Below are 57,671 nucleotides of genomic sequence, written 5' to 3' on the forward strand. Positions count from 1 at the left end.
CTTATAGCGTTCCTCGAGCAGTGACGCCTGATCGAGAACCTGGCGTGCGTATGTGAGGAATTCCGCTCCATCGACGGTGAGCGCGATGCCTTGGGACGAACGGGTGAAGATGTCGATGCCCAGCTCATTCTCGAGCTCCTTCACGGAGGAACTCAACGCGGGCTGCGACACATACAATTCATGGGAGGCCTCGTTCATCGAACCGCATTCGACGATCTTGACGATATATTTCAACTGCAGCAGGGTCATATGCATAATTTATAGCAAAAGACTATTTTGCTCAAGTTGCTTATAACAAGCATGGGTCAAATCCCGTTTGCCATAGTGCCGATACACTGAGCGAAAAGGAATGCCGTGCGCCATGTGCCTTCCCAGGAATCGAACTTCAGTTCCTCGCAACCGTTCAGCGCGGCGCGCGGCCGAGCGCCGACACCTCAGCCATGCCACGTTCCGCGGCCTGCTGATCGAGATATCGCCCGCGTCCATCAACTGCAAGGCTTCCATCGGCGCGAGTCAAGAAGGAGTAGGCCATCGGCACTCCTGTGGGAACGTTGATCGAACGAATGGCCTCGTCACTGACCTGCTCCAGCATCTTGACGATCGCACGCACCACGGAGCCATGCGTGACGACCAGCACCGTCTTGCCTGCGACGAGCAACGGTGCGATGCGTGAATCCCAGTATGGCTGAAGTCTCTCGGCAAGATCCTTCAGACATTCGCTTCTGATGAGGGAGGGGTCCCTGTCATCGAGACCATCGCTGAACGAGTCTGAATATCGAGGATCTGAGCCTTGGAAATAGGGTGAATTCACATCTATCTCAGGTGGTCGAACATCGTAGGAGCGACGGTAGGTTGCGAACATCTCATCGCCATATCGGTCAAGCATCGCCGGACGCGTCTCGCCTTGGAACGCCCCATAGTGACGTTCGTTCAGCCTCCAGGATCGCTGCACCGGCAGCCATGAGCGGTCAATGGCATCGAGAACGATGTCGGCGCTCACGATGGACCTGCGAAGAAGCGAGGTGAAGACATAGTCAGGTCGAATGTCGGACTGCCGCAGCAGCTCACCAGCATGCTGCGCCTGTTGGATCCCGATGTGAGTCAGTGGAATATCGACCCAGCCGGCGAAGCGATTCACCGACTTGTCCGTCCATGTGCTCTGACCATGTCGCATGATGATAAGCATCGAACACTCACCTCCGAAGTATCGAATCTGAAACCTGTTACAACGCCTGTGTCGGCTCCTGGGACCTGTGTCAGCTTCCCTGAACCTGTGCGGTGACTTGCCGAGCCTTATGGCCAGTGTTCCCGACCTTATGAGAGGAGAGGATCGCTGCCGCCCTTGCCTCATGCGTCTCGGGAGCCATCATGATTCGTTCCTGCGATGTCGGCGTCGGTACCATCTGTGTCACCGCTGTCATCGCTGTCATCGTCATTGTCATCGATGTCGTCACTTGCCATGTCGTCACCATCGATGTCGTCCATCTCGACGATCTCGCCGTCATCTGAATCTGCATCCCCGTCATGTGCGATGTCGTCGTTGCCGTCGTCTTCCACGGTATCCTCCGCGTCGTCTTCCACGGCGTCCTCTGCAAGTTCCGCGATGTAGCTGACCTGATTCTCAATGAGCAGCGTAAGCGCCGGGGGAATCTGGGCGACAATGTCCGAGGCGACGATCGCATGCCCAAGGACCGGCTTCGTCGCATACGATCCGCCTTCGAGCACGGTGCCCAGACGTTGGACGTAGTCGCGTGCATGATGCGGATCGCAAAGTAGAGGAAGCGTCCATCCGCGCTGATAAGAGCCGGAAGCGACTCTTGCGGCGATGCCATGAAGGTATGCGCCCGCTGCCACGCATTCGCCTATGCCGTATGGATTCTCGCGTAAGGCATCCGCATTCTGGGCAACGATTGCGCCGATCACACCGGCCAGCACGTCGCCCGAACCTGCCGTGCCTGTCCAAGCCGGAGCGAATCCCGATGTGAGCACGGAGGGATTGCCCAGACCGTCATCAAAGACGACCAGGGTTATGGCGCCCTTGAGCAGCACGGTCGCACCCGTGAGTTCCCAGGCGCGGGTCGCCCATTTCAGAGGTTCCGCCTGAACGTCCTGTGACGAGACCTCCTCACCCCGGGCGGAGAGCAGCGAAGCGAGCTCGCCTGCATGGGGTGTGAGAATGACGTTTGCCGAAACGTGGTCGGGAAGAAGGGACAGGGCTCCCGCATCGGCGATGACGAAGGGCTGGGTGAATTCCTCCGATGCGGCATTCGTCCCTTCGGATGCGTTCACGGAAAGCGTGAGCCTTGCGGAATCGTTCATGCTATGACGTGTCTCCCGTGCCTCATCCGTCCCAGACTCCGGGATTTCAGATTCGTTCTCATCGGCTGGGTCCGTGCCTCGTCCCTCGCCGTTGGCCGTGTCATAGCCGGACAGTATGCGTCGTATCCTAATTCGCTGCGCGTCGTCCTCATCCACTGTGACGCCTGAGCCCAATATCCAGGATTGCACATGACCTGCACCCATGACCGCCTCGGGCATCGCGGTAAGTACCATGTCCTCGGCGCGGCGCGGTCCGCAATAGCGAACCATGCCGACATTGCACAGGCCCGCCGCCTTGCTCGACATGACTGCGGCGCCCGGATAGCGGTCCGAACCGGTCACCAGACCGACGACCCCGCGCGTGTACTTGGAATCACTCAGATAAGGCAATCGCATGCACTGAGAGGATGCGTCGATGGTCGTGGCCCGTACCGAAGGCTCGATATGCTCGGTGTCGAATCCGAAGTCGACGACCGTTGCCTGACCGCATGCATACGCCGCAGGCGGCAGCATGTTGCAGGGCTTCGGAGCGCCGAAGGTGACGGTGACGTCTGCGGGAATGTAGGCTCCTGGAAGGCTTCCGTCGTCGATGCCGATTCCAGACGGTTCGTCCACCGCCAGCACCAGGGGCAGCTCATGAGCCTCGATGCCGCTGGGCAGGGCAGGGCGTTCGGGAAGCGTTCCATCCTCGCCCAAGGCGATGGCGATGGCCGCAGGGATGCCACGCAGACTGCCATGCAGGCCGATTCCCGTCATCGCGTCAATGACCAGATGCGATGAGGATACGTATGCGAGCGTGTCCTCGAGACGTTGCGAGCTCTCTTCGGCATCGGATGGCGTTACGCAACCTGGGATGATGGCATTGGGGTCAAGAGCGACGATTTCCGCTCCGTCGCGCAGGCATGCCTCCAGTCCCTGGGGATGAAGGCTGCGTCCAACGGCGACGACGCTGACGGTCGCCCCCGCCTTGCTGAGTTCGGCCGCGGCATACAGACCGTCGCCGCCGTTGTCTCCACCTCCTGCGAGGACGACGACATCAGCCTGGTCAAGATCGACGTCGATATGAGCAAGCATCACCCGTGCGGTCGTGGCAACTGCCGCAGCAGCCGTTCGCATGAGCGGAACCCCCATGTCCAGGAGCGGCTTTTCCATCGTTCGAATGGTCTGCGAGTCAAAGGCCTCGCACAGGAAATCCCCTCCCACAGCCGTGGTGGCACGCGGATTCGAAGTCTGTGAAGCATTGAGAAATGTTGATGACATTGCAATCTACCCCCGAATCGAAGTCAACGCACTGAACTGCCGTTCTCACATCAACTCTACCCGTGGGCACTACTCTTCGGCTACAAGATCAAGATATTCGTCGTTCCACAGATCCTCGTCGCCATCAGGCATCAGCAGCACTCGCTCTGGATTCAGGGCCTGGACGGCTCCCTCATCGTGGGTCACGAGCACGATTGACCCTTCATACTTCGATATGGCCTTCAAAATCTCGTCACGGCTCGCTGGATCCAGATTGTTGGTCGGTTCGTCGAGCAGCAGCACATTTGCACGGCTCGTTACCAGAGTCGCCAGCGCCAGACGTGTCTTCTCTCCTCCCGAGAGGACGGATGTCGGCTTCATGGCATCCTCACCTGAAAACAGGAAGGAACCCAGGATGGTCCTTGCCTGTGTGTTGTCGAGCTGCGGAGCGACGTGCTGAAGATTCTCCAGAACGCTCACCTCGTTATCCAAGGTGTCATGCTCCTGCGCGAAATAACCGATCTTGGCACCATGCCCGAATTCCACGGCACCGGTATCAGGCTTCTCGATGCCTGCAAGCAGACGCAGGGTGGTTGTCTTTCCGGCGCCGTTGTATCCGAGGATGACGACGCGGGAGCCTTTGTCGATGGCAAGGTTGATTCCTGCAAACACGATGTTGGACCCGTACGCCTTGGAGATGTCCTTGGCCATAATCGGTGTCCTGCCGCATGGGGCTGGCTCAGGGAAGCGAAGGTCCGCGACCTTTTCATCGCGCTGGGCCTCCTGAGTGCCTTCGAGCAGCCGCTCGGCCCTGCGCATCATATTCTGCGCGGCGACGGCCTTCGTCGCCTTCGCATGCAGGCGCAGGCCCTGCTTCATCAGGCGGTCCGCCTTCTTCTCGGCAACCTCGCGTTCACGGCGGCGACGCTCTTCATCCACCACGCGCTGCTTCAGATAAGCCTTCCAGCCAAGCGCGTAGGCGTCGATTTGGCCAAGCTGGGCGTCGAGATGCCAGACCTTGTTCACGGTCTCGTCCAGGAGCTCTGTCGAATGGGAGATGACCAGGAATCCTCCTTCGAAGTGACGTAGATAGTTCTTCAGCCATTCGATCGAGTCGGCATCAAGATGGTTGGTCGGCTCATCAAGAATCAGCGTGTCTGCGTCGGAGAAAAGAATCCGCGCTAGTTCGATGCGTCGTCGCTGCCCTCCGGAAAGCGTTCCGAGCGTGCGCTTGAGGATTTCCTGGTCGAGTCCAAGGCTTTCACCCATGGCGATCGCCTCGGATTGGGCCGCGTATCCGCCGGCCTGCTCGAAGTCCTGCAAGGCCCTGTCGTATCTGTTCATGGCCTTTTCCATGATTGAGGGATCCGGATTGGTCATATCGATTTCTGACTTGCGCAGCCGCGTGATGATCGAGGCGATGTCGCGTGCGCTCATGACACGGTCAAGCGCTGTCTGGTTTGGATCGGCCGCATGCGTCGATTGTGGAAGATAGCCGAGCTTGCCGCTCACATGCACCTTGCCGGCAGATGGGAGCATATCTCCCGTGATGACTCGGGTGAGCGTGGTCTTTCCTGCGCCGTTACGTCCCACAAGGCCGATGCGGTCGCCCTTCGATACGTGAAAATTCGTGCTTGAAAGCAATAGTCGGGCGCCAATCCGAATCTCCAGGCCCTGTGCCTCTATTGCCATGCCTCATCCTGCCTTTTTCATCGTGAGATATTGTCCAAGCGCGTCATGCGCACGATTTTGCAGACCTTGCCTGCAAACCCAATCGACCATCATAACATTGGCCCTGATTGAGCGATTAGGCGAGCCATACCAGCATGACGATGACGCTGACAATGACGATGACGGTGACCGAATGCGCGAAACGCCTGACGGCGCTCAGTCCTTCGTCTGCGCGCCGGCCTGTGCGTTCGGAACGATCGAATAATGTCCCCACGGGAAATAAATCAGCAGCGCGCCGATGGCCGTCATCGCGATGATGATGACTCCGATGGGGGCGGAAGAATCGAAGAGGCGCACCCCGATGCCAATGGCTGCCCATATGACCACCAAAGGGCTGACCCAATCCTGCAATCTGGTACGAATGGCGAATGCACCGCCAAGCAGGAGGATGAGCAGGAAGAATGTGGTGGTTGCCTGCACCGTCGTATCCACGTTCGGATACTGATGAACCGCGAGGTACGACGCGTTCGCGCATGTGGCGACAGCAAGCCAGCTTGCATATATCGAGATCGGTGCCCATGCGAGGATTCCAGCACCTGCGCGTCTGAGCAAGGCATACATCAGCCATACCGAAATGGCGACGGCGACGATGATGATCATGCTTGCCGTGAACTGCTCATAGTGCCATGCGATAAGCCAGCTGACATTGAGGATGCAGCTGACGACGAAGAGGATGCCTACTGCGTTGAAACCCGTGCTCCAGAGCAGTGGAAGATGCTCCCGGGGGAGAACCGCAAGAAAGACCGCCAACGCGATATAGATCACACCCCAGATTGCAAAGACGTATCCTGCCGGGGTGAACCAGGCGAACTCCCTGTTGGATATTTCGCCGGTCGTCGTTCCTCCGAGGCGGCCAAGTTCGGAATATGCGTTGAATGCGACCATGATCGCCCAGCAGATCCAGAGCACGCTTGTCTGGGAAACGCGTTTCGTCTTGGGCTCGCTGGTGGGGTCACTGCTGGGGTTGCCGGTGGACTCGACCGGAATCTTCTCATTGGCGTCGGCAGTCAAATCCTGCGATGGTTCCGAAACGGTGGAGTCGTCTGCGGTCCGCGTGCCGACCGTCCTGCCTTCAATGTTGTCGTACGAAACGTTGTCATCTGAAACGTTGTCATCTGAAACGTTGCCGTACGAAACGCTGTCATCTGAGTTTCCGTCGTCTGGGAATGAGGGCGGGTCAAGGGGATTCAACGATTCGGCCGACTCCCGTGCTTGGTCGGAACCTGTTTGCCGCTCAGCCATATGTATCCCCCTCGTTGCGATGATCGCCTCATCTTCTGCGCTACGCCCAGTCTTGCACATATTCGTAATAGATGCCTGGCATGACGCGCTGCGAATGCAAAACGCCCAGTGAGAAAATCGAACAGATGTTCGAAATATATGCTTCAATGGGGGTACGATAATCACGGTTCATCTCAAGTCCACGAATTGTCTACGAATAGAAGCGAATCCATAGTGCAGACATTGCAAAAACAAGCATCGCAAGAGAAGGCGGCACAGCTCGACCGCGTGCATGACCTTATCCACAATCCACCGATGAAAGCCACGGAAAGCACGCTCATCGCCGATATCTCAGCACTTCCCAACGATCGTAAGATCGTGGTTCAGGGTGCGCGCGAGCACAACCTCAAGAACGTGAATCTGGAATTCCCACGTAACAGGATGGTCGTGTTTACGGGACTTTCGGGTTCGGGAAAGTCTTCGCTCGCCTTCGACACGCTTTTTGCGGAAGGTCAGCGGCGATATGTCGAATCGCTTTCGGCCTATGCCCGTCAATTCCTTGGACAGATGGATAAGCCCGATGTCGATTTCATCGAGGGCTTAAGTCCCGCAGTCTCCATCGATCAAAAGACCACCAACCGCAATCCCCGTTCGACGGTTGGAACGATAACGGAAATATATGACTATCTTCGTCTGCTGTTTGCCCGCACCGGAATACCTCACTGCCCGGTATGCGGCGCCTTGGTCACCGCGCAGACGCCCCAGCAGATTGTCGACTCCCTGCTCGGTCGAAGTGACGGCACAAGATTCCAGGTTCTGGCCCCCGTCGTCAGCGGGCGAAAGGGCGAATTCGTCGAGCTGATCGACACCCTGCGTTCGGACGGATACGCCCGTGCGCTGATCGATGGGACGATGCGTCAGCTCAATGACGAGATTAAGCTGACGAAGCAGAAGAAGCACACGATAGAGGTCGTGATCGACCGTCTGGTGCTCAAATCCGGGATACGCCAACGCCTGACCGATTCGATAGAAACCGCACTTCGGCTGGCCCACGGGTCCGTCGTCGCTGACTTTGTGGACGTTGACGAGAACAGTGCCGAACGCCGCCAACCGTTCTCCGAGCACAGAAGCTGCCCCAACGGACACTCCCTGGAACTCGATGAGATAGAGCCTCGCACATTCTCGTTCAACGCTCCCTACGGTGCGTGCCCGACATGCACGGGCCTGGGCTTCAGTCTCGAGATCGATCCCGAGCTCGTCGTTCCCGACCCGGACAAATCATTGGCTGAGGGAGCCATAGAGCCTTGGGGAGGGACGAAGTCCACGACTGACTACTACCGTCACCTTCTCGATGCGCTCGCGAAGGAGATGGGCTTCTCCATGAAGACCCCATGGAAGGAGCTCCCCAGCGACGTCCGCCATGCCGTTCTCTACGGTCACGAGTTCAAGGTGAGCGTCTCATACCGGAATCGATGGGGAAGGCTGCGTGAATACTCGACCGGCTTCGAGGGTGTCATACGCACGCTGATGAGACGGCATGACGAAACCGACTCGGATCAGATGCGGCAATACTACGAATCGTATATGCGAGAAATCCCGTGCCAGACCTGCAAGGGCAAGAGACTCAAGCCTGAGGTGCTGGCGGTGACGGTCAGCGATGAATCCATCGCCGATGTGTGCGACATGCCGGTGGTCGAAGGCCTTCGATGGGTTTCGGAGCTACATCTCGAGGGCGCCAAGGCGAAGATCGCAGGCGAGGTGTTGAAGGAAATCCGAGCACGCCTAGGTTTTCTGAACGATGTCGGTCTGGACTATCTGACGCTTTCCCGCGCCGCCGCGACGCTGTCGGGCGGAGAAGCCCAGCGCATCCGTCTGGCGACCCAGATCGGATCTGGGCTGGTCGGCGTGATGTATGTTCTCGATGAGCCTTCCATTGGCCTGCATCAGCGCGACAACGAGCGACTGATCGAGACACTGCATCATCTGCGTGATCTTGGCAACACCTTGATCGTCGTGGAGCACGACGAGGAGACCATCGAAGAGGCCGATTGGGTGGTGGATATCGGTCCGGGTGCGGGGGAGCATGGCGGCAGGGTCATGTTCTCTGGGCCGGCTGCCCAGATCACGAGTGCGGCGGGCTCGATCACGGGCGATTACATCGCAGGCAGACGTTCCATAGAAGTTCCCAGAAAGCGCAGGAAGATCCATAGGTCCAAGCAGCTCACGGTCGTCGGTGCGCGGGAAAACAACCTGAAGAACATCACCGCACGCATTCCACTTGGGGTGATGACCGTCGTCTCCGGCGTATCCGGTTCCGGAAAGTCGACGCTCATCAATTCGATCCTGTATCCTGCGCTTGCGGACAGGCTCAACGGGGCCCGCATCGTTCCAGGCAAGCACACGAGGATCGAAGGTGTGGATCAGCTCAAGAAGGTCATCCACGTCGATCAGAATCCGATCGGACGCACTCCACGTTCGAATCCGGCGACGTATACCGGGGTATGGGACAAGATCAGGCAGCTGTTCGCGAAGACTCCGGAGGCGCAGGTTCGAGGATATGGTCCAGGCCGCTTCTCGTTCAACGTCAAGGGTGGTCGTTGCGAGGCGTGCCATGGAGACGGCACGCTGAAGATAGAGATGAACTTCCTTCCCGACGTATATGTGCAGTGCGAGGTGTGCCATGGGCAGCGATATAACCGGGAGACTCTGGAAATCACCTATAACGGCAAGACCGTCGCCGATGTTCTGAACATGCCGATCGAGGAGGCGTCTGAATTCTTCAGATCGTATCCATCGATCCATCGCTATCTGAAGACGCTTGTCGATGTCGGATTGGGCTATATCCGTCTGGGACAGCCAGCGCCGACGCTTTCCGGCGGTGAGTCCCAGCGCGTGAAGCTCGCAACGGAATTGCAGAAGCGCTCGGATGGAACCACCGTATACATACTTGACGAGCCCACGACGGGATTGCATTTCGAGGATGTCAGCAAGCTGCTGAAGGTCTTGCAGGGATTGGTCGACAAAGGCAATACGGTTATCGTGATCGAGCATAATCTCGATGTCATAAAGAGTGCGGACTGGCTTGTCGATCTCGGACCCGAAGGCGGTGATGGCGGCGGTACGATTGTGGACGAGGGCACTCCCGAACATGTTGCCAGGAATCCTCGAAGCTGGACGGGCAAATACCTCAGACCGCTGCTTGAAAGATGATGCGGACCGAACCCTGCACCGGCGTCGTGTCGCTGGAATGCTGACATGTTCCCAGCCCTGCCGACTCATAACCGGTTCCCTTCAAGGCACAATATGATAGACAGCACAGATAAGATGTGACGGATGACCAACGGCTTCATAGAACGACACTCCCCACAGGTATGGCAGATGCGCGCCCACTCATTGATTCAGCATTCGCAGACTGCCATGGCCGGTTCGCAGACCGGTGATGCGCCGACGCGCAGGCTGAACAGGAATGGCGCTCCTCTGCTTGGAGACAGCCGTGACCTGTTCAGGCCCCGGACTTCGGATATCCCCAATCAGCCCGGCGTATACAAGTGGCGTGACGGCGAAGGGCGCGTCATCTACGTCGGCAAGGCCAAGAACCTGCGCAACCGTCTCACGAACTACTTCCAGCCCCTGTCCCAGATGCATCCACGAACCCAGACGATGGTGCTTACCGCACGAAGTCTGGAATGGACCGTGGTGGGGACGGAGCTTGAGTCGCTCACCTTGGAATACACGTGGATCAAGGAATTCGACCCTCGCTTCAACGTGGTGTTTCGCGATGACAAGACCTACCCGTATCTTGCGATGTCCGTGGGCAACCAGCTGCCGAGGATCTGGATCACGCGAAGCAGAAACCGCAGAAATACCAGATATTTCGGACCCTACGCGAAAGTTCGTGATTTGCGCAGAACCTTGGACAGGCTCCTCATCGCATTTCCGATCTCCGATGCCACGCCCGGGGTGTACGACCGTTCGAAAGTCACGATGCAGACGATCGATCCTGAGCTCCTGAGCGATTACCGGCACAATCAGGAGAGAATCATCGGCATCATGACCGGTCGACTCGGATCGAGATATCTGGAGTCGCTCAAGGTCCAGATGCGTGAAGAGAGCGAGAATCTCAACTTTGAAAAGGCTGCACGATTGCGCGATCAGATAGGGATGCTGAAAACCGTCATCGAGCAGAATGCAGTGGTCTTCGACAGCGATGTGGATGCGGACGTATTCGGACTGGCCTCCGACGAATTGGAAGCGTCCGTGCATGCCTTTTTCGTGAGATCGGGCGCGATACGCGGCGAACGGAGTTGGAGCGTCGAGCGTGTCGAGGATGTCAGCGACGAGGAGCTCGTGAGCGATCTGATAACTCAGGTATATTCCGTGCTGTTGGAGGAGAACGAATCGCAGATGAGAAGCGTCGCACCGACTGCTTCATCTGTGCCGCCAGAGCATTCATCTCACAATGCGGGCATTTCCGTCTCAAGAGCGCGCGACGCCCTTGGCTCAACCCAGCACATCACCGCAACGGATGCCCTTGCCCGCTCCAAGGCAACTCGAGAACGCCACGAACGGCTGGAGACGACCGGGCGTGAGGATCTGCTTGCCCCAATCTCACCGATTCCCAGGGAAGTGATTCTTCCGCTCGTGCCAAGTCGTATGGAATCCCTGCAGACATGGCTCTCGGAGAAGCGCGGATCCGCAGTCAGGATGCATGTCGCCGAGCGTGGAGAGAAGAAGGCGCTGCTTGAGCGTGCGAACGCCAACGCCGGGCAGTCATTGCTGCGAAGCAAGATGAGCAGGATAAGTGACATCGGTGCCAGAACCGAGGCCATGAACGACGTCGCAAGGGCCTTGGGGCTTGAGCAGGCTCCCTTGCGCATTGAATGCTACGATATCTCGAACACCATCGGCGGCGCTTTCCAGGTGGCTTCCATGGTGGTGTTCGAGGATGCGGTCTCCAAGAAATCCGAATATAGAAGATTCTCCATACGCGGCAACGATGGCAATGGGGCGATCGACGATACCTCTGCGATATATGAGACATTGATGCGAAGATTCAAGCATGGCAATGTCGCCGGTGATTCGGGCGAAGACATGAGCAACCAGCGTGAGATCGAACTTGCGCGGGAATCAGGTGAGCAAGTCGACGAATCCTCGGATGGAATCGTGCAGCAGCGCGTCGCCCCTCACCGTTTCGCATACAAGCCGAATCTGATTGTGGTAGATGGCGGAAAGCCTCAGGTGACCGCGGCGCAGAGAGCCATGCACGATTCCGGAATAACGGATGTCGCGCTATGCGGCCTTGCCAAGAAGCTCGAAGAGGTCTGGGTTCCGGACGATGACTATCCGATCATCCTCAAGCGCCAGTCGGAGGGCCTGTACCTGCTGCAGCGAGTGCGGGACGAATCACATAGATTTGCCATCACCTATCACCGTCAGAAAAGGCGGAAGGGTGCGCTGCGTTCCGAGCTGGATGGGATTGCGGGTATAGGAGCCTCATATCAGAGACGGCTTCTCCGTCATTTCGGATCGGTCCGGGCGATGAGGAGCGCAGACAGAGAGGAGCTCTGCAAGGTCAGCGGCATAGGGGCTGCAAAGGCCGACGCGATTTATCAAGCCCTGCATGCCAGTGACAGCCAGGACGGTTCCGATGGTTCCTCGAACTGAGCCGTTTTCCAAGACTGATGCGATGCTTCAGGCTGATGCGAATGCGATGGAGTTCTGCGATTCGTTCTTGACTGCTGTGAGGTCTTCGGCGAGGGGGGGCTTTTTACGCATTCAGCTATGTTTCCTCGGTTGTTATGAGAGCATGGCACAATCGGAAGAAGCCCGGGCGGTCGCGAAGACTGCCTGTGAAGGATGATTGGACCCATGCGTGCCGCATATCGGTCGGTGTGGAGATGATCGTGGGCTGGCAGCCGGGAAGAAGGAGAACGCGTGCAGTTGGGTAAACATCGTTGTGCGGTGCTGGGAAGCCCGATCGCCCACTCGCTTTCGCCTGTCCTCCATCGGGCTGGGTATCGACGGCTGAACCTCGATGGATGGGACTACTGCCGACGTGACGTCACGCAGGATGGTCTTCAGGCTTTCATCGACTCCCTTGACCAGGAATGCGCAGGGCTGAGTCTGACCATGCCGCTGAAAAAAACGATCATGCCTTTCGGAAAGCCAAGTGATACTTGGTCGCGTGCCTTGAAGGTCGCCAATACTGCGATTTTCCATTGGCAGGATGGAACGGGCATGCGGCCTGACATCTCGCTCTACAACACCGATGTGGAGGGCATCGTCCGAGCCCTCGAGCATGCCGAAGGTGGTGCAGATCGTTCGAATCTCCACGATGCAGTGGTCATCGGGAGCGGCAATACCGCAGCATCGGCCATCGCCGCATGTGCAGAACTCGGCATGGGGCACGTAGACATCGTCGCAAGGAACGAGGCTGCATCCGCACGACTGCGAGGGCTGTCCGAAACACTGTCGATGACAGCATCGACATGGCCCATGGACCGGGTTGCGAAGGACATCGACGAAAGACGCTTCGTCATTTCCACATTGCCGTCCCATGCCGCAGATCCCCTTGCGTCCCTCTGGCGCAAGGCGGGGATGGCGCTGAACGCAACCGTTCTTGACGTGGTGTATAAACCTCGCCCTAGTATGTTCGTTGAGACATGTAGACAGCTAGGCGCTGCCGTGATAACAGGAGAGGAAATGCTGATTTATCAAGCCATACCTCAGCTAGCACTGATGACACGAACGGCGCAGGCCGATATGCCGTCGGATCTCGATGAAACGATGCGCAAGGCAGTTCAGGAGGCCCTCAGATGAGCGAGAACATAGCTTCGGCCCGCGAACGGGATGGGGAGGATTCCTCACCGGAACCTGCCGACGACTTCGAAGTCCTGCTCATCACGGGCATGTCGGGGGCTGGCCGCTCCCGTGCGGCAGACAGCGTCGAGGACATGGGCTGGTATGTCGTGGACAACCTTCCGCCCAAGTTGCTTGTTCCGCTTGTGGACATGATGACTTCCTCGGGTTCGAAGGTGCATAGGCTGGCAGCGGTAATCGACGTGCGTTCGCGTTCATACTTCGATGATCTTGCTGCGGTTCTCAGCCATCTTGACGACCTGGGAGTGAAATACCGGATTCTGTTCCTGGACTCCGACAATGACGTGCTCATCAAGCGTTATGAATCAGTGCGCAGGCCTCATCCCTTGCAGCATGGACGCCGACTGATCGACGGCATCAATGAGGAGCATGAGCTGCTTTCGAATCTCAAGGAACGTGCGGACGTCGTCATCGACACATCGCATCTGAGCGTTCATCAGCTTTCGACCAAGCTCTACGATGCCCTTCTGGGCAAGGGGCCACAGACCGTAACCGTGCATATCTTCAGTTTCGGATTCAAGTACGGCCTTCCTCTCGATGCAGATTTCGTCGCGGATGTGCGCTTCCTGCCCAACCCGTTCTGGGTGCCTCAGCTGTGCGAACTCAACGGACTGAACAAACCGGTGAGCGACTACGTTCTTTCCAGTCCTCAGGCTCATGAGTTCCTCGACTACTACTCGAAGGCTATTCTGACAGCGATTCGTGGCTATGCGCGTGAGGACAAGCATTTTGTGACGATTGCGGTCGGCTGCACCGGGGGTCAGCACCGGTCCGTCGCAATGAGCGAGGCGTTGGCGAAGATATTGAGGGGCCAGGGCCTTTCCGTCACGGTCTCTGCCCGTGAACTTCAACGAAAGCGTGAATAGAAAGCACTTGCAGGACAAGGGAAGGCGATGTGCAATGACCGGTTTGTCCATGTGAATGGCCTGAGGAAATGTCCAAGATATTCTGTATCACAGATAGCCGGTAGGTTTCGGGAAGAAACCAAAAATTTTAGCCAAGGTCAAGGAATTAACTGTAGGAGGTTAGCTGTTGGCTCTACTGGATGATGTCAAAAGCGAACTCGCCGCGATCGACAACGAACTACCTGCAGCGAAGAAGGCGCAGGCCGCAACGATGATTCGCTTCGGCGGCGGGCTTCATCTTGTACAACGACATATCGTTGTGGAAGCCCAGTTTGATTCTCGTGACGCTGCGCAGTGGTTGCAAACCGCGATTCAGGAAGTCTACGGACATGAATCGGATGTGATCGAGGTCACGCGTCAGACTCCGTCGGGTACGGTCGTGAGATATTCGGTCAGAGTGCTTCGCGCTGGCGGGGCTCTGGCCTTGCAGACGGGATTGCTCGATCGGCGCAAGCGCCCGGTGCGTGGCCTGCCTGCCGAAATAATCGGCGGCAACATAGCGCAGATCAAGGCTGCATGGCGTGGCGCATTCCTGGCGCACGGAGAGCTCTCCGACCCAGGCAAGGCAAGCTATCTTGAGATCGTATGCCCCGGATCCGAAGCCGCCTTGGCTCTCGTTGGCGCCGCACGTCGTCTTGGAATCAACGCACGAGCTCGCCAGGTGCGTAGCTCCGAGCGCGTCACGCTTCGCGACCCCGATGCGATCGAGCGCATGCTCAACCTCATCGGCGCTCCGCATTGCGCCCGGGAATGGACGGGCAAGCGCAGCGATGGGGAGTCCCGTGGCAAGGCCAATAGACTCGCTAACTTCGATGACGCGAACATGCGTAGAAGCGCGAAGGCAGCGGTCGAGGCCAGTGAAAAGGTCACGAAGGCCTTCCAGATCCTCGGCAAGGACATCCCTGACAATCTGCGTGCCGCGGGTCAGCTCAGACTCGATCATCGCGATGCAAGCCTTGAGGAGCTGGGCCGTCTGGCCGATCCGCCTGTTACCAAGGATGCCATCGCTGGTCGCATACGCAGACTTCTGCAGCTCGCCGGCAAGATCGAGAAGCAGCAGGCCCAGAACAACCGGGCGGTCGACTGACTCGGTGGTCCCATTCCTCGGGAACGTTTGGCGCAGAAGCATTGATTTTCCGGCTGCGTCTCGTCCATTCGACGCAACATTCAGACTGGGGAATGTGCGGGTGCATTGTTCGTTGCCCCTTGTAGTCTGTGAACTGTTATGCGATGTAAACCACTGTTCGTGCGTGAGGCGGAATCGTTGGTATAAGGCGATTTCGATGAGCACGGCGAGAAAGGATAGTTTATGAAGACACTCAAGGACCTTGGAGATCTGCAAGGCAAGCGTGTTCTGGTTCGAGCTGATTTCAACGTTCCGCTCAAAGGCACTGACATCACTGATGATGGGCGTATCAAGGCCGCTCTGCCGACTATCGAAACCCTTCGCAAGGATGGCGCCAAGGTCATTGTGATGGCACATCTTGGCCGTCCAAAGGGCAAGGTCGTTCCTGAGCTGAGCCTGGCCCCCGTCGCCAAGCGTCTCGGCGAGCTGCTCGGCATCGAAGTTCCGCTGGCATCGGACACCTATGGCGAGGATGCCCAGAGCAAGGTTGCAGCGCTCAAGGACGGCGACGTGCTGTTGCTCGAGAATGTTCGTTTCAATCCTGAAGAGACCAGCAAGGACGAGGCTGGCCGTGCCGCCTATGCCAAGAAGATCGCAGCTCTCGGTGAAGTATTCGTCTCCGACGGCTTTGGCGTCGTCCATCGTGCACAGGGCTCGAACTACGACGTCGCAGCAGATCTTCCATCGGCGGCAGGTCTGTTGGTCGAGAAGGAAGTCAAGGCACTTTCGCATGCAACGGTCAACCCCGAGCGTCCTTTGACGGTCGTACTTGGCGGATCGAAGGTTTCCGACAAGCTTGGCGTCATCAAGAATCTGCTGGGCAATGCAAACCGTCTCATCATCGGCGGTGGCATGGTCTATACATTCCTCAAGGCTCAGGGCTACGAAGTCGGAACTTCCCTCTTGGAAGAGGATCAGATCGACGTCGTCAAGGGATATATCGAAGAAGCGAAGCAGAATGGGGTTGAGCTCGTTCTGCCGACCGATATCGTCGTTGCAGACAAGTTCGCGGCGGATTCACCGCACACCACGGTCGCTGCCGATTCAATTCCAGCGGACAAGATGGGTCTGGACATCGGTCCGGATTCGCAGAAGCTCTTCCACGACAAGATCGTCGATTCCAAGACGGTCGTATGGAACGGACCCATGGGCGTATTCGAGTTCCCGGCATTCGCAGCAGGTACCAAGGCTGTCGCACAGGGGCTCGTTGATGCGACCAAGGCTGGTGCCTTCACCATCGTCGGCGGCGGCGATTCAGCCTCTGCAGTGCGCAATCTCGGTTTCCCGGAGGATGGCTTCTCGCACATCTCAACCGGTGGCGGTGCCTCGTTGGAGTTCCTCGAAGGCAAGGAACTTCCTGGACTCAAGGTTCTCGAGTAAGCAGGAATCCCGCCACGAATCGGACGCGATCGAACACGGTTGCGTCCGTTTCGTTCATATCAGCGCCCTACACTTGAGCGTTACCGATCTTGACCGGAAGGAAGGCTGCGGCGATGGCACGCAAACCACTGGTGGCAGGCAATTGGAAGATGAACTTCGACCACCTCGAGGCTACCTATTTCGTGCAGAAGCTTGCCTGGACCTTGCGAGACGCCCATTTTGACTATAAACGGTGCGAAGTCGCCCTGTTCCCTTCATTCACATCGCTGAGAAGCGTGCAGGTGCTCGTCGAGGCAGACAATCTGCATCTGAAATATGGCGCTCAGGCCGTTTCCGTGACCTCCCAGGGGGCGTTCACCGGTGATGTCTCGGCGGACATGATAGCGCATCTCGGCTGCTCATATGTGATCGTCGGCCATTCAGAGCGCAGGAAGTATCACCCTGAAGATGACGCGAACATCGTCGATCAGGTGAGGGCGGTGCTCGCAGCCGGAATGCAGCCGATACTATGCGTGGGGGAGAGCTTCGAGGAACGTCGGCAGGGCATTGAGCTCGAATTCGCAGTCGGTCAGGTCCATGATGTGACCCGCGATCTGTCCGAGGACGAGACAAAGAGACTGATCATAGGCTATGAACCTGTGTGGGCCATAGGCAGCGGCATGGTCGCCACTCCAGAATCGGCGCAGGATGCTGCGCGGGCGATTCGGGATCATATCCGGTTGACCTTCGGCACGCATGTCGCTCAGTCCGTCCGCATCATCTATGGTGGTTCGGTCACCGCCAAGAATGCCGCACAGTTGCTCGGAGAGCAGGATGTCGACGGCTTCCTGGTCGGAGGAGCCTCCCTGGATGTCGCTGAATTCGCCAATATCGCACGAATAGCTGAAAAAGTCGCTGCTCGTGAATGATTTCACGGGTTTTATTCCCGAGCATGCTGTATTGTTGTTCTAGTTGATTAAAGGTGGAGGTTCACGTGACCATACTGAAGATTGTTTTGCAAGCCATCGTGGTTATTGCCAGCATTCTGTTGACTTTGCTCATTCTCATGCATAAGGGCAAGGGCGGTGGTCTCTCCGATATGTTCGGCGGCGGCATCAGTTCCAATGCCGGTACTTCAGGCGTTGCAGAGAAGAACCTTAACAGACTTACCGTCATCGTCGCCATCACATGGGTCGTGATCATCATCGCGCTTGGCGTGATGAAGCGCTTCGGCCTTATCTAGGATCCTAAAGCCTTAAGACCCATAGGCCTTACAATCCTAGATCCAAGAACCAAGGTGCTTTCCGATGCTCTCCCAGCATTCGATTGAGAGCTATGGCAGACCTTGAACCAGTCCTTTACACTGAACCCCGGCAGGATAGCCGGGGTTCAGTCATTGCTGAACCGCATCGAATCCGAGGGTGGTGTCGCTGTGTCTATGACTGTGCTTGTGACAGTGTTTATGCTACAAGGTCATGCCGCTCGCCGTCTGTCTCCTGACAGCTGCTGTCAGCCGAAGCTCGGACGTTAGTCTTTCCGAACTGCCGATCGACGCTTGATTCGGTTGAGGGATTCGGACATCGCCAAGCCCAGAGCGACGAACAGAGCTATGTAGATCGGGAACAGCCACATTCCCAACCACGCCGAAAGCGCTCCGAACAGTGGGGGTGCCAGAGTCGAACCGACATAGGCCGACGCCATTTCGATGCCGATGATCGCCTGAGAGTTACCTTCGCCGAAATGCAGTGGCGTCGAATGGATGATGGCAGGATAGATTGGGGCGGAACCAAGCCCTGCGATCATAAGACCGGCGAGAGCAAGAACCGTGGTCTGGATTGGTAGCGCGATCATGACGGCACCTGCGGCGACGGTTGCGAAGCCGTATCGGATAAGCAGCCTATCTCCGATCCTATCGGCGAAGAAGCCAGCCAGAAAGCGTCCAACGGTGATTCCCAGCAGAAATAGTGAAGCGAATGCCGCTGCCGTCGCTGCATCGACTCCGCGGCTGGACACAAGATACGTGGACGACCAGAGCATGGATGTCGCCTCCAATCCGCAGTATGCAAAGAACGCCAGGAGCACTGGTATCACGCCGGGGATTCGGACAGCCTGCATGAGCGTAACATGTTCGTCCGGCCGGTGCGTGGAATCTGCCTTCGAAGCATCCGACGACGTTGATTCCTTTGAGATCGAGGACCTTCTTGGGGGTTCAGGATTAACCTTCTTCCACAGTGGAAGGCTTGCCAGCAAGCACACCGTGAGCACTGCCTGAATGAGTCCGATGATGCGGTATGCCCTCGGCCAGCCCAGATCAGTTGATAGGGCGAAGCTCATGATGAATGGGCTTATCGAGGCTCCCAGTCCCCAGAAGCTATGCAGCCAGTTCATATGACGAGCAGCATAGTGCAGGGCGACATAGTTGTTGAGTGCGGCATCGACCGCACCAGCGCCAAGTCCGTAAGGAATCGCCCACAGACACAGAACGAGGAAGGAATGCGAGGTGGAGAAGCCCATAAGCGCTGCTGCAGTGAGTCCGACGCTGAAGGCTGTCACCATACCGGCTCCGAAGCGTCGGGTAAGTCTTTCCGAGGCGAGGCTGGAAAGGATGGTGCAGGCCGCAATGATCATGGTCAGCATGCCCGCACACGAGACCGGGACGCCCAGGTCCGCATGCATCACTGGCCAGCCGGCGCCGACGAGAGAATCAGGAAGTCCAAGACTGACGAATGCGATGTAGATGATGGACAGAAGCAGAGAGTACATAGGCGTACCGCGAGGGCCTTTCTGTATTGGTGTGGGTTGCATACTCCGAGCGTCATCGACGACGATGCGCCTGCAGTGCAGCACTGTGGCTTGGAAGACTCGCAAGAGTCTACACGGCGAAGCATACATTCGAGGGGAGCGGCATGCGCGCTGCATCGCGCGCATATCCTGTCAGGCTTTCAGATCGGCTTGGCTCGGATGAGAGCAAAGAAAAAATGCATGCACCGGAATGAACCAGTGCATGCATTTGAATCGAATCGCCAGGCGATCAGGTCGTATCAGGCGTTCACGCGATCGATGCCGGACTGAACGTCGCTGAGGACGGAGTCCCAGGACTTGATGAACGCGGCGACGCCATCGGCCTCAAGCTTGTCGGTGACTTCCTTGATGCTGATGCCAAGCTCGGCGAGCTTGTTCATGACTTCGTGGCTTTCCTCATAGGTATCTACGATGGAAGGCTTGCCATCACCGTGCGCTGCGAGGGCGTCAAGCGTCTTCTCAGGCATGGTGTTCACGATGTCCTTGGCGACGAGCTCGTCGACATACTTGCAATCAGAGTATGCAGGGTTCTTGGTACCGGTCGAAGCCCACAGAGGACGCTGCTTCTTGGCACCCTTGGCCTCGAGATCGGCCCAACGTGGATCCTCGGCGAACTTCTTTTCGAAGAGCTCGTAAGCGAGGCGAGCGTTTGCAACGGCTGCCTTGCCTTCGAGTGCCTTGGCCTCGTCGGAGCCATTGGCTTCGAGAAGCTTGTCAACGGCGGTATCGACGCGGGAGACGAAGAATGAGGCGACTGAACCCATGTGGCTCAGGTCATGGCCATTCTTGTCGGCCTGTGCGATGCCTTCGATGAAGGCATCGGCGACCTGCAGGTAACGCTCGAGGGAGAAGATCAGAGTCACATTCACTGAAATGCCCTTGGCGAGCGTTGAAGTGATCGCTGGGAGACCCTCAAGAGTTGCAGGAATCTTGATCATTGCGTTAGGACGATCTACCTTTTCCCACAGTTCGACTGCCTGCTTCTCGGTCTTTGCGGTGTCATGAGCAAAGCGTGGATCGACCTCGATGGAAACGCGGCCATCGACATAGTCGGTGCTCTTGGCGACGTCAGCGAAGATATCGGTGGCATTGCGGACATCGGTTGTGGTCAGTTCGCGCACTGCGGTCTCGACGTCTACCTTGCCGAGTTCCTTGAGCTGTGCGTCGTATGGGCCGACCTGGCTCAGGGCCTTCTGGAAGATGGATGGGTTGGTGGTTACGCCAACGACGTTCTTCTTGGCGATGAGCTTCTGCAAGCTGCCTGATTCGATGCGTGTACGGCTCAGATCGTCGAGCCAGATCGAAACGCCTGAATCGCTCGTACGCTGCGTGTTTTCATTTTCTGCCATTACTGCTCCTTAACAATTTCCTTCAAACATCTGCATTCATGCAGGGGAGTGGGCTGTCTGACCTTCGTCAGCCGACGCACTCCCCAGCATCAACATTCTTGAATCACTTGGCTGCCTGGACAGCTGCGATGGAAGCCTTTGCGGCATCCTCGACGTGCTCGGCTGTAATGCCAAGATCGCGCATGTTCTCGTCTCCGTCACCCTGCAGGCCGAAGCTCTCGATCGAGACGGGCTTGCCATACGTGCCGAGGTACTTGTACCAAGGCATCGCGATGCCGGCTTCGACGGATACTCGAGCCTTCACGTCCGCTGGAAGAATCTCTTCGCGATATTCCTCTGGCTGCTCTTCGAACCATTCCATGGATGGGACCGAGATGACGCGTGCCTTCACGCCTTCGTCTGCGAGAGACTTGGCGGCTGCAACGGCATGCTGGACCTCGGAACCGGTACCCATGATCAGCACGTCAGGCTCACCGTCAGTGTCGACCAGAACGTAGGCGCCGCGACGAACGCCATCGCGTGCCTTAGCCTTGGTCTCCTCAAGTGTCGGGACGCCTTGGCGGGTGAGGATCAGAGCGGTTGGGAAGGTGTTGTCCTTCTCGAAGAAGTAACGATAGGCTTCCGCTGTCTCATACTCGTCTGCTGGACGGACGACTTCGAGCTGAGGAATGCCTCGAACCGCTGCAAGATGCTCGATTGGCTGGTGAGTAGGACCATCTTCACCGAGAGCCACGGAATCGTGGGTCCAGATGTAGAGGTTTGGAATCTCCATGAGGGCTGCGAGACGAACCGCAGGGCGCTCATAGTCAGAGAACTGGAAGAAGGTGCCATTGAACGGACGGGTGTCGGAACCGAGAAGAATGCCATTGGTGATGGCACCCATCGCGAACTCACGGACGCCGAAGTGGAGCTGACGGCCATATTCGTTGGCGTCAGGCCACTGAACCGTTGCATCCTTGGCGGGAATGAATGAGGCGGCACCCTTGATGTTGGTGTTGTTGGAACCGCCGAGATCGGCGGAACCGCCCCAAAGCTCGGGCATGACGGCTGCGATGGCATTGATGACCGCACCGGAAGCCTTGCGTGTCGCTACCTTTGAACCGGTCTCGAACTTGTCGACGAGTTCATCGATCGCCTTGTCGAACTCCTCGGGAAGCTTGCCTTCGCGAATTCGATCGTAGAGAGCTGCCTTGTCCGGATTTGCGTTTCTCCAAGCCTCAAACTTCTCGTCCCACTGCGCATGAGCATCGAGACCACGCTGAGCGACCTCGCGAGCGTGTGCAAGAGCCTCTTCGTCAACCTCGAAGCTCTTGTCTGGATCGTATCCGAGAACCTTCTTGAGACCGGCCACAGCTTCGCTGCCGAGCTTCGAGCCATGAGAAGATGGGTCATTGGTCTTGCCTGGGGTTGGCCATGCGATAAGCGAGTCAACCTTGATGAACTTCGGGCGGTCAGTGACTGCCTCTGCCTTTTCAAGGACCTTGGCGAAGCCTTCGGTGTCTTCCTTGTAGGTTCCGTCTGGCTGAATGAAGCTGAATTCATCGGTGTACCAGCCGTAGGCTTCATAGCGCTTGAGAATGTCTTCGCCGAACGCGAGCTTGGTGTCGCCTTCGATCTGGATGTGGTTGGCATCGAAGATGACGGTGAGGTTGCCGAGTTCCTGATTGCCGGCGAGTGAGCTGGCCTCTGACGAGACGCCCTCTTCGACGTCGCCTTCGCCACAGATGACCCATACCTTATGGTCGAATGGAGAGGTGCCTGCAGGAGCATCGGGATCGAGCAGACCGCGCTGGAAGCGCTGGCCGTATGCGAAGCCGACAGCCGAGGCAAGACCCTGTCCAAGAGGACCGGTCGTCATTTCGATTCCTGGCGTCAAGCCGTATTCCGGGTGACCGGGGGTGCGGGTTCCGGCGGTGCGGAACTTCTTCAGGTCATCCAAGGTCAGGCCATAGCCGGAGAAGAACAGCTGGACGTATTCAGTCAGCGACGCATGTCCGCCTGAGAGAATGAAACGATCACGTCCTGCCCACTTCGGGTCATTCGGATCATGCTTGATGAAATGCTGGTAGAGCGTGTAGGCGATTGGAGCCAGAGATATTGGGGAGCCGGGATGGCCGCTTCCTGCTTTTTCAACCGCGTCCGCAGAGAGGACCTTTGCCATCTTGACTGCGCGGTCGTCCAGCTCAGACCACTTAAAATCGGTCATATGTGATCAACTTTCCTTCCAATTAGTGGGCCTCGCATCTGGCAGGTGCCCAATGCGAATGCGACCCTCACATTGCTCTCCCATGCTAGCTTTCGCAGACGACACATAAGGCAAGGTTTCGTGTGTCTTGCAGCGTGACAGGCGTCCCCTTCCGGCGTCTTAGCTGTCAACGAAGTAATTAGCAGTCTTCCACGGCGAGTGCTAATACTTCATATACTGCTATTGAATTCGTGCACCGCCTGAACTTTCGTATGTGCTGGCCAGGGAAGGAAAGGCACGAATCTGCACAGACCGTAGGACCGCTGATGAGGAGGCGAGCATGACGAATACGAGAAGGATGCTTGTTCTGCGGGCAGTGGTCGAGGACTACATTCGCTCCCAGGAGCCTGTTGGTTCCGGTTCGCTGACGAAGTCGCATGATCTGGGTGTCAGCTCCGCGACCGTGCGCAATGACATGTCTGCGTTGGAGGACGAGGGATTCCTCGTTCAGCCGCATACCTCCGCCGGCCGGATTCCGACGGAGAAGGGATACCGCTATTTCGTCGACAGACTTGCAAGGATCGTTCCTCTCACACGCGCTCAGCGTCGTGGCATCGATGGCTTCCTGTCCGGCTCGGTGAGCCTGGAGGATACCTTGCACAGGGCCGCTCAGCTGCTCGCTCAGGTCACCGGACAGGTCGCGATCGTGGCATCGCCCTCGCTTGCGAAATCGGTGCTGAGAAGGGTCGAGATCGTTCCACTCGCGCCAATGATGCTTCTGGCTGTGGTAATCACCGACACCGGCAGTGTCGTCCAGCGGACCCTGCGGTGTTCCCAGGCTCCGTCCCAGGAACTCATCGAACGGCTGGGGGATGTGGTCAACGAGCAGTGCCAGGGCTTCTCCCTGTCTGGGACAGGCGAGTTTCTGCGGACGATGTCGCTGTCCGGCGCCTTTCGGCAGATACGGCCACTCGTGGCTCGGCTGGCTGAGATATTCGAAGACATGGCAGGCGAGGAGCAATCCAGCAAGCTCTATATGGCAGGAACCTCTCAGCTGACGCATCGCCAAACCTTTGACATGAGTGAACTCGCTCCGTTGTTCGATGCGCTGGAGGAACAGGTCGTGCTCATGAGACTGATGAGTGCACTCAGTGAGGTCCGGCAGTCTCACGGAGTCAGCGTGGCCATAGGTTCGGAGACCCATACTCCCGGCTTGATCCATGCCGCCGTCGTCACCAGTGGATACGGGCGCATGGCTCGACCGATGACCGATGATGCCGCGGCTTCGCCGCATGCCCTTCACAGGTCGGGTTCAGACATGGCAACGGATATGGACACAGATTCCCTCCCCTCCCTCTCGCATGGAGGAATCGGTGGTGACGGCGCGGTCGATGCGACTGGCTCGGAGCGGACGCGCCCGGAATCCGGGGCAGCTGGTGCATCTGGAATATCCGGGGCGGCAACGTCGGAACCAGTGGCTTTCATAGGTTCCATAGGTCCCACGCATATGGATTATGCAGCGACGATCGCAGCAGTCCAGGCGGTGGCACGATACCTGACGGCATGCATTGCTCAGGAGAGTGGGAACGAAGGTTCCACACCTTAGTTCTTGTGAGTTCTTGGGGTCGGTTCGGCCATATGAGACAATTGCACGGCAAGCACAGAGAAAGAATCACCAGTGGCAGATTATTACGAGGTCCTTGGCGTAACCCGCGAGGCGAGCGAAGACGAGATCAAGCGAGCCTACAGGAAGATGAGTCGCAAGTATCATCCTGACATCGCAGGACCTGAGTTCGAGGATAAGTTCAAGGAAGTCAACAACGCATACGACGTGCTGTCCGATCCGCAGAAGAAGCAGATGTACGACCAAGGTGTCGATCCGAACAATCCTCAGGCATCCAGCTTCGCCCAGGGTGCGCAGGGGTTCGATGGGTTCGGAGACATATTCGGGCAGTTCTTCGGCGGCGGATTCGGATCTGCGGGCCAGGGTCCCATTCCTCGCACGCAGCCCGGCCGAGATGCCCTGTCGCACGTCAGCATTGATTTGAAGACCGCGATATTCGGGGGAGTGGCGCATACCTCGATTCATACATATGGGCTGTGCCCTGATTGCGGTGGCGCAGGCACCCGAAACGGAGAGAAGCCAGTTACCTGTCCGGACTGCAAGGGTCAGGGATTCAGGCAGAAGGTCGTTCGCACGATGCTTGGGCAGATGATGACCTCAGCGCCCTGCGATCGTTGCGAGGGGCATGGCACGATCATCGAGCACCCGTGCCAGACATGCATGGGGCATGGTCGCGTACAGACCAAGCGCAATGTGGGAGTCACCATACCTGCGGGCATCACCGATGACTCCAGACTCCGCCTTGCCTCTCAGGGTGAGGTCGGAGAAGGCGGTGGAGCGGCTGGGGACCTCTACATCGATGTCTCGGTGAATCCGGACCCTCAATACACCAGGGACGGCGACGACCTGCACTGCTGGATTCAGATTCCAATGAGCTGGGCAGTTCTCGGCCACGACATCGACATTGATACCTTCGATGGCAAGAAGACGCTCAGCATTCCGACAGGATGCCAATCCGAGGATGCGATTGCCTTGAAGGGGCTTGGCGTCACGAAGCTGCGGGCCCAGAGTGAGCGTGGGAACCTGGTTGCCCACATGGTCGTCGACACGCCGACCAAGCTCAGCGATAGGGAAGAGAAGCTGATGATGGAATTCGCGAAGCTTCACGATGCGGATGCCCACCACACCACCGGAAGATCGCGTCCGAAGCCAAAGGGCCGCAAGGGACTCTTCGGCCGAATCAAGGACGCCCTCGGCTGAGTTTTGCCGCAGAGAGGCCATCACAGGCATGAAAACTGATGAGATTGCGAGTTTTGCGGCAAGTGTGTGGCTTCATTCCTGATTTTCTGCCGTTTTCACTTGAAAATCAGCCAGAATTTATGCCCATTACTGTGAAATTGCCGCAAAACTCGGCAACCTCAGTTCCCGACGTAGAACAATGGTCGCAGAAGCCAGCGGGTCATCGGAGCTGTCCAAGCAGCGAACGGCACATGGAGCGATACTCGCTCACATAGCCACCGCCGAAGAACACGCAGTGGCCGGCTATGGGATAGAGCTGCCACAAGGTGTATCTCTGCTGGAAACCGGATGCCAGCCGATGCACTGACTGATATCCGTCGACGATCTGTTCGAGGTACGAGGCGCCGAAAAGATGCAGCATCGCGAGGTCCTCTTCGCGATGACCTCCGTGAGCCGCAGGATCGATCAGAACCGCTTGCGTTTCTCCGCCATCTGCCGTCCACATCAGATTCCCACTCCATAGGTCACCGTGCACGCGGGATGGACCGTCATCCTTGGCCGCTCCCAGAAGATCGGGAAGAGCCTCGACGATCTCTTCGGTCAGGCGCAGGTCGCTCTCGTTGAGAGCCCTGCGGTCGATGCCCATGCGAACCATCGGGAGCAGACGGCCTTCGGCATAGTACTCTGCAGGAGTGTCCCAGGAGCCAGTGTCCATCGGAACCGGATCCTGCAATGGTCCGAAGTAGCAGGTTCCTGAGTAGTCGCGGGGAGCCGAGCCGAAATGGTCGGCACCTGCGTCGTGCATGTGTGCCAGCGCAGCGCCAAAGTCGTACGCGGCCTTGGGAGTCGGCGAGGTTGAGTCGACACGCTCGATGTCGAGATAGTCCCTGCCCCAGTCATACACGTCGACCACACGGGGCCCGCCTTGGGATTGTGCCTCTCCCAGCCATTTCAGGCCCTTTCCCTCGCATTCAAAGAAGCCGGCCGGAGCATGCGCGCGGCTTTTGCGATATGTCGCCATATTGGAACCTCCTTGGTAGTATTCTTACGTTCATTGTGGGCATTCTGCGCGACAATGAGCCCATGAGGACGCATTGCCTGCGGTATATGTATCCTTTTGATTTGGAATGTCCATATTCGTCAATCAGCAATACGAGGCTTTATGAATTTCTTCGAAGCGATTTTTTTCGGCATCATTCAGGGATTGACTGAATTCCTGCCTGTTTCTTCAAGTGCGCACATCCGCATCATTGGAGCTCTTCTCGGAGACGATCCAGGAGCCGCCTTCACCGCAATCATTCAGATAGGCACGGAATCCGCGGTTCTGCTGTATTTCCGTCATGACATTGCAAGGATTCTCTCCCATTGGTACCGCTGCCTTATCGGCACCAATGGCAAGGACATGCACAGCCGTCTTGGGTCTGGCGACAAGGATGCCTCCATGGGCTGGTACATCATCGTGGGCACCCTGCCGATAGTGATCGCAGGGGTGCTGTTCCAAAAGCGCATCGAGACGAGTCTTCGCAATCTGTGGATCACGGTTTCCGTGCTCATCATATTCGGCCTGCTGCTGTGGTACTTCGATGCGAAAAGCAGGCAGATCAAGACTCTTGATGACATGAACATGAAGGAAGCCGCGATCTTCGGACTTGGACAGATGCTTGCCCTTATCCCAGGCGTTTCGCGGTCAGGCGGTACGATCACCTTCGGCCGCGCCATGGGGTATACGCGCGAGGCGGCTGCCAGAGTCAGCTTCCTCATGGCTATTCCTGCCGTGTTCGGCGCCGCGGTCCTGGAAACCGTCAAGGCCTTGGGCGACGCATCCTCCGAACCTGGATTCCCTGGCTGGGGTGCCACGATTTGCGCGACTCTCGTGAGTTTCATCGTCGGGTACATGGTCATCATCGCATTCCTCAAGATCATTTCGACATTCTCGTACAAGGGCTTCGCCATCTATCGAATCGTCGTCGCCGTACTGGTTGCGATCCTGATGGTTTCCGGCGTGATTCTTCCCATGGCAGGGCCGCAGAGCTGACCAGCGGAAGGCTTGATTCCACCTTGCGTCGGTGAAGCGACGATTCCTAGGCCTCGCAGTCTTGTCTGTGTCGCGGGTTAGCTTCGAAGCGTCGCAAGTTGCAGGGGAACTCATTTCGAGTTGAGATAGGCATGTGCCTGACCCTTAGAACCTGTTGGTTAATACCAGCGTAGGGAGGAACGATGGTGGAGAACGCCACGGAACGAATCAATAATCCAGAGGCAGCCGGGCAAGGCCCGGTGATGGCCTCGTATGAGGGAACGCATTTGGTTCCCGTGCTGACGATCGCAGGATCTGACTGCTCTGGCGGTGCCGGAGTGCAGGCAGATGTGAAGGCCATGAGTGCCAATGGCGTCTATGCGGAATCCGTAATCACATCGGTCGTCGCGGAGAATACGGCGAGGGTCATCAGCGTCCAGAACATCGATGTGAAGATCATCAGGGATCAGATCGATGCCGTGTTCGAGGACATCGTGCCAAGGGCCGTCAAGATCGGCATGCTCGACAGCCCGCAAATCATGCATGCGGTCGCTGACAAGCTCGACCAATACAGGCCGGAGCATGTGGTGATCGATCCGGTCATGTATGCCAAGAACGGCGCCGCCCTCATGGATCCGGACTGCATCGATACGCTGATCGATACGGTCATTCCCCATGCCGATGTGCTGACGCCCAACATACCTGAGGCCGAAAGAATCTGCGGCATCGGCATCGATGACCTGGATTCCCAGCGAGAGGCCGCTCGGCTCATACAGAAGATGGGGTGCAGAAGCGTGCTGGTCAAGGGCGGCCACGCCCAAGGCGACGCCAAGGACATTCTGTTCGACGGCGAAGGATTCCACGAATTCACGACTGCGCGCATACCCACCAAGAACACCCATGGGACCGGATGCACCTATTCCTCGGCGATCGCTGCGCAACTCGCGCTCGGATATGGGCGGAACCAGGCGATTGCCCGGGCGAAGCGCTATGTGACCGTAGCGATAGAGCACGCGCTCATGCTGGGCAGGGGAAACGGGCCCACCAACCATTTCTGGGATGTATACGAGCATGGTCTTAAGGATTCCGTGGTCGGCGGCAGTCCCAGCCGGGACGTGGACGGCGAGTAGACGAACCAGTCATCAGTGAGCGCCTCGTCCAATTTCAATCACTTCTCAATTACTGCCCGCGAAGATGGCAGTAATGCAGCAGGCTATGTCAAGGAGAGACCATGCAGGGCAGATCCAGAATGACCGAGGAGACATCCTCGAGCATCGCAGCGAGTTCTTTCACGGCCGATTCCACCCCGGAGCGGTCAGACGCGTCGAAGTCCGTTTCTGGACCGACCTTGCCCAACGAGGGGAAGGCGGCGATCTTCGACCTTGACGGCACCTTGCTCGATTCCATGGGAGTGTGGGATGCCATGGACGCGCGGTTCTTCAGGGAGCGTGGCATTCGGTGCCCCGACGACTTCTCCACGGCGGTCGCTGCGATGCAGTTCCGGGAGATTGCCGAATATGCGAAGAAACGCTTCGACCTTCCTGACACTGCTGAGGAGCTGATGGCGATATGGAATCGCATGGCAGCCTATGAATACGCGCATACCGTCGTTCCCAAGCCGCATGCGCTTTCGTATGTACGCCATCTACATGAGACCGGAGCCAGACTCGCAATCGCCACCACGCTTCCTGCAAGCCTGAGAGAGCCGGCATTGGAGCACGCAGGTCTGAAGCCATATTTCCATATTCAATGCAGCGCGGGCGATGACAACGGCAAGGGCAAGGAACATGCCGACATCTATCTGCTCGCGGCAACAAGGCTTGGGGTCAGACCCGAGTCCTGCACGGTCTTCGAAGACATTCTGCCCGGTATCCGCTCAGCTCGGTCAGTGGGCATGAACGCCTGGGCAATGTACGATGCCTCGTCGGACAAAGACTGGACGAGCATCGGGCAGATTGCCACCGGCACATTGAGGGATTTTTCCGATGCGCCAAACATTCTATAAGCATCAATATCTTATCCAAGGGATTTCCATGTCATATGCAGCACCATCAGGCGAAGCCTTCGCCAAATCGGATACGAATGCCGCCAAGCCTGCCAAGGCTGCCAAGGCCGTAACGTCCGTCACGGCCTGCAAGGCCGATGAAACACCAACCGCCTCGCTGAAGGGCATCGAGCACTTCGCTGATTTCAGCACGCCGATCAGGAACCTTCCCGATTGCGCGATTGCGACGCGCCTCTACGATGCCGCCAGGCAGGTCTGGGAGGAAGGCTACTGCCAGCCGTTCATTCGAGATCTTCGAAGCGGCGGACTCTCGCGCTCCCGCTTCACCTTCTATATGCTTCAGGATTACCTCTATCTCAACGACTATGCGAAGGTGCATGCCCTGATCCTGTCGAAGACCGATGATGAGGAGGTCGCCGAGCACATGGTTGGGATCCTGAGTGCAATCGCGAAGGAACGCAGCTCGGTCCACGAGGTATACGCAAGGCAGTATGGCATTGGCGCAGACGAGATCCGAAGCGCCAGACAGTCGGCATTCGCCCGAGCCTACACATCGAATATCCTTGCGATCGCCTACTCAAGGCCGGTGCTGGACATTCTCGTCGCAGTCCTGCCGTGCGCATGGGTCTATGCCGACTACGGGACCCGCATCAGCCTCGAAACCGGAGATGCGCTGGCAGCAAACCCATACAGGACCTGGGTCGATATGTATTCCTCGGAAGAATTCTGGCAGAGTTCCGTGTGGCTGCTGCAGACGATAGACAGACTTGCCGCGGGCATATCCGATGTTGGCATGGATCGGCTCATCGATGTGTTCGTCACCGGAGTGGAGCATGAATACATGTTCTGGAACAGCGCGTATGACATGCAGCTCAGCTGGAAGCCGGGCTGGGAACGTCATGAGGCCGAAGGATCCATGCGATGACATGCGCTTCATGTCAGTCGTGGAACTGAGCGGATTGTGGAATTGAGCACAGTCGTGGAGCTGAGCACGTTGTTGACTTGAGCGAGGCTCATGATCGAGGACCTGCCTTGAAGCGACGGCATTCCGGACTGGGATTCTGACGGATCTGCAGCCCAGCACGGAATTCGGCATCGAATCCGTGCCGGCGTGGTGGAAGGAAGTCTAGAGGTCTGCCTTCTTCGCGGCCTTGCGGACGAAGTCCTTCATGCCTTCGATGGGTATGACATCCTTGAACCGAACGGGTGCGGTCTCCAGGAAGCGCAACTGGCTGGGTGGGGTGGTGCCTGTGGCGTCGGCTACGGCATCCATGCATTGGAAGTCATTGTCGGGCAGACTCAGCTGCAATGACTCTCCGACTGCGCGTGGGAACTTGTAGGGGCTCGCCGTGGAGAGCAGGATTCGAGGAGTCAGGGGATCGGCCTCGACACCGTTCATCACGTGATATCCGCATGCAGTGTGGGGATCGATCAGATAATGATGCTGCTCCCAGCAGTCATGGATCGCCGATTTCACCTGGCTTTCGCTTGCCCATCCGCATGAGAAGATCTCATCGATGGCGCTCCTCAGACCTGCCGGAACCTCGAATCGGCCGGTCTCCTTCAAATCCTTCATCAGCGAGGATATGAGCTCGGTGTCACCATCTGACATGTAATAGAGCATGCGTTCAAGATTCGAGGATATGAGAATGTCCATGCTCGGGGAATTGGTCGTGTAGAACGGACGGTTGCGGTCATAGACTCCGGTGGTGAGGAAGTCGCAGAGCACGTTGTTTGTGTCGCTGGCCACGATGAGCTTGGAAACGGGAAGACCCATGCGCTTGGCATAATATCCGGCAAGAACGTCACCGAAATTGCCGGTGGGAACGCAGAATTCCACCTCGTCCCCGACGTTGATGACCTGATCGGTCAGCAGACGCGCATAGGCGACGAAGTAATAGACCACCTGTGGGAAGAGTCGTCCGATGTTGATGGAATTCGCCGAAGAGAGAACGGTTCTCGAATCGGCATGCAAGGACCGTGCGAGTTCGCGATCCGCGAAGATATCCTTGACTGCGCTCTGGGCATCGTCGAAGTTGCCCTTCACCGCGCATACGGCAACGTTGCCTCCCAGCTGGGTGGTCATCTGCAGCTGCTGAATCGGACTGACCTGTCCCTGAGGATAGAACACGGTTATTGCCGTGTTCGGGGCATCTGCGAAGCCCGCGAGTGCCGCCTTTCCAGTGTCTCCTGACGTAGCGGTCAGAATCATGATGCGTTCCTGCGTGTCGGCTGGCACGTCCTCTGGGCGTGCCTTGGCATCCTGGGCATCATTCTCATTGGGCGCCGCGTTGGTCTTTGACATCAGACGGGGGAGCATCTGCAGCGCGACATCCTTGAACGCGCTGGTCGGGCCGTGGAAGAGTTCGAGAACGTAGTCGTCTGCAAGAGGCTTCAGCGGGGTGATGCCGGAGTCCGTCCACTTCGGTCCATACGCGCCGCCGACGCATTCGGCAAGTTCGGTCTGCGTGAAGTCTGGCAGCAGTGCGCCGAGCACGATCCGCGCAATGTCCTGATAGGACTTGTCCGTTATCGTATCCAGGTCGATCTGAACATCTCCCAGCGAATCGGAAACGAACAGTCCGCCGTCGCTGGCGATGCCCTTCCTGATCGCCTGCTTTGAAGTGAGCTGGTCAGCGATGCCTCGCGTGCTATGAAAAGTGTTCACGGTCGAATCCTCAACAATCCTGATCTGTCTTCGTCTGAATTATCCAGACGGTTCCAGTCTAACGGCCTCTCTAGGCAAGGATTGAGGGATGCCATGTCGCAATTGCGAGTTTTGCCCCGTTTCCCGATGCATCCGGTCACGTGCGGCTCGGAGTCGGGCAGAGGCCGTGGCCGGCCGGTCACTTTCCATGATGCGAAATCCGTTTCTTCTCACGACATCTTCCGGCGCTACACTGACCTCGACACGTCGGTGCCATGGAGGGAACATGCCATCGATAACGCAAAATCCGCTTAAGGGGGACACCTATGGTGCAAGAAGTCCACGCGCAAACTCCAACCGATACGTTCAACGCTCCGATCTCGCAAAGCGATCCTGAAATCGCAGGGATCCTGGATGCCGAACTTCATCGTCAGCAGGGTGGGTTGGAGATGATCGCCTCCGAGAACTTCGTCCCAAGGTCCGTCCTGCAGGCCCAGGGTTCTGTTCTGACGAACAAATATGCCGAAGGATACCCGGGACGTCGCTACTATGGCGGATGCGAGGAGGTCGACAAGGTCGAGACCATCGCACGGGATCGCGCGAAGGAACTGTTCCATGCCGAGTTCGCCAACGTTCAGCCTCACTCAGGCGCGCAGGCGAACGCGGCCGTGTATCAGACCCTCGTCAATCCGGGCGATACCATTCTCGGACTTGCGCTGTCGCACGGAGGCCATTTGACGCATGGCATGAAAATCAACTTCTCGGGGCGTTTCTATCATGCGGAGTCATATGGGGTCAATCCCGACACCTTCCTGATAGATCCAGAGATCATTCGTCAGCGGGCATTGGAAACGCATCCGGCGATGATCATCGGCGGCTGGAGCGCGTATCCACGCATCGAGGACTTCAAGGCGATGAAGGAGATCGCCGACGAGGTCGGTGCGAAGTTCTGGGTCGACATGGCCCATTTCGCAGGCCTTGTCGCAACCGGCCTGCATCCAAGCCCGATCCCCTATGCGGATGTTGTCTCGTCAACGGCCCACAAGACCCTTGGTGGCCCTCGGTCCGGCTTCATTCTTGCCAAGAAGGAATATGCGAAGAAAATCAATTCCGCAGTCTTCCCCGGCGAGCAGGGTGGCCCATTGATGCATGTGGTGGCCGCGAAGGCAGTCGCATTCAAGATCGCAGGTACGCCGGCATTCAAGGATCGCATGGAGCGCACGCTCGAGGGAGCGCGCATTCTGGCGGACCGTTTGACAGGCAAGGATGTCTCGGACAACGGCATCAGCGTCCTGACCGGTGGCACCGACGTGCACCTCGTCATGGTGGACCTTCGGCACAGCGACATGGATGGCAAGCAGGGCGAGGACCTGCTTGCAAGGATTGGCATCACCATCAATCGCAACACGGTTCCGTTCGATCCCCGCCCTGCATCCATAGCATCTGGCCTGCGCATCGGCACGTCTGCGCTCGCGACCCGAGGCTTCTCCAATGCCCAGTATGAAGAGGTTGCCGATATCATTGCGACGGCTCTTGCCAATGGCGACTCCGCCGACGTGGATGCGCTCAAGGGTCGCGTCGACAGACTCGTTGAGGACTTCCCTCTATATCCTGGGCTGAATCAGATCGACTAGTCACCGTTTCGCATACAATCGGTTGTTAACGTGGACGCAGACTTCCCTGTTGCGTCCACCAGCGACTTGAATGGCTGCGAGATGCTTCGCATGAGTCGTAGAATCGACAGCATATGCAGGAAGGATATGGCTCATGTCAACAGTGGTAACTTCATCGCCAGCGCAAAATCCTCGGACGAAGCAGCCAGCGAGGCCGGATTCCGAGAGTCCATTCTCCGAAGTGCTTCAGCGGGTTTGCGAGATGGCCTCGCGTGCGCGTGAGGCTCAGGCCAGGCTGGCGCAGGCTGACAGCGAGGCCAAGGACCTTCTGCTGCGTTCCATCGCCGACGCGCTGGTAGAGCATGCCGACGAGATTGCAGCGGCCAATGAGATGGACATGCAGGCAGCCTTTGAGAGCGGCATGCCCGAGGGTCTGCTGGACCGTCTGCATTTCACCGTGGAACGCATCGCTGCGACGGCCGAGGGAGTGCGCGCCGTGGCCGGGCTTGCCGATCCCGTAGGAGAGGTGGTCCGAGGACACAACATGCCGAATGGTCTGAGACTGGCCCAGGTCCGAGTTCCTCTTGGCGTCGTCGGCATGATCTATGAGGCCCGCCCGAATGTGACGGTTGACGTCGCCTCGCTTTCGTTGAAGTCCGGCAACGCTGTCCTGCTGCGGGGCGGTCACGCGGCCAGGGAAACGAACAGGGCCACCTTGCGTGTGATCTCCCAGACGCTTGCGGAACACGGCTTCTCAAGTGACCTTGTGGCTTCGGTCGACGATTTCGGACGTGCCGGAGCGGATGCGCTGATGCAGGCGCGAGGATACATCGACTTGCTCGTGCCGCGTGGCGGGGCGGGGCTGATTCGTTCCGTCGTCGAGAATTCCAAGGTTCCGGTCATAGAGACGGGCGCGGGCAACGTCCATATCTACGTCGATGCCGCAGCCGACCTGCACAAGGCGATCCCCATCATCATCAATGCGAAGACGCAGCGCGTCGGCGTGTGCAACGCAGCGGAGAAGCTGCTGGTCCATAGAAGCGTGGCAAAGGAGTTCCTGCCAGAGATCGCCCGTGCCCTGTCGGCATATCAGGTCGAGCTGCGCGCGGATGCCGTGTCCATGGACATCATTCAGGCCGCACACGACGAAAGTGCGATCGATGGCCTTCGTCTGGAGGCCGCCGGACCCGAGGACTGGGGCACCGAATATCTTGCCCTGAAGATGGGCATCAAGACGGTCGATTCCATCGATGAGGCCATTGAGCACATCAACGCCTTTTCGACCGGGCATACCGAGGCCATCGTCTCCGAGGACTATGCGGCCATCGAGGAATTCACGAAACGTGTCGATTCTGCGGTTGTTATGGTGAATGCCTCGACGAGATTCACCGATGGAGGCATGTTTGGTCTTGGTGCGGAACTGGGCATATCGACGCAGAAGCTGCATGCGCGTGGTCCGATGGGTCTCCAGGAGCTGACCACGACGAAATGGATCGGATATGGAATGGGGCAGGTACGTCCATGAATGAGGCTGTAGTCAAGCATGTGCGAGAGGCGTCGGAAGACCCGAAGATCTGGCTTCGCGTCGCTTCGGAACGGTTGAGCCTGACCCGATATGTGTTCCTGGTGCAGATAGAGGATGGCATCGCCACGGCTGCGCAGCGCGCCTCCCTGGAATATGCGGATGCCGTGCTTATCGGCTGGCCGGAGCAGGATGCCGAAGACGTGGTGAACGTCGACGATCGGCAACTGGCGAAGATACATGAGCAGATTGCGCATATGGAAGGCTATATTCCGAGATTCCAGGAAATGGAACGGACCGGCAACGTCGACAGTCTCGCCGACACCTTGATCCGCATCACCGAGTGCGTCGCCGAAGTGCGCAGAATCTATCAGCCAGACTTTCCACTGCCGACGTTCGCGGAGATTCGCAGAGTGGTGCAAGAGGAGTGGGATGCGGATATGGACAGAATCGATCCTTCCAATTCTGATCCGACCGTCGATGACATCGAACGCATGAAGGTCGAGACGGACCACAGGCATCAGCATGATGGCCAGGGCGAGGGAAAGGCGAGCGAGGCGTGAGCGAACCCGTGGTGAAACGACACATGGCCACGCTTTCGACGGAGAGGATCGTCGCCCATGCGAGCCGACTCTCCACGCGCGGCAACAAGCATCAGGTTCCGCGCGTCGGCATCATGGGCGGCACCTTCGATCCCATCCATAACGGACATTTGGTCGCCGCTTCCGAGGTCGCCTGGGTCTATGACCTGGACGAGGTCATCTTCGTGCCGACCGGACGACCCATATTCAAGCTCGACAAGGTGGTCACCAATGCCGAGGACCGATATCTGATGACGGTCATAGCGACTGCCTCCAATCCGAAATTCACGGTATCCCGTGTGGACATCGACAGACCCGGCGTGACATATACCATCGATACGCTCAGAGACATCAAGGCTGCGCGCCCGAACGCGGAACTGTTCTTCATCACCGGGGCGGACGCAGTGGCGGAAATCATGAGGTGGAAGGATTTCAATCAGATGTGGGAGCTGGCACATTTCGTGGCGGTCTCCCGACCGGGGTATACGGCCACGACGAAGAATCTTGACCTGCCGCCACATACCGTCGACATGCTCGAGATTCCGGCGCTGTCCATTTCGTCCACGGATGTGAGAAGGCGCTGCGAGAAGCAGGAGCCGGTCTGGTATCTGGTTCCCGATGGCGTCGTGCAATACATCGCGAAGCATGGGCTGTATCGCAGCTGAGCCGATGATCTGGGCGTTCCAGATGGTTTTCCTCATTGGAAATCGGCCGTATTCCGGCCGCCCTGCGAGGGCCGATCCCGGAGTGTCGACTCTAAAATGATTTCTGTCACAGTGGGCAGTTATTATGTGTTCTTGTCCGCTTCAACGACACCAATGTTTGGAGAAATGGTGAGCACAATTCTCGAAGGAAATCCGGATAAGAACCTGATTCTGGTGGCTGGTAGGTCTCATCCTAAGCTAGCTGCAGATGTGGCAGAGCAGTTGGGGATTGAGGTGCTGGAAACGACCGCCTACGACTTCGCCAATGGTGAGATGTACGTTCGCTACACCGAATCCGTGCGTGGTGCCGATGTGTTCGTGCTGCAAAGTCATACGACCCCCATCAACAAGTCCATCATGGAGCAGCTCATCATGATCGATGCGCTCAAGCGTGCCTCGGCGCGCTCCATCACGGCAGTCTGCCCATTCCTTGGATATTCAAGGCAAGACAAGAAGCATCGTGGCCGCGAGCCCATCTCCTGCCGTCTGATGTTCGACCTGCTGAAGACCGCGGGCGCTGACCGCATCATGTCAGTCGACCTGCATGCTGCGCAATCCCAAGGATTCTTCGATGGTCCCGTCGACCATCTCATAGCGATGCCAGTGCTCGTCGATTACGTCAGGGATCGTCTTGACCTGTCGAACGTGAGCGTGGTCTCACCTGATGCCGGTCGAATCCGCGTCGCGGAGCAGTGGGCACAGCGTCTTGGCGGCGGTCCTCTGGCCTTTGTCCACAAGACAAGGGACATCACCCGTCCGAACCAGGCCGTGGCCAACCGAGTCGTCGGCGATGTCAATGGCAAGGATTGCGTGCTCGTCGATGACATGATCGACACGGGCGGCACGATCATCCAGGCGATCAACGTGCTGCATGAGGCTGGCGCGAAGTCCATAACCGTGGTTGCGACGCATGGCATTCTCTCCGGCCCGGCTGTCGAGCGCCTGCGAGGCTGCGGCGCGCGTGAGGTGGTTCTTACCGACACCGTTCCCATTCCTGAAGAGAAGCGCTGGGACGGTCTCACCGTCCTCTCCATAGCCCCCTTGCTCGCGAGCGCCATCAAGGCGGTGTTCGACGACGGTTCCGTCGCGGAGCTGTTCGATACCTATCCAGAGCATCATGGACAGGGCTTCCTGTTCGCCTGATTGCCAACGTTTCTCTACGTCTCAGTCGCCACCCTGCGATTTCTCAGCAGGGTGGCGACTGTCGTTTTCGGCTCGCTGCGCCGGAGCGTGGGGGAGGCCGAATTCGCCATGCCGTTGGCTTCCCAAATCCACGGAACATGGCATAATGTTTCCTTGGCGGAATTCGTTCCGCTTTTCCCCCATGGTGTAATGGCAGCACACGGGTCTTTGGAACCTCTAGTCTTGGTTCGAATCCAGGTGGGGGAACGGAGTTGGGCCAACCGGTCGGTATGCGAGATTGCTGGCGACCGGCGAGCTTTCCGGTCGGAGGAAAGGATCTGCATTGACGGTTAAGAAAATCGAAACCTGGCTGACCGATATGGATGGCGTTCTCGTTCATGAGAACACCGCTCTTCCAGGTGCAGCCGAATTCATTGAAACATTGAAAAGTAATAACCGCCGTTTTCTGGTGCTTACGAATAACCCAATCTACACGCCGCGTGACTTGGCTGCTCGACTTGAGCGCAGCGGCATAGACGTGCCTGAGGAGAACATCTGGACCTCGGCATTGGCCACCGCCGATTTCGTTTCGCGTACGATTCCCAACGGATCTGCCTATGTGATCGGGGAGGCGGGCCTGACGACGGCCTTGCACGAGGCTGGCTATGTGCTTTCCGATTCCAAGCCTGACTATGTGATTCTTGGAGAGACGAGAACCTATTCGTTCGAGGCGATCACGACGGCGATCCGCCTGATCATCGGTGGCGCGCGATTCCTGTGCACGAATCCCGATCCGACTGGTCCGAGCGAGCATGGGGTGTTGCCTGCCGCAGGTTCCGTCGCCGCATTGGTCACCAAGGCGACTGGCCGTGAGCCATACTTCGTCGGCAAGCCGAATCCGATCATGTTCCGCACGGCGTTGAATCGTGTCGGAGGTCATTCTGAGACCACTGCAATGATTGGCGATCGCATGGCGACCGACGTCATCGCGGGAGTCGAGGCGGGCCTGAACACCTTCCTCGTGCTTACGGGCATCACCAAGCGTGACGAGGTAGAGACCTTCCCATTCAGACCTGATTGGGTCGTGGATGGGATCAAGGATCTGATAAGCGTAGCGGAGACGGGTGAGGTCGAGCTTTGAGCAGTGGCGATATTGCAGAGGAAACGAACGATCAAGGTGAGACGCCCACGATGAATGATTCAAGGAAGGCGTCGAAGTCCGTGCACGATGGGGAGGCTCGGCGGCTAGGGGTCTCCGCTGCAATCGTCCTGGCCGCAGGTGACGGCACCAGAATGCGTTCTGATACGCCGAAGGTGCTCCATCAGCTTGGAGGAAGGACACTGCTGAACCGTGTCGTCTCCTCAGTCCGGCAGTTGAATCCGGACAGGCTCGCCGTCGTCGTGCACTACCAGGCAGAGCGTGTCGCCGATGCGGCTCTGTCCTACGACAGTGGAATAACGATCGTCCGTCAGGACGACATCCCCGGAACCGGACGTGCGGTGCAGTGCGCCATGAAGACGCTGGGCGAGGATGAAAGGCTCACAGGCCCTGTTCTGATTGCCGCCTCTGACATGCCTTTGCTTGATTTCACAACGCTCCAGGCACTGATTCACTCACATGTGGAGAGTGGAAACGGTGCGACCGTGCTTACGGCCAGACTCGACAATCCGACGGGCTACGGCAGGATCATACGTGACCAGCAGGGCAACGTGCTGAGAATCGTCGAGCAAAAGGATGCGAATAGCACCGAGCTCGCAGTGCATGAGGTCAATACTTCGGTCTACGTCTTCGATGCCGACGTGCTTGGCGCGTCCATCGAGGGGCTTGACGACGATAACGCCCAGGGCGAGTTCTATCTCACCGATGCCCTTGAGCAGGCCACGCAGAACGGCAGGCAGGTCGGCGCGTTCGCCGCCCCTGACGCCTTGGCCGTCGAAGGCGTGAACGATCGAATTCAGCTCGCAAACCTTGCGAAGGCCCATAACAGAAGGGTGTGCGAGGAATGGATGCTCAAGGGGGTCACGATTCTCGATCCGGAGACGACATGGATCGATGACGAGGTCGAGATCGCGCAGGATGTGACGGTGCTTCCAGGCAGCTTCCTTCAGCGGCATACCGTCATCGCCAGCCATGCTGTCATAGGGCCATATACGACGCTTATCGATGCCAGGATCGACGAGGGTGCAACCGTCGAACGTTCCAGAGTGCAGGATTCTCACATCGGTGCCGAGGCAAGCATTGGCCCATGGACATACATGCGACCTGGAAACGAGTTGAAGGAGCAGACCAAGGCAGGCGCCTTCGTCGAGATGAAGAAGGCTCATATCGACAGGGGATCCAAGGTTCCGCATCTCAGCTACATCGGCGATGCCCACATCGGAGAGCACAGCAATGTCGGCGGTGGAACCATAACGGCCAACTATGACGGAGTCCATAAGCATCGCACGCAGATCGGTTCGCATGTGCATGTCGGTGCCGATAACGTCTTTGTCGCCCCAGTCGAGGTCGGAGACGGCGTCACGACCGGAGCTGGCTCGGTGATACGCCATCAGGTATCTGACGGCTCGCTGGCATATTCGGAGAACACGCAGCATGAGAAGAAGAACTGGAAGCCGGCCTGGGAGCGCTGAGCATTCTCCTCGGCCGACGGTTCCTGGCATGGTCGTTGGCTTCGCAGGCTGCCGCTGTCTGCGAAGCGATGTGAATATCGTCGCATTGACTGATAACGACGTGGATATGCGGCATAATGGGTAAGTCAAATGCTTCAGGGAAGGGCGGATACGTGTCGGCTGTACAGGATTCTATTGATTGTGTGAGAGTTGCGGCGAGGGCGGCGGACGCCGTAAAGGCCGAGCATCTGGTGGCCTTCGATGTGACGGAGCCTCTGGCGATAACCGACATATTCATGATTGCCGTCGGCAACAATGATCGTCAGGTTCTTGCCATAGCAGAGGAGATCGAGAAGCAGCTCCACGTTCAGCGGCAGCGCCAGGCACGTTCCCGGGAAGGTCTGCAAGAGGCGCAATGGATTCTCCTTGACTATGGTGATTTCGTGATTCATGTGATGAATCCTGAGGCGCATGAATACTATGACTTGGAACGTCTGTGGCGCGACTGCCCGCTGATCGATCTGCAACTGCCAGAGCATGAGGCCGGTGCCGACCAGGCAGGCGACGAGACAGATGACGAGACAGGTGACGAGTCTTCCACAGCAGATTCAGGCGTGCCATCTGCCGCGGAAAGAAACTGACATGGGCGAGCACGATTCGCAGCCTCACGCCCATTCGATAACGCTGGTTCGCCATGGGCGCACTTCATACAACGCTGCGCAACGCCTGCAAGGGCAGATTGACATTCCCCTCGATTCCGTCGGGGAATGGCAGGTGAGACAGACTGCTGCAGCGCTGGGCGAACTGTATGTCAACCCTGTTCTCGAGCAGGGACGGCAGGTTGTCGTTTCCTCAGATCTGGGAAGGGCCATGGCAACGGCCCATGCCTTCGCCGATCCGCTGGGACTTGAGATTCACCCTGACGAGCGTGTTCGAGAACGAGGCTTTGGAGACTGGGAGGGACTCTCGCTTGCCGAGATGCGCTCTCAATGGCCTCGTGACTACAAGCTCTGGGCAAACTATCAGGGTGGGGAACTGAAGCACGGAGCTGAACCGAAGGAGGACGTCGGAATGCGTGGCGTCTCAGCCATCGAGGATTGGTCATCGAGAGTCGGGTCCGATGTCGATCTATTCTTTTTCTCCCATGGTGCATGGATATCGCAGACCTTGCAGACCCTGCTCGGGCTGAACCTGATTCACGACGACTTCTCGAGCCTGATTTCCATGCGGAACGCACATTGGACGCATCTGATTCCTCTTGACATGCCTGATGGAACCCTGCGTTGGCGGATGATCGATTACAATCATGGTCCGTCCATCGCCGAAACGGAGAAGTGGGAGGACCCGCACATTTCCGGGCATTGATCCTCGATGGCGCTTTGCAGTGAGATCAGGGCACCCTCTTTTTTTTCCCCCCCCCCAAAAAACTCGTCGGATTGCCTCGCATCGGCGAGGCCTCGTATGATTTGCCTTATCATTGCGCTGGCCAAGCTGGGAGATGCCGATCGGTGATGGGACATTCGTTCAGAGAATGTCCAGCGTCGCCTTCTAGGGTTCTGTACAGTTGATTACGGATTACGGAAACGACATCGAGCGAAATCATTAAGGGGAATCGGTTGTGAAAGGTTTTTTCCACAATATCTCATGGGCGCAGATATTCGCAGGAGCTCTGGCTGCAGTCACGGCCTTTCTCCTATCTGCAAAGATCGGTATTGCGGGCTCGGTGATAGGAGTCGCCGTGGGTTCCATCGTTTCGACGGTGACCACGCAGATCTATCAGCGTGTGCTGAACGAGTCCGGCAAGAAAATACAGAAGACCGTCGTCAGCGTTCACTACAACCCCAACCGTTCAGATGATGGCGGCGACGAGGACGGCGGTGCGGGGAATGACGGTGCGGGGAATGACGGTTCAGACGCAGAGGATACGCGGGTAATCTCGAGTGCGGATGAAACCACGCGGTCTGACGATCGAAAACAGGGCGGCACTTCCGAGCAGAATGCCGGAATGACCGCGGAGTTGCCGGCCACGATGGCAACTCCCAAAGCCGACAGCAGCGCACTTGATGCGACCTCACGGTTTTCCGCCGTCGGACCGGTCTCCGCCGGCGACTCATCCGGACGCAAGATAGTCGGAGAGGCGGACGCCTCCTCCAAGACCGGTGCAGCCGGTTCCTCCGACAGCTCCTTCACCAAGAAAATAGAAAGTTCGGCGCACGCAGGCAAGGCGAGCAAGGCAAAGGTCTCTCATCTCGATTCCAGAAGACGCAAGGTGCTGATAGTTGCCATCGTGAGCGCCGTTCTCGCATTCGGCGGCACTGCGGGAATCATATATGCGGTCACGAACGGGCAGGGCACGGATCAGGTCGTACGCAATATCGTGAGCCCGTCGAAGACGGCAGCGCCTTCGCCATCGGTTTCGACCTCGACCGAGAGCGATACCCAGCCAACGCGATCCGACAAGAAGACGGGCCAGACCGAACCATCGCAGACCACGAATTCAAGCGATTCCGACGATTCGGATCAGTCCACCTCCACCCCTTCCTCCAGTTCGACGCAGACATCGGGAAGCACCTCGACACCATCCACGTCATCATCGAGCAGTTCCAGCTCCTCGTCGACTGCGACGTCCACAAGCAGCGCTTCTCCGAGCGCCTCGGCGAGCACCTCATCTGCGCAGCCAGAGGCGGCATCGACTTCCTCGACTGACTGACCGTTTCACTGACTGACTGTTTCGACTGACTGTTTCGACTGACTGACCGCGAAGCCAGGTGCCCGTCCAGGCATCTGGCTGAATGCCTTTCCGGCGTGAAAGTGGCGTTCAGCATGGTGTGAGGTTGCTGCGATTGCGGTGATTCAGGGTTCGCGATACGCTCTGAATGTATCAGTGAGAGGGTCAGAGCAAGTTTGCCGCGGGGAGAGTCATGAAGGTAGCCTTGGAGAGCAATGCCATTTTTATGGGCATCGAGTATCTTGCCGTATTCTGTTCAGGGCTTGCGGGCGGACTTGCTGCAGTGCGCAAGCATTATGACATCTTCTCCATCCTGATAATCTCATGGGTCACCGCTCTGGGCGGTGGAATCGTCAGAGACGTGTTGCTCGGCGCTGTGCCGCCTGTCGGCATCACCGACAGGGGACTTGTTTTCTCGGCACTGGGCTCCGGCATTGTCGTCGCACTCGCATATCTCGAAATCAGTCATTTCACATGGACTCTGATCATCGTCGATGCAATGGCCCTTGGACTGTTCGCAGTCAATGGCACCGCGAAGGCGATGGCCTATGGCACCTCTGGCATGACCGCCGTCTTCATGGGAATGATCACTGCGCTTGCGGGCGGGCTCATACGTGACATTCTGATCAACGAGGTTCCGATAATCATCCGTGACAAGCATTGGTATGCCGTTCCATCCTTCATGGGCTGCGTGCTGACGGTGATCGTGGGGAAGTTCGTCAAGGCGGGCATGCTCGACATCACTCAGGAAATGGTCATGGATGTGCTCATCGTTGTGGTCGTCGTTGCGATGAGGATACTCTCGGTGAAATTCAACTTCGTGCTTCCTGGTGCGGCAAGGCGCACCCACATGCATCTCATCACGCAGACCCGCTATCTGCGCAGACCGGTGATCCATCCCAACGTCACCGTCCGCGAGCGGACGGATGAGCCTGAGAGCGGACCATCTGCGAAGGCCGGGGAACGGCTATCGAGGCATGACGAGAGCTGAGTGCCGTTCATGCTTGGAGGCAGAGGGCCAAGCCTCTCTGCCTCCAAGCTGCCTCCTGGGCCAGTGCGCCTTCTGAATCGATGCCTTTCCTGGATGGGCGTTGATGCTAGGCGGCTTCCTTCACCGCTCTCTTTGCCGATTCCTTCGAATGCTGACCGTCATCGACGCCGCATGACTCGCCACCGGTGCCCTGCAGGGATTCCTGAGGAGTGAGATGAAGCAGCGCTGCATGCGAGCCGGCAGCGGCAGGTTCTCCTTCCGATGCCGGCGCCGGCTCATTCTCAGCGCTGGAAACGGATTCCACTGCTGCATCGTCATCGACCCATTGCCTGCGCTGCGCATAGAGATCGCGATCCAGCTCGTGTTCCCCTGAAGCCACGATATAGGCAGTGTTCGCTGCACCTGCGACGTTCACCGCCGTTCTGCCCATGTCCACGATCTGTGAAATCGGCTGTGAGACCGCAATGAATGCGACCGGGAGACCGGCAGAGGCGAAGAGCGCGGTCGCGGTTACCGTGGCGGTTCCAGGAACGCCGACCGTGCCGATCGAAACCAGAAGCGCCAAGGCTATGAGCAGCAGATACTGTCCGATGGAGTAGTTCAGACCCTGAGACTGTATTGCGAACACTGCGAGCAGAACCGGCCAGATGCCCGCGCATCCCGGCATGCCCAGGTTCGCTCCCAGACTTGCCACGAATGAGGCGATGTCTTCGGAGACGCCGCTCCTGCGCAGTTGTCTGACCGTCACGGGAATTGTGCCAATGCTGCTTTCCGATGTGAATGCAACGACACCGGTGGGCCAGAAAGCCTTGAAGAAGTAAAGGGGATTCACATGCGCGGCTGCGCTGAGAATGGCTGGCTGAACGATGAACAGCTGAAGCGCGAGTGCGATGTATGCGACGATGAGGACCGTGACCAAAGGCAGCAGCGCAGAGACCACGCTGTTGCTGACCGCAGCCGCTATGAGTGCGAGAGTGGCGTATGGTGTGAACCCGACGACAATCTGAGTCGCTTTCGAGAACACGACGTTTCCGGCATCCACGAAGGCCTTGAAGGGCGCGACTGCGCGTGAACCACGGTCCGTTCTCGAAGACTGATTGAACGCCAGTGCCACAAGCAGCGCGAAGATGACGACCGGGACGACTTGGTTCTCGCTCCAGTTCCCGACGAAGTTCGATGGGAAAAGACCTATGAGCGTATCGAGGACACCGGGAACATCTGTGGTGGATGTTCCTGACGTCTGCGTCCATGAGAAGCCCTTGCCGACATTGAAGAGCAGCCCGAGACCGAGGGCGAGCAAGGCCGCGGTCAGTGTGTTCAGCAATAGGAACACGACGCTTTTGATGCCAATGCTGCGTAGCTTCAGCGAGCTTCCGAGACCCGTGATGCTGGATATGACACTGAAGACGAGGAGAGGAACCACGATCGCCTTTATCGCGTTCGACCAGACATCGCCGAATGCCGATGCATAGTCCGTATTGCCCTTGAAAACGACTCCGACGGCAATGCCGAACGCCGTTGCGATGATCACCCGTATGCTGAAGTTGACGTGGAACCTCCTGTGCAGCAACGCGAGGATCGCAAACAATGCGATGGTCGTCCCGAGAGCAACCCACTTCAACGCTAGATCTGACATGTATCTTCCCCCTGTGAAAAGCCGTTCGACTGTCTTTCGTTCCGACAGCTGGCTTCACAGTAAATGAAAGGGAGGGAGAAGTCATGCCCGTCGATATTGCGGTTCGTTATATGTCGTTATCGTTTGGCCTGAGCACTGGGATGACTGGAATGGACCGGACCAGGAATATCCATGTCGCGCGGCACTTCGGCGACTACGGCTTTCTGAGCATCTTCGCAACCGCGGCGGTGCGGTCCGATACCTGGAGCTTGACGAAGATGCGTGAGAAATAGGTTTTGACCGTCGTCTCGCTGATGAACAGCGACGATGCGATCTGTCTGTTCGTCCGACCGTCCGCGGCCAGCGCGAGGACCTTCCTTTCCTGCTCGGACAGTTCCGTGCGCTGCGATGGGTGGAGCTGATTGGCGACTGCCCGTGCGGCCCGAGGTGCGAGGATGGTCTCTCCTGCGACGGTATTGCGAATCGCATCCGCAAGAAGCGAGGGTTCGACGTCCTTGAGCAGGTATCCGTTCGCGCCTGCCTCAATCGCAGGAAGAATGTCGCCATCCGTCTCGTAGGTGGTCAGGATCAGCACCTTCATGTCTGGGAAGCGCGTCAGAACGGCGTGGGTGACCTCTGGTCCTTCCATGTCCGGCATGCGCAGATCGAGCAGAAGAAGGTCAGGCCGGTGAGCGATGACCTCGCGTATGGCCTCATGTCCGTTGGATGCCTCGGCCACGATGTTCAGATCGGCATGTCTGCGCAGCATCGCGCTTATTCCTTCGCGCACCAATGGATAGTCATCGGCAATGACTATGGAAATCATTTCTTTCCCACTTTCCCGACAGATGTCTGTTCATCGTCGCTAGATTCGTCGTCTGCCCTTCTGACGGCATGGATCGGAAGGATGACGGTGATGCTTGTTCCCCTGCCATTGTTCGACTCGACTTCGAGACTGCCTCCGAGCTGCTCGGCCCTTCGCCGCATGTCAATCAGTCCGAAGTGCCTTCCACTGCTGTCCGGACCGTGTTTTCTTCGCATATCCTGCAAGGCGTCATAGTCGAATCCAATGCCGTCGTCGGTCACGACCATCCTGAATTCTCCGGACGGGTCTTCCTTCGTCTGACGCTGCATGGATTGCCTGGAAGGGCCGGGTGACGAAACGATCCCAATGCCTATGGTCACGTGGCTGGCCCTGGAATGCTTATGAATGTTTGCCAGGGATTCCTGCATGATCCTGAGTATCGCCACCTGCTCCTGTGCCTGCAGTTCAGGCAGGCGGTCCTTGATGCTCAGCTTCACGTCCATTGCGCATGTGCGTGGATCCGTCGCGCTGCCCTCATCGGATGGCATCCCGACGCAATCCGGGCCATGGGATTTCGCAAAGGTGTCCACCGTTCTTGTGAGCGCAGTCTGGAGGCCACTGCCTTCAAGGGAAGAGGGGGTCGTGTCCGCAATCAGCCTTCGTGAATCGTCAAGGCCTTGCTGCGATGCCATCTCGATCATGGAAAGATGCCTGAGCGCCTGCTCGGTGTGTTCACTGTTCACCTCGATCTTCGCCACCCTTGCGAGGGCCAGTATCGAGGAAAGCGACTGCGCGATGGTGTCGTGCATCTCACCTGCGATGCGTTGCCTTTCCGCAATCATGCCCTCGCTGCGGCTGAGCCTACGGATCTTGACCTGATCCTTTTCGAGCTCGTGCAGCAGCAAAGCATTGTGCTTGTTCACCATGTCCAGCTTGTCTATCGCGCTTCCGATCATGGCGCTGAAGAAGACCGATATGCATGATGAAACGAGCAGGCTGCCCCAGGATTGGGATGTGCGCTGGCCAATGTCAAGTGCCCCTAGGGCGATGATCGCCAGATTCGTGACGATGACGGTTGAAATCGCATGCCAGTAGTCGAAGACTATGAACAGCTGAGGAATGACGTAGAACTGCGAATAGAATGCATTCCCGTCCATATGCACGGCCAGTGCGGTGCAGATGACTGCCATCGCGGCGAAGCACCATGCCCTGGTTCCTCCCTTGGTCCTGTATCGGGCGTTCGGGGATCGGTACCTTGGGCGTGCGATGGGATACAGCATGGTGGGGATGCATATCAGCAATGACACGAACAGCCTTGGACCAAGGGAAAGCTTCGACACGGATGCGACAAGTATCGCAAGCAGGGGAGTGGCGACCGCAAAGTAGACATTCCACCGAAGTTGCACGGCCTTGGCTTCCCCCGCCACACCGGTCGAGGCATGCGGGCGCAATCCCCGCCAGCACTTTCGAAGCATGTCTGCATGCATGGTTGCCATCTCCACCTGTCCATCGATCGTTCGCAAGTCCAATCCTATTGCCTGTTTCGCTTCCTGTCAGAAGGATACGCGAGTGCCAGGCACAGGAATATGACTCCGATTGCCGCCATCATCAAAAACACTCGACCGACCGCCATCGAGTATGACTCTCGCACCGTCGCCATGATAGTGTGCTGGACCTGCGTCGGCATCTTGCTCAATGCCGAGCCGGTCTGAGATTGGGCGGCCGTTCCTGCGGAGTTTGCAATGGCATCCGCCATGGCCTGGGTCACGCCATAGCGTGACAGGCCGTTATGCAGCCTGTTCGCAAAGACCGTTGAGCTCAGGCTGGAGAACAGTGCCATGCCCAATGCCCCTCCGAAGTTCTTGAACAACTGCGTTATGGCAGACACTTCGCCATATGACGCGTTCAAGGCCCTGTTGACCATGTCGGTGGATGTGGGACTGAACATGAAGCCGATGCCGGCACCGCTCAGGGCGATGGCGGTGTCGAGCACGGATTCCTGACTCGGGATCCCCGCATTGAAGCCGCCGACCGCCGAAGTGAGGTAGAGAAAGCCACCGACCGTGCAGAGTCCGGCGATGATGAGCACCCTTCTTGACCCGTGCCTTTCGAAGATGCGAGCGCCGAGCTTTGACGCAATCATGAATCCGATGAAGAAATACAGGATAAGCAGGCTCGCATCAAGCACGTCCTTGGAGAGCGCAAGCTGCCCATACACGCTCAGAAAATACATGATCGGTATGAATGCCACCGATGCGACAAGATTCGCAATCGCAGAAATCGAGAAACGAAGGTTGGCGAACACCCGCACATTGATTATCGGGTTCGAGCGTCTCAGTTCGAGTGTGACGAACACCGCAAAGAGCAGCGCTGCCGTGACGAAGCTGGCGATGATGCGAGGATCGGACCATCCGACGTCGCTTCCCTGCTGCAGCGGGAGAATGAGTGCGACCATCGCTGCGGCAGCCAGGAACGCCCCCAGGCCGTCCACCTTCGAGAAGCCGCTCCTGTGCAGATGCATCGAGTCCCTGGGAACGAACCACTGGATCAGGACCAGGGAGACCATTGCCAGGGGAAGGTTGATGAAGAAGACGTAGCGCCATGAGAATGTGATGACATAGGATCCGACGATCGGACCGATGGCCGTCATAGCGCCTGTGATGGCAAAGAAGCTTGCCATCGAGGAGGCGCGTCTGTCCGTAGGGGAATAGGTGAACAGGATGCCGATTGCGGCCGGGAACATCCACGCCAGGCCGATTCCTTGAACGATGCGCGATATGACCATCCATCCAAGTGCCATGCTTCCTGCCGGCGTGAGACCGCATAGCAGGCTGCCGATGCCGAAGCTCACGATGCCGATGAGCATCGCACGCCTGTACCCGAGCACGTCTGCCAGACGGCCTGACAGTGGGAACATCGCCGCTGCAGCCAGCAGATATGCATTGATGGCCCATTGGATGCCTGATGCCGTCAACCCAATCCCGGATTGGATCGTCTGCGCTGAAAGGGATATGACTGTCTGATCGATTGAGCTCATCGAAACGGCGATGACGAGTCCCGTCAGAATGATCTGCATTGAATGATGCCGATTGTTCGTATCGCTCCCATGCGTTGCCAAGGGACCATTGGCATTGCCGATGCTCTGTGCAGAGGGTGAGGTCATACGACCCGCGCTCGCTGTGCTCTGACTGTGTATCATCATGCTTTCCTTGCGTTCTGTGCGTGGACCCACAGGAGACCGATGAAGGTCTCCAAGGGTGCGCATCCGTGATTACGTTATGAGGTTAGAAGCATGCCGAACGCACGTGAGTCAGCCATTCGGGCATAACGCTGTCCTCCATAAGGAGGACAGCGCCAGCGTTCAGCGCGAACGATCCGTCAGCCCTCGTGCGGAAGCAGACGAGGTGTCTTCCCATGACAGCCGCTGCCGCAGCGTCGCGGCGGATGGGACAGACGGCAGCAGGCGCCAAAACCAAGTGAGACCAGGGTTATCGTCTACTCTTCTGCAGGCGTTCTGTTCGAAAGGGGTGTTTCGCTCAATCTGTCAGAAGCCGCCTGGGCGTAGATTGAAGGTATGGGTGATGTCGACGTCATCCATGCAGTGCAGGCTCTGTGGGCTGTCGTCATCTGTCGGGAAGTGGGAAAATGTGATTTTGATAACTGTGTAGTTATCCGGCATTCGATTGAGAGTAACATTGCTATGTGGTTCGGAGTGCTTGCATGAAGCGGCGAGGTTCAGGGTTCGCCCGAATCGGGGGATTAATTCTTACGGAGGGATCATGGTGAAAACGATCGCAGTCCTTGGCGGAGGCTACGCGGGTCTACGTGTGGTCAAGTGTCTGACCCATAAGAAGGTCGATGCCCGCATCATACTCATCAATAAAAACAAGTATCACTATGAATCCACGCAATTGCATGAGGTTGCCGTAGGCAATAAGGAGCCTTCGGACATCAGCTTTGACATCCGCGCAGCGTTGCCGGATTCCGTGGATCTGATAGTCGATGCCGTCACCTCGATCGATAGGGAAAATCACAGGGTGATGCTTCAGGAATCCGATCCGGTCGAATACGATTACCTGGTCAATGCCTTGGGATTCGAAAGCGAGAGCTTCGGCATCAAGGGGGTTGCCGAACATTCCCTTTCCTTCAATGACATCGATTCCGCGCTCGCCGTCCGCGCCCACATCGAGCGCACCCTCGCCAGATACGCCACCAGCCATGACCAGAATGACCTGCACATTCTCGTATGCGGTGCAGGCTTCACGGGCATCGAGCTGCTCGGCGAGCTCATAGAGCGCATTCCGGAGTGGACCAGACAGTATTCACTGCCAGAGGGCGGAATAACCGTGGACTGCATCGAGGCAGGAAAGAAGATTCTACCGATGCTTCCCGAGAATCTATCCTCATGGGCCGTCAAATATCTCACCGATCATGGCATAAAAATTCACAGTGGCACGCCGATCACGGAGGTCAGGGCTGGCTCCGTGCTCAGCAACGATACCGAGTTCCCCGGAAACATCATCATCTGGACCACCGGCGTCCAGGGAAGCCATGTGATCTGTGATTCTGGGTACTCCCAGAAACGCAACCGCGTCGTGGTGGAGAACGATTTGAGAGTGAAGGACCATCCAGATGAATTCCTCATCGGTGATGTCGCGGCTGTTCCCGATCCTGATTCCGGCCGTTTCTATCCCACGACGGCTCAGATAGCGGTTGCACAGGCAGACTGCGCGGCGTCGAACCTTGCCGCCTTGCTCGATGGCCGGCCTACCAGCGACTTCCATTTCTCGAGCGTCGGAACGGTCTGCTCGCTTGGACCAGGTTCCGGCGTCGCGGCGATCGATGAGCTTGGCCATTGGAAGTTCAAGGGACATAAGGTGGGCCTGCTGAAGAGAATCGTCAATGATCGCTCGGTTCTTGAATTGGCTCATGTCAAGGAAATGCTTGCGAGCCGCTGAATCCGAATCAGTTCGACTCCATAATTGAATCCGTGCAAGAAAGGAAGTGCACACGTGACTATCTTGGGTCTATCTCGCTTTCAATTCGCGATGACGACGATATTCCACTTCTTCTATGTGCCATTGTCCATCGGTCTGGCCCTATGCGTGGCCATTCTCGAGACGATATATGTCTTCAAGAAAGATGAGATCTATCTGAAGATGGCAAAGTTCTGGGGAAAGATATTTCTCCTGAGCTTTGCGGTCGGCGTCGTCACCGGCATCATTCAGGAATTCCAGTTCGGCATGAACTGGTCGAACTACTCCCGCTTCATGGGCGACATATTCGGCGCGCCGCTCGCCATTGAGGCGTTGCTTGCGTTCTTCCTCGAATCCGTCTTCATCGGTGCTTGGATGTTCACATGGAACCGCTTCAAGCCAGGAATCCATGCCATGTTCATGTGGCTCACATGCCTGGGCTCGATACTTTCGGCGATCTGGATTCTTGCAGCGAACAGCTTCATGCAGCATCCGACTGGATTCGAGATCGACACCAAGACGGGACACGTTCGTCTCAGGAACTTCTGGGATGTCCTGGGCAATCCACAGCTGTGGCGCCAGTTCCCTCATGTGCTGTTCGCCGCCGTCATGACCGGTGCCATGGTGATACTGGGCATGGCCGCCTTCGGACTCCTGCACAAGAAGACGCAGGGCAGCGAATCCGACAGGCTCTTCTTCACCAAGTCGGTGCGCTTCAGCGCAGTCGTGGCACTCATCGGGGCGGTGCTTTCCATCTATGCCGGTGATCTGCAGACCCAATACGTCGTCCAGGACCAGCCGATGAAGTTTGCCGCGACCGAGGCGCTGTACAAGGATTCCGGAGACCCTGCGTCATGGGCCGTGGTCTCGCTTATCAATGAGAAGGACAAGACAGCCAAGAGCATCGAGATTCCCTACATGCTCTCTCTGCTGACCTATCACAAGACAAGCGGCTCAGTGAAGGGCATGGATACCATCAACAAGGAGCTCCACCAGAAGTACGATGCCAAGTTCGGCAAGGACATGAACTATTACGTTCCAGTCAACGCACTGTTCTGGAGCTTCAGGTTCATGGCTGCGGTCGGATTCGCGGTGGCTCTCGTCTCGGTGCTTGCGCTTTGGGCCACACGGAAGAACAAGAACACCCTATACAAGATGCGGTGGCTGCTCTGGATCATCGGAATCTGCACATTCCTGCCCTTCATCGGCAACACCGGCGGATGGCTGATAACCGAGCTTGGACGATATCCATGGCTGGTCTATGGCATGCTGACGATAGCAGATGGCGTTTCGCCGACGGCGACCGTCGGAAGCCTGTTCTTCACCAATCTCGTGTACTTCCTGCTGTTCCTGGTCATCGGTGCGGTGATGATCACCTACTCGCGCCGCGTGCTGTATCAGGGGCCTGACGGGGACGGCAGAATTCCAACCCGCAAGGGCACCCTGATATCCGATCTCGAAGCCAAGGACTCGAAGGATTCGAAGAAGTCGAAGACCGCCACAAGGAGGGTGAGCCTCGCATGAGCGTTTTACAGATTCTATGGTTCTTCGTCGTCGCACTGCTGTTCGCAGTGTTTCTGCTGCTTGAAGGCTTCGATTTCGGCGTGGGGATGGCGACGCGCTTCATGGCCGAGAACGATGGCGAGAGACAGCTCTATCTCAGAGCCATCGGGCCTCATTGGGACGGCAACGAGGTGTGGCTCATCACCGCAGGCGGCGCGATGTTCGCGGCGTTCCCGATGTGGTATGCCAGCCTGTTCTCCGGCTACTACATTCCGCTCTTCCTGGTCTTGGTGGCGCTGATTCTCAGAGGCGTGTCCTTCGAATTCGCGAGCCATGCGATAACGGTTCGGGAGAGAAGCCTGTGGCAGTGGGCGAATTTCGTCGGAAGCCTCTTCGCCCCATTCTTCCTTGGCATGATGCTCACCAGCCTGATTCAGGGCGTGCCGATGGACGCTCAGGGCAACGCATGGCTTGGTTTCTTCGACATCGTGAACTGGCTTTCGGTCGTCGGCGGCATCGCGGTCGTATACTTCTGCTTCCTGCACGGCCTGCATTTCCTCAGCCTCAAGCTGGAACACGACCAAGCACGCCACATGCTTAACGCATCGAGCAAGCTGTATTGGATCGCATACCCGGCGCTGGTGGCGTTCGTGGTGCTCGCCTTTGTCTTCACCGACTTCTATAGCGTGCATGCGGTCAGTTCATGGATCATCACCGTCATCATCCTTGCGGCGACGATATGCGGGCATCGCGCGGCGGAGGAGAGGCGGGGGGTCATCGCCTTCGTCTCATCCGGCGTGACTCTGGTGGGCATCATCGCCTTCATCTTCAACGGCATGTTCCCACGCGTCATGGTTTCGGCTGGCGGCGTTCACGACCTGCTGGTGAAGGATGCGTCGGCGTCCCCGCTGACCCTGGGCATCATGACGGGCGTGCTTTGCGTGCTTCTGCCGATCGTTCTGGGATACATCATCTGGAGCTACCGCATTCAGCGCGGCCGGGTGAGCGCGAAGGCGCTTGAAGACTCGGCGTATGCGGCTTGAAAGTGGGTCGAGCCGGCGCACGCAGGCTCATGCGAACGCTCGTGTTGAGGCCCAGACCAATGGACTGAAGTCCAGACTACGGTGAATCGACTGCCATGATTGACAAGAAGCTATTCGAATTCCAAGGGGTCAGCGCCGCGATGGCGTTTCTGGCGCTGCTTTCCCTTGCCCAGGCCGTGGCGACCGTGGGACAGGCCTATGGACTCACCCTGGCCTTGGTGGAAATCTGGAAGTTGCATGCCCTTGCCTCGATCGTGATTCCAGCTGGGATATTCGCAGCGGCCTTCGTCGTTCGGCAACTGTGCGAGGTGGCCAAGAAGTCGGTAGCGACGCACTGCGCCGATCGGATCGTCCGCGACCTTCGGCCACGGGTGCAGGCCAAGCTGTTTGACGCTGGCCCGGCCGCCATGTCCAGGCGGGGGACTGGCGCCACGGTGACGATGCTTCTCGATGGGTTGGATCAGACGAAGACCTATGTCCAGACGATAATGCCCAAGATGCTTGATATGACCATCGTTCCCGTGGTGATTCTTGTCGTCGTATGGTACGAGAACTGGCTTGCTGGCCTGGTCCTGCTCATCGTGTTCCCACTGCTGATGTTCTTCATGGCGATTCTGGGAATCGTCGCGCGCGATAAGTCCGATAGGCAATACGGTGAGTTCCAGAATCTGAACAACCGTTTCGTGGATACCATTCTTGGCCTGCCGACGCTGAAGATGCTGGGCGTCAGCGATGACTACGAGGATGAGATATATGGAGTGAGCGAACGTTTCCGCAGAAGGACTATGAGCGTGATCATGGTGGCGATGTCATCGTCATTTGCGCTTGATTTCTTCACCACGCTCAGCATCGCAGTCGTTGCCGTCTTTCTTGGAGTGAACCTCATCAACGCCTCCGTGGCACTGCTTCCAGCGCTCTTCGTGCTTATCCTGGCGCCTGAATACTTTCTGCCGATTCGGCAGTTCGGCAATGACTATCACGCAACGCTCAATGGGAAGAACGCTCTTGCGGACATAACGAGCCTTCTTGACGCTCCTGACCCCGCACGCGACGATGACTTCGAGATGGGCCGTTGGGACAGTGACAGCGATCTGAGCCTTGCGCACGTCGGCTTCTCATATGAGGTCAGGGACGAGGATTCCTCAAGGAACGATGCTCATGGCAGGGCGAGCGGAAGACGAGGGAGATCGGGCTCCGACGAGGATACAGGTGCACAGACGCCCGAGCATTCCCATGCTCTTGACGACATTTGCCTTGACTTCCATGGCGTGGAGAGCGTGGCCATCGTCGGGCGCTCAGGATCGGGAAAGTCAAGTCTCATCGATCTGCTTGCGGGCTTCCACGAGCCGCAATCCGGCGTGATCGCCATCGATGGGAAGACGACTCCGCATCTCAACATGGCGGCATGGCAGAGACGTATATGGTACATTCCTCAAAAGCCATACATATTCCACGGAACTATCGCAGACAACATTCGCTTCTATGCCCCGACCCATGCCCCGACCGCATCTGCGGACCAGATTCAACGGGCCGCCGAGATGGCAGGGCTGGGCGATTGGCTTGCGACGCTGCGAGATGGGCTGAACACTCCCATCGGCGAGGGCAACCGTGCCATAAGCGGTGGCCAGGCCCAGCGCATAGCCCTGGCTCGCGTGACGCTGGACAGCAGCAGGGAGATATTGCTTTTCGACGAGCCGACCGCACATCTGGACATAGAGACCGAATACGAGCTGAAACGGACGCTGGTGCAGATCATGCGCGGACATCTCGTGATTCTCGCCACGCATCGGCTGCACTGGCTTGATTCGGTCGACAGGGTCGTGGTGCTTGACGAGGGCAGGGTCGTGCAGGACGGCGCTCCGCGGAAGCTGCTCAGACAGCCCGGCGCACTGAGTGCCCTGATTGGTGAGATGGGCGGCGATCATATTGGCGGCTGAGAGAATTCATGCTGTGACTGATGACGGTGGGATGCTGCAGGACGACATGGGCGTGGCCACCGCCAGGGAGCACGGTGGCGACGATGCTGGCCATCAATCAGCCAGCTCCACTGAAAATCCCGGATTCCATGAGACTCGCTTCGGTGCCCATGGCAAGCGTGGCCTGGGCGATTATCTGAAGGCCTGGCATCACGATCGTTGGTTCTGGCCCTATCTTCGGCAGAACCGGTGGCGCCTTGCACTGATCTTTCTTCTAGGGACACTGACCTTCGTGTGCGCTGCGGGTCTGATGTTCACCTCAGGCTATCTGATAAGCCGCTCCGCCCGCCACCCATACAATGTGCTCATGGTCTACGTGCCCATCGTGCTCACCCGAGCCTTCGGCCTTGGACGCCCGACATTCAGCTACGCCGAACGCATCCTGAGCCATGACTGGGTGCTTCATGTGGTGTCGAAGCTTCGCGTCGGCCTTTACCGGACCTTGGCCAGGGACGCATCCTTCCTTGATGAGCATGAGCAGACCGGCAGTGTGCTTGGAGTCCTTGCGGACGATCTCGATCATCTGGAGAATTTCTATCTGCGCACCATCTTTCCGACCATTGTGGCATTCCTGGTATGGGTTCTGGTCACCATCTCCCTGGGCATTTTCTCATGGCAGACATGCGTGATGATACTGATCATCTTCGCACTCGTCCTGGTGCTTGCCCCGATGGTTTCGCTGCAGTTCGCGGACATGCACTACCATCGCGAAAAGGCCGCCCGAAGCCGTGAATACACCAAGGTAGCCGAGGAATATCTTGGTCTGGGCGATTGGATCATCACCCATCGTTCCCGCGAGTTCGTCGAAACCGGGGAGGCCGAGTTCAGGACGGTTGCCTCGAGCACCCAATCACGCGAGCGCTTCGAGCGGTGGCGTGACTTCCTCATCCAGCTTGCCTTCGCGGCCGCCGCCGTGGTGCTGATGGTCGCATCCAGCCTGGTGCTGACATCATCCACCACCCTGGCCGATTATGCCGCCGCTGCGGTGCTCTCCGTATTCCCCCTCATCGACTGCTTCATCGTCGTGGCACAGGCCATAGCAGAGGTGCCGCTGTATGGCGAATCACTTGCGCATCTCAATGGCCTGAGTGCACGCGTGGACGGGAATGTGCTTCCCGAGTCACCGCAGCAGAGATTGGAAGGGGGGTTGGAATCCATTGACTTCGATCATGTCACCTTCAGATATGGCCCCGACGAGACGGTGCTGCTCGACGACTTCTCGCTGCACATCGATGCAGGGGAGAAGGTCGCGCTTCTCGGCCCGAGCGGGGAGGGCAAGACCACGATCCTGCAGCTTC

Annotated in this window: 44 protein-coding genes, 1 tRNA gene and 1 riboswitch (2 of these 46 running past the window's edge); of the genes, 31 read left to right on the plus strand and 14 right to left on the minus strand. The window is 57.7% G+C overall.

All coding sequences use genetic code 11. The features are described 5' to 3' along the window. The 5 genes from QN062_RS00445 to QN062_RS00465 form a co-directional block, all read right to left on the minus strand. Positions 1 to 249, minus strand: the 5' portion of a protein-coding gene (locus tag QN062_RS00445) for a LysR family transcriptional regulator (protein WP_369341687.1). Its footprint begins 675 nt before the window's first position; only the first 249 of its 924 coding nucleotides appear in the window; its start codon is at positions 247 to 249; its stop codon lies beyond the left edge, outside the window. A gap of 154 nt (positions 250 to 403) precedes the next feature. Next, positions 404 to 1,186 (minus strand): 2,3-diphosphoglycerate-dependent phosphoglycerate mutase, encoded by a 783-nt coding sequence (locus QN062_RS00450; protein WP_369341688.1) that lies wholly within the window; start codon positions 1,184 to 1,186, stop codon positions 404 to 406. Positions 1,187 to 1,347: 161 nt separating this feature from the next. Next, positions 1,348 to 3,579, minus strand: coding sequence for a bifunctional ADP-dependent NAD(P)H-hydrate dehydratase/NAD(P)H-hydrate epimerase (locus QN062_RS00455; RefSeq protein WP_369341689.1), 2,232 nt, complete (start codon positions 3,577 to 3,579; stop codon positions 1,348 to 1,350). Between the two features lie 69 nt (positions 3,580 to 3,648). Then, positions 3,649 to 5,250: a ribosomal protection-like ABC-F family protein gene (gene abc-f / locus QN062_RS00460; protein WP_369341690.1), complete on the minus strand. Its 1,602-nt coding sequence runs from the start codon at positions 5,248 to 5,250 to the stop codon at positions 3,649 to 3,651. Positions 5,251 to 5,445: 195 nt separating this feature from the next. Then, entirely contained in the window at positions 5,446 to 6,531 is a 1,086-nt protein-coding gene (locus QN062_RS00465; RefSeq protein WP_369341691.1) for a TspO/MBR family protein, read from the minus strand. Between the two features lie 294 nt (positions 6,532 to 6,825). Here QN062_RS00465 and uvrA point away from each other — a divergent pair, with 294 nt between their 5' ends. The 8 genes from uvrA (at position 6,826) to secG (ending at position 18,022) form a co-directional block, all read left to right on the plus strand. Next, positions 6,826 to 9,720 carry an excinuclease ABC subunit UvrA gene (gene uvrA / locus QN062_RS00470; RefSeq protein ID WP_369342612.1) on the plus strand — a complete coding sequence of 965 codons (2,895 nt, stop codon included), beginning with the start codon at positions 6,826 to 6,828 and terminating at the stop codon, positions 9,718 to 9,720. A 123-nt stretch (positions 9,721 to 9,843) separates the two neighbouring features. Continuing rightward, complete coding sequence (gene uvrC / locus QN062_RS00475) at positions 9,844 to 12,174, plus strand: excinuclease ABC subunit UvrC (protein WP_369341692.1); 2,331 nt, start codon at positions 9,844 to 9,846, stop codon at positions 12,172 to 12,174. A 270-nt stretch (positions 12,175 to 12,444) separates the two neighbouring features. Continuing rightward, entirely contained in the window at positions 12,445 to 13,329 is an 885-nt protein-coding gene (locus QN062_RS00480) for a shikimate dehydrogenase (RefSeq protein ID WP_369341693.1), read from the plus strand. Beyond that, positions 13,326 to 14,255, plus strand: coding sequence for an RNase adapter RapZ (gene rapZ, locus QN062_RS00485; protein WP_369341694.1), 930 nt, complete (start codon positions 13,326 to 13,328; stop codon positions 14,253 to 14,255). Before QN062_RS00480 ends, rapZ begins: the two co-directional genes overlap by 4 nt. Positions 14,256 to 14,421: 166 nt before the next feature. After that, positions 14,422 to 15,381, plus strand: a complete 960-nt coding sequence (whiA, locus tag QN062_RS00490; protein WP_369341695.1) for a DNA-binding protein WhiA — start codon at positions 14,422 to 14,424, stop codon at positions 15,379 to 15,381. A 222-nt stretch (positions 15,382 to 15,603) separates the two neighbouring features. Next, positions 15,604 to 16,800 (plus strand): phosphoglycerate kinase, encoded by a 1,197-nt coding sequence (locus tag QN062_RS00495; protein WP_369341696.1) that lies wholly within the window; start codon positions 15,604 to 15,606, stop codon positions 16,798 to 16,800. Positions 16,801 to 16,913: 113 nt separating this feature from the next. Next, positions 16,914 to 17,708 carry a triose-phosphate isomerase gene (tpiA, locus tag QN062_RS00500; protein WP_369341697.1) on the plus strand — a complete coding sequence of 265 codons (795 nt, stop codon included), beginning with the start codon at positions 16,914 to 16,916 and terminating at the stop codon, positions 17,706 to 17,708. Between the two features lie 65 nt (positions 17,709 to 17,773). Next, positions 17,774 to 18,022 carry a preprotein translocase subunit SecG gene (gene secG / locus QN062_RS00505; RefSeq protein ID WP_094694005.1) on the plus strand — a complete coding sequence of 83 codons (249 nt, stop codon included), beginning with the start codon at positions 17,774 to 17,776 and terminating at the stop codon, positions 18,020 to 18,022. Positions 18,023 to 18,306: 284 nt separating this feature from the next. On the opposite strand, the gene QN062_RS00510 is transcribed toward secG, so the two are convergent. The 3 genes from QN062_RS00510 to tkt all read right to left on the minus strand — a co-directional run bounded on the left by QN062_RS00510 (position 18,307) and on the right by tkt (position 23,136). Further along, complete coding sequence (locus tag QN062_RS00510; protein ID WP_369341698.1) at positions 18,307 to 19,542, minus strand: sugar MFS transporter; 1,236 nt, start codon at positions 19,540 to 19,542, stop codon at positions 18,307 to 18,309. Between the two features lie 278 nt (positions 19,543 to 19,820). Further along, on the minus strand, positions 19,821 to 20,930 hold the full coding sequence (gene tal, locus QN062_RS00515) for a transaldolase (protein WP_369341699.1): 1,110 nt from the start codon (positions 20,928 to 20,930) through the stop codon (positions 19,821 to 19,823). Between the two features lie 103 nt (positions 20,931 to 21,033). After that, the gene (tkt, locus tag QN062_RS00520; protein WP_369341700.1) at positions 21,034 to 23,136 is read right to left on the minus strand and encodes a transketolase; all 2,103 of its coding nucleotides are present in this window, start codon (positions 23,134 to 23,136) and stop codon (positions 21,034 to 21,036) included. A gap of 319 nt (positions 23,137 to 23,455) precedes the next feature. On the opposite strand from tkt, the gene hrcA reads away from it, so the two are divergent. Both hrcA and dnaJ read left to right on the plus strand, forming a co-directional pair. After that, complete coding sequence (gene hrcA / locus QN062_RS00525; RefSeq protein WP_369341701.1) at positions 23,456 to 24,721, plus strand: heat-inducible transcriptional repressor HrcA; 1,266 nt, start codon at positions 23,456 to 23,458, stop codon at positions 24,719 to 24,721. Between the two features lie 72 nt (positions 24,722 to 24,793). Continuing rightward, positions 24,794 to 25,939 (plus strand): molecular chaperone DnaJ, encoded by a 1,146-nt coding sequence (gene dnaJ / locus QN062_RS00530; protein ID WP_369341702.1) that lies wholly within the window; start codon positions 24,794 to 24,796, stop codon positions 25,937 to 25,939. A 199-nt stretch (positions 25,940 to 26,138) separates the two neighbouring features. Here the strand turns inward: dnaJ and QN062_RS00535 are convergent, their stop codons facing one another. Beyond that, on the minus strand, positions 26,139 to 26,939 hold the full coding sequence (locus tag QN062_RS00535) for a fructosamine kinase family protein (RefSeq protein ID WP_369341703.1): 801 nt from the start codon (positions 26,937 to 26,939) through the stop codon (positions 26,139 to 26,141). Between the two features lie 141 nt (positions 26,940 to 27,080). Between QN062_RS00535 and uppP the strand changes: the two genes are divergently transcribed. From uppP to tenA, 4 genes are all read left to right on the plus strand, one after another. Continuing rightward, the gene (uppP, locus tag QN062_RS00540; protein WP_369341704.1) at positions 27,081 to 27,953 is read left to right on the plus strand and encodes an undecaprenyl-diphosphatase UppP; all 873 of its coding nucleotides are present in this window, start codon (positions 27,081 to 27,083) and stop codon (positions 27,951 to 27,953) included. 92 nt (positions 27,954 to 28,045) lie between these two features. Continuing rightward, a riboswitch (TPP riboswitch) is annotated at positions 28,046 to 28,146 on the plus strand. After that, positions 28,136 to 29,062, plus strand: a complete 927-nt coding sequence (gene thiD, locus QN062_RS00545; protein ID WP_369341705.1) for a bifunctional hydroxymethylpyrimidine kinase/phosphomethylpyrimidine kinase — start codon at positions 28,136 to 28,138, stop codon at positions 29,060 to 29,062. It overlaps the preceding riboswitch by 11 nt. Positions 29,063 to 29,337: 275 nt before the next feature. Beyond that, positions 29,338 to 29,937, plus strand: a complete 600-nt coding sequence (locus QN062_RS00550) for an HAD family hydrolase (RefSeq protein WP_369342479.1) — start codon at positions 29,338 to 29,340, stop codon at positions 29,935 to 29,937. A gap of 28 nt (positions 29,938 to 29,965) precedes the next feature. Beyond that, on the plus strand, positions 29,966 to 30,862 hold the full coding sequence (gene tenA, locus QN062_RS00555) for a thiaminase II (protein WP_369341706.1): 897 nt from the start codon (positions 29,966 to 29,968) through the stop codon (positions 30,860 to 30,862). Between the two features lie 201 nt (positions 30,863 to 31,063). Here tenA and thrC read toward each other — a convergent pair whose 3' ends face one another. Beyond that, a complete protein-coding gene (gene thrC, locus QN062_RS00560; RefSeq protein ID WP_369341707.1) occupies positions 31,064 to 32,605 on the minus strand; it encodes a threonine synthase in 1,542 nt (513 codons plus the stop codon). 305 nt (positions 32,606 to 32,910) lie between these two features. On the opposite strand from thrC, the gene glyA reads away from it, so the two are divergent. The 12 genes from glyA (at position 32,911) to QN062_RS00620 (ending at position 44,455) form a co-directional block, all read left to right on the plus strand. Then, positions 32,911 to 34,218: a serine hydroxymethyltransferase gene (gene glyA, locus QN062_RS00565; protein WP_369341708.1), complete on the plus strand. Its 1,308-nt coding sequence runs from the start codon at positions 32,911 to 32,913 to the stop codon at positions 34,216 to 34,218. A gap of 241 nt (positions 34,219 to 34,459) precedes the next feature. After that, on the plus strand, positions 34,460 to 35,722 hold the full coding sequence (locus QN062_RS00570) for a glutamate-5-semialdehyde dehydrogenase (RefSeq protein ID WP_369342480.1): 1,263 nt from the start codon (positions 34,460 to 34,462) through the stop codon (positions 35,720 to 35,722). Beyond that, complete coding sequence (locus tag QN062_RS00575) at positions 35,719 to 36,282, plus strand: phosphoribosylglycinamide synthetase (RefSeq protein WP_369341709.1); 564 nt, start codon at positions 35,719 to 35,721, stop codon at positions 36,280 to 36,282. The genes QN062_RS00570 and QN062_RS00575 overlap by 4 nt, the downstream gene beginning before the upstream one ends. A gap of 23 nt (positions 36,283 to 36,305) precedes the next feature. Continuing rightward, positions 36,306 to 36,965, plus strand: coding sequence for a nicotinate-nucleotide adenylyltransferase (nadD, locus tag QN062_RS00580; RefSeq protein ID WP_369342481.1), 660 nt, complete (start codon positions 36,306 to 36,308; stop codon positions 36,963 to 36,965). Positions 36,966 to 37,130: 165 nt separating this feature from the next. Continuing rightward, entirely contained in the window at positions 37,131 to 38,147 is a 1,017-nt protein-coding gene (locus tag QN062_RS00585) for a ribose-phosphate diphosphokinase (protein ID WP_369341710.1), read from the plus strand. Between the two features lie 175 nt (positions 38,148 to 38,322). Next, positions 38,323 to 38,393 (plus strand) — tRNA-Gln (locus QN062_RS00590). 76 nt (positions 38,394 to 38,469) lie between these two features. Further along, positions 38,470 to 39,267: an HAD-IIA family hydrolase gene (locus QN062_RS00595; RefSeq protein ID WP_369341711.1), complete on the plus strand. Its 798-nt coding sequence runs from the start codon at positions 38,470 to 38,472 to the stop codon at positions 39,265 to 39,267. 50 nt (positions 39,268 to 39,317) lie between these two features. Beyond that, positions 39,318 to 40,757, plus strand: a complete 1,440-nt coding sequence (gene glmU / locus QN062_RS00600) for a bifunctional UDP-N-acetylglucosamine diphosphorylase/glucosamine-1-phosphate N-acetyltransferase GlmU (protein ID WP_369341712.1) — start codon at positions 39,318 to 39,320, stop codon at positions 40,755 to 40,757. A 116-nt stretch (positions 40,758 to 40,873) separates the two neighbouring features. Next, positions 40,874 to 41,377 (plus strand): ribosome silencing factor, encoded by a 504-nt coding sequence (rsfS, locus tag QN062_RS00605; protein ID WP_369341713.1) that lies wholly within the window; start codon positions 40,874 to 40,876, stop codon positions 41,375 to 41,377. A gap of 1 nt (position 41,378) precedes the next feature. After that, positions 41,379 to 42,101, plus strand: coding sequence for a histidine phosphatase family protein (locus QN062_RS00610; protein ID WP_369341714.1), 723 nt, complete (start codon positions 41,379 to 41,381; stop codon positions 42,099 to 42,101). Positions 42,102 to 42,354: 253 nt separating this feature from the next. Beyond that, entirely contained in the window at positions 42,355 to 43,446 is a 1,092-nt protein-coding gene (locus QN062_RS00615) for a hypothetical protein (RefSeq protein WP_369341715.1), read from the plus strand. 211 nt (positions 43,447 to 43,657) lie between these two features. Continuing rightward, positions 43,658 to 44,455, plus strand: a complete 798-nt coding sequence (locus QN062_RS00620) for a trimeric intracellular cation channel family protein (protein WP_369341716.1) — start codon at positions 43,658 to 43,660, stop codon at positions 44,453 to 44,455. Between the two features lie 106 nt (positions 44,456 to 44,561). Here QN062_RS00620 and QN062_RS00625 read toward each other — a convergent pair whose 3' ends face one another. From QN062_RS00625 to QN062_RS00640, 4 genes are all read right to left on the minus strand, one after another. Next, positions 44,562 to 46,091, minus strand: a complete 1,530-nt coding sequence (locus QN062_RS00625; RefSeq protein WP_369341717.1) for a dicarboxylate/amino acid:cation symporter — start codon at positions 46,089 to 46,091, stop codon at positions 44,562 to 44,564. A 193-nt stretch (positions 46,092 to 46,284) separates the two neighbouring features. Then, entirely contained in the window at positions 46,285 to 46,896 is a 612-nt protein-coding gene (locus tag QN062_RS00630) for a response regulator (protein ID WP_369341718.1), read from the minus strand. Further along, a complete protein-coding gene (locus QN062_RS00635) occupies positions 46,893 to 48,371 on the minus strand; it encodes a sensor histidine kinase (RefSeq protein ID WP_369341719.1) in 1,479 nt (492 codons plus the stop codon). The genes QN062_RS00630 and QN062_RS00635 overlap by 4 nt, the downstream gene beginning before the upstream one ends. 35 nt (positions 48,372 to 48,406) lie before the next feature. Further along, positions 48,407 to 50,077, minus strand: a complete 1,671-nt coding sequence (locus QN062_RS00640) for an MFS transporter (protein ID WP_369341720.1) — start codon at positions 50,075 to 50,077, stop codon at positions 48,407 to 48,409. A gap of 577 nt (positions 50,078 to 50,654) precedes the next feature. On the opposite strand from QN062_RS00640, the gene QN062_RS00645 reads away from it, so the two are divergent. From QN062_RS00645 to cydC, 5 genes are all read left to right on the plus strand, one after another. Next, on the plus strand, positions 50,655 to 51,833 hold the full coding sequence (locus QN062_RS00645) for an NAD(P)/FAD-dependent oxidoreductase (protein WP_369341721.1): 1,179 nt from the start codon (positions 50,655 to 50,657) through the stop codon (positions 51,831 to 51,833). A gap of 54 nt (positions 51,834 to 51,887) precedes the next feature. After that, positions 51,888 to 53,375, plus strand: a complete 1,488-nt coding sequence (locus tag QN062_RS00650; protein WP_369341722.1) for a cytochrome ubiquinol oxidase subunit I — start codon at positions 51,888 to 51,890, stop codon at positions 53,373 to 53,375. Further along, entirely contained in the window at positions 53,372 to 54,397 is a 1,026-nt protein-coding gene (gene cydB, locus QN062_RS00655; protein ID WP_369341723.1) for a cytochrome d ubiquinol oxidase subunit II, read from the plus strand. The genes QN062_RS00650 and cydB overlap by 4 nt, the downstream gene beginning before the upstream one ends. Positions 54,398 to 54,492: 95 nt before the next feature. After that, complete coding sequence (gene cydD, locus QN062_RS00660; RefSeq protein ID WP_369341724.1) at positions 54,493 to 56,334, plus strand: thiol reductant ABC exporter subunit CydD; 1,842 nt, start codon at positions 54,493 to 54,495, stop codon at positions 56,332 to 56,334. 13 nt (positions 56,335 to 56,347) lie between these two features. Further along, positions 56,348 to 57,671 carry the 5' portion of a thiol reductant ABC exporter subunit CydC gene (gene cydC / locus QN062_RS00665; protein ID WP_369341725.1) on the plus strand. The gene runs 581 nt beyond the window's last position, so only the first 1,324 of its 1,905 coding nucleotides appear in the window; it begins with the start codon at positions 56,348 to 56,350; its stop codon lies off the right edge, out of view.

This window comes from Bifidobacterium sp. WK012_4_13 (assembly GCF_041080835.1).
Classification (GTDB): domain Bacteria; phylum Actinomycetota; class Actinomycetes; order Actinomycetales; family Bifidobacteriaceae; genus Bombiscardovia; species Bombiscardovia fermentum.

Bases quoted from the DNA above. Each gene is read 5' to 3' on its own strand.
- thiD (WP_369341705.1), top strand. From the start codon at position 28,136: ATGGTGGAGAACGCCACGGAACGAATCAATAATCCAGAGGCAGCCGGG.
- QN062_RS00620 (WP_369341716.1), top strand. From the start codon at position 43,658: ATGAAGGTAGCCTTGGAGAGCAATGCCATTTTTATGGGCATCGAGTAT.
- QN062_RS00640 (WP_369341720.1), bottom strand. From the start codon at position 50,077: ATGATGATACACAGTCAGAGCACAGCGAGCGCGGGTCGTATGACCTCA.
- uppP (WP_369341704.1), top strand. From the start codon at position 27,081: ATGAATTTCTTCGAAGCGATTTTTTTCGGCATCATTCAGGGATTGACT.
- QN062_RS00585 (WP_369341710.1), top strand. From the start codon at position 37,131: ATGGTGAGCACAATTCTCGAAGGAAATCCGGATAAGAACCTGATTCTG.
- glmU (WP_369341712.1), top strand. From the start codon at position 39,318: ATGAATGATTCAAGGAAGGCGTCGAAGTCCGTGCACGATGGGGAGGCT.
- uvrC (WP_369341692.1), top strand. From the start codon at position 9,844: ATGACCAACGGCTTCATAGAACGACACTCCCCACAGGTATGGCAGATG.
- QN062_RS00450 (WP_369341688.1), bottom strand. From the start codon at position 1,186: ATGCTTATCATCATGCGACATGGTCAGAGCACATGGACGGACAAGTCG.
- rsfS (WP_369341713.1), top strand. From the start codon at position 40,874: ATGGGTAAGTCAAATGCTTCAGGGAAGGGCGGATACGTGTCGGCTGTA.
- tkt (WP_369341700.1), bottom strand. From the start codon at position 23,136: ATGACCGATTTTAAGTGGTCTGAGCTGGACGACCGCGCAGTCAAGATG.
- QN062_RS00610 (WP_369341714.1), top strand. From the start codon at position 41,379: ATGGGCGAGCACGATTCGCAGCCTCACGCCCATTCGATAACGCTGGTT.
- abc-f (WP_369341690.1), bottom strand. From the start codon at position 5,250: ATGGCAATAGAGGCACAGGGCCTGGAGATTCGGATTGGCGCCCGACTA.
- QN062_RS00465 (WP_369341691.1), bottom strand. From the start codon at position 6,531: ATGGCTGAGCGGCAAACAGGTTCCGACCAAGCACGGGAGTCGGCCGAA.
- QN062_RS00635 (WP_369341719.1), bottom strand. From the start codon at position 48,371: ATGGCAACCATGCATGCAGACATGCTTCGAAAGTGCTGGCGGGGATTG.
- QN062_RS00535 (WP_369341703.1), bottom strand. From the start codon at position 26,939: ATGGCGACATATCGCAAAAGCCGCGCGCATGCTCCGGCCGGCTTCTTT.
- uvrA (WP_369342612.1), top strand. From the start codon at position 6,826: ATGAAAGCCACGGAAAGCACGCTCATCGCCGATATCTCAGCACTTCCC.
- cydD (WP_369341724.1), top strand. From the start codon at position 54,493: ATGATTGACAAGAAGCTATTCGAATTCCAAGGGGTCAGCGCCGCGATG.
- glyA (WP_369341708.1), top strand. From the start codon at position 32,911: ATGGTGCAAGAAGTCCACGCGCAAACTCCAACCGATACGTTCAACGCT.
- QN062_RS00625 (WP_369341717.1), bottom strand. From the start codon at position 46,091: ATGTCAGATCTAGCGTTGAAGTGGGTTGCTCTCGGGACGACCATCGCA.
- cydB (WP_369341723.1), top strand. From the start codon at position 53,372: ATGAGCGTTTTACAGATTCTATGGTTCTTCGTCGTCGCACTGCTGTTC.
- tenA (WP_369341706.1), top strand. From the start codon at position 29,966: ATGTCATATGCAGCACCATCAGGCGAAGCCTTCGCCAAATCGGATACG.
- QN062_RS00575 (WP_369341709.1), top strand. From the start codon at position 35,719: ATGAATGAGGCTGTAGTCAAGCATGTGCGAGAGGCGTCGGAAGACCCG.
- hrcA (WP_369341701.1), top strand. From the start codon at position 23,456: ATGACGAATACGAGAAGGATGCTTGTTCTGCGGGCAGTGGTCGAGGAC.
- rapZ (WP_369341694.1), top strand. From the start codon at position 13,326: ATGAGCGAGAACATAGCTTCGGCCCGCGAACGGGATGGGGAGGATTCC.
- QN062_RS00570 (WP_369342480.1), top strand. From the start codon at position 34,460: ATGGCCTCGCGTGCGCGTGAGGCTCAGGCCAGGCTGGCGCAGGCTGAC.
- tpiA (WP_369341697.1), top strand. From the start codon at position 16,914: ATGGCACGCAAACCACTGGTGGCAGGCAATTGGAAGATGAACTTCGAC.
- QN062_RS00630 (WP_369341718.1), bottom strand. From the start codon at position 46,896: ATGATTTCCATAGTCATTGCCGATGACTATCCATTGGTGCGCGAAGGA.
- QN062_RS00510 (WP_369341698.1), bottom strand. From the start codon at position 19,542: ATGTACTCTCTGCTTCTGTCCATCATCTACATCGCATTCGTCAGTCTT.
- QN062_RS00550 (WP_369342479.1), top strand. From the start codon at position 29,338: ATGGGAGTGTGGGATGCCATGGACGCGCGGTTCTTCAGGGAGCGTGGC.
- tal (WP_369341699.1), bottom strand. From the start codon at position 20,930: ATGGCAGAAAATGAAAACACGCAGCGTACGAGCGATTCAGGCGTTTCG.
- QN062_RS00495 (WP_369341696.1), top strand. From the start codon at position 15,604: ATGAAGACACTCAAGGACCTTGGAGATCTGCAAGGCAAGCGTGTTCTG.
- QN062_RS00455 (WP_369341689.1), bottom strand. From the start codon at position 3,579: ATGTCATCAACATTTCTCAATGCTTCACAGACTTCGAATCCGCGTGCC.
- QN062_RS00645 (WP_369341721.1), top strand. From the start codon at position 50,655: ATGGTGAAAACGATCGCAGTCCTTGGCGGAGGCTACGCGGGTCTACGT.
- nadD (WP_369342481.1), top strand. From the start codon at position 36,306: ATGGCCACGCTTTCGACGGAGAGGATCGTCGCCCATGCGAGCCGACTC.